The organism is Pseudomonas sp. Root562 (assembly GCF_001427125.1).
GTDB lineage: Bacteria > Pseudomonadota > Gammaproteobacteria > Pseudomonadales > Pseudomonadaceae > Aquipseudomonas.
This window is the reverse complement of record NZ_LMGK01000001.1, coordinates 478315-535646: the sequence shown is the minus strand read 5'-3', so window position 1 is coordinate 535646 and position 57332 is coordinate 478315. Positions and strand designations below refer to the sequence as shown.

The window sequence follows — 57332 nt, the reverse complement described above, 5'->3', positions numbered from 1 at the left end:
AAGTTATTCCTGCGCGGTACGATACGAAAGGCTTTCTGGAAATAGCAGTATTCAATCTTGAGCTGGTAGTCCGCACCAAGAGAAGCAGTTTCTTATTCTGGAACTGGGAAAATCAAGATGCAAAAATCATACAGCGCCGGGCCAGCCTTAAACTTGACAGGTACCGACTCGAACATAAAAGGCCGTTAATCGACAAGAAAATACACGAGATCGCAATGAAGAGATTCAACCTGCAAAAACGATAATAGAATCACTTCTTCTGCCACTTGGAAGGCTGTCAACGCCAACCACGATTTCACCCGACAACCACAGGCGAATGACTTCCATACCGCGTTATCATGTGCGACCGCCAGCCGGACACGGACCGGCACCCTGATGTTTGGCGTCGATTGATAGGTGAGGAACAGCATGACCCCGTGGCTGACAGTGGTAGGCATCGCAGAGGATGGCTTCAAGGGGCTTGGCAAAAATGCCCGACACGCCCTGCTGAATGCTGCGCGGATCATCGGTGGGCAACGGCAACTGGATTTGCTGCCAGCCTGCGTCCGTGGGCAACGGCAACTGTGGCCAAGTCCATTCACACTTGAACCGGTATTGACCCGGCGTGGCGAACCGGTATGCGTCCTGGCCAGTGGCGATCCGATGTTCTTCGGCGTGGGCGCCAGCCTTGCACGACACGTGCCCTGCGAGGAAATGCTGACGCTACCGGCGCCCTCTTCCTGTTCGCTGGCCGCCGCCAGGATGGGCTGGCCGTTGCAGGAAGTGGTCACGCTGTCAGTGGTTGCCCGCCCGATCGCCGCACTCGGCGCACAGCTGTTCAGCGGCGTGCGCTTGCTGGTGCTGAGCAACGATGGGCGCACCCCCACCGCAGTCGCCGCGCTGCTGCGTGAACGAGGCTTCGGCCCGAGCCGTCTGACCGTGCTGGAACATTTGGGTGGCGAAGCCGAACGACGTATCGACGGCATCGCCAGCGACTGGGCCGACCCGGTCATCGCCGACTTGAACCTGATCGCGATCGACTGCCTTGCCGCCCCCTCCACACCCCGCCTGTCACGGCTGGCCGGCCTGCCAGACTCGGCCTTCAAGCACGACGGCCAGATCACCAAGCGCGATGTCCGGGCGATCACCCTCGCACGCCTGGCCCCGACGCCCGGCGAACTGCTATGGGATGTCGGCGCTGGCAGCGGCTCGATCGGCATCGAATGGATGCGTGCCCACCCGAGTTGTCGGGCACTGGCCATCGAGGCCGATGCAGGGCGGCAGCAATTGATCGAACATAACCGCGATGCCCTCGGTGTGCCTGGCCTGCAGCTGATTCGCGGCCATGCACCGCAAGCACTTCAAGACCTGGAACGTCCGGACGCGATTTTCATCGGTGGCGGCGTCACCCGCGAAGGCGTGCTGGACGCCTGTTGGGCCGCCCTCAAACCCGGTGGCCGGCTGATTGCCAATGCGGTCACATTGCAAAGTGAAATGACCCTGATGGCATGGCGTGAACAGCACGGCGGGGAACTGACGCGCATCCACATCGCGCAGGCGCAACCGCTGGGTGACTTCGATACCTGGCGTCAGGCCTTGCCGATTACTCTTCTGGACACGACGAAACCTCTCGATGCGTGACGAAACCGCCGAACAACCTGCCCCCCTGCGCAGTGGCCTGACCACTGGCAGTTGCGCCACAGCGACCAGTCTCGCGGCGGCTCGCCTGTTGCTCACCGGCGCGGCGGCGGACGCGGTACACATCATCTTGCCCAAGGGCAAACAAGTGCAGATGCGCCTGGAGTTCTGTCGGCTGACGAACGATAGCGCCGAAGCCGGCACGATCAAGGATGCCGGTGATGATCCCGACGTCACCCACGGTGCCTTGCTCTATTCCCAAGTGCGACTGCGCGCTGAGCCAGGTATTTGCTTCCTTGCCGGACACGGTGTCGGCACCGTCACCCGTCCCGGGCTGGTACTGGGCGTCGGTGAACCGGCGATCAATCCGGTGCCGCGCAAAATGATCAGCGATCACCTGACCCAACTCGCCGCAGAACACGGTTACAGCGGCGGCTTCGAGGTCACGGTGAATGTCGAAAACGGTGAAGCACTGGCATTGAAAACCATGAACCCGCGCCTGGGTATTCTCGGTGGCCTGTCGATTCTCGGCACCAGCGGCATTGTCCGGCCGTTTTCCTGCGCGGCGTACATCGCCTCGATTCACCAAGGCATCGATGTCGCCAAAACCAACGGTTACCTGCACATCGCCGCCTGCACCGGCAACGCCAGCGAAGACACCATGCGCCGGGTCTATGGCCTGCCGGAAATCGCCCTGATCGAAATGGGCGATTTCGTCGGCGCGGTGCTCAAGCATTTGCGCAAGGTGCCTGTGGATAAACTCAGCCTTTGTGGCGGCTTCGGCAAGATCAGCAAACTGGCCGCAGGGCACATGGACTTGCACAGTCGTCATTCGAGCATCGACTTGCCGCAGCTGGCCGAATGGGCCGCTGCAGTGGGTGCCGATGCAGCGTTGCAGCAAGGCATCCGTGATGCCAACACCAGTCAGCAGGCCTTGGCCATGGCCAGCGCCGCCGGTATCGCCCTCGGTGATGCGGTATGCCGTCACGCCCTGGCGTTTGCCCGTAGCGTGGTCCCTGCGCAGGTTCAGGTCGAAGTGTTCGCCATCGACCGCCAGGGCGGGATCGTCGGGCATGCGGGGGCTTTTCAATGAAACGAATGCTGTTGCTCGGTGGCGTGACCGAGGCCCTGGCCATTGCCCGAACCCTGGGGCCGCAACACATCTATAGTCTGGCCGGCATCGGCCGCGTGCCGACGGATCTGCAATGTCAGGTTCGGGTCGGCGGCTACGGCGGTGCCGAAGGGTTGGCGCAATTCATTCGCGATGAAGGCATCGATCTGTTGCTGGACGCCACTCACCCCTACGCCGCACAAATCAGTCGGAACGCGGCAACTGCTGCACGTTCAAGCGGTATTCCCTGCTGGGCACTGCGGCGTCCGGCGTGGCAAGCACAGGCCGGTGATGACTGGCGGGAAGTCAGCGATTGGGCCGACTTGATCGAAGCCCTGAAACCGTTTCGCCGCCCGCTGTTCACCCTCGGCCGCGAACCGTTGCAGCACCTGGACGAAATTCCCCCGGAGCAATTCTGGACCCTGCGCGCCCTCGACGTTTATCCCGGCAACGAGCGCTGCGAGGTAATCGGCGCGCGCGGCCCGTTCCTGATCGACGATGAGCGCGAGTTGTTTGAGCGCCGGCAGATCGACGTGCTGATCAGCAAGAACAGCGGCAGCACGGCGACCGAGCCGAAGCTGGACGTGGCGCGGGAGCGTGGGGTGCCGGTGCTGGTGTTGAAACGGCCGGTGTTGCCGGGGGTTGAGCGGGAGTTTGGTTCGGTGACGGAAGTGTTACAAGTATTGAGAATGCAGCAATTTACATAGGGACTCTGATTACCATAGGTCATCGTCGCGAGCAGGTACGCTCCCACAGGATTGCGTTGTCTGGTTTTTGAGTGGGTGTCCACTGAGGTCTAGAAAATTTGAACAAAGCTTAAGTGGTACTGGCATTTTGAATTCACGACTATCATGAACACTAAGAACGGTCGACGCTGCGACACCACACCGCACGCCGCTTTTTTACTTATCGGCCCTGATCAGGCTAAATAGCCCGCGCCTGATCGCTCACCCACCGGATTTTGTCCCATGTCCCGACAACGGCTCGCAATTGCCTGGATAGCCTGCTTCGCAGTGCTGTTCAACATGCTCGCCATGCCGATGTCCGGAGCGATGGCGCAGTCGGCGAAGTCACCCGCCGAACAATTGTTGTGGGGCAGCTTTTGCACATCGAGCGGCACCAAAATGGTGGCGATCTCCCTGGGCAAAATCGAACAAAAAGCCCCGCAAAACGACGATCATTCCAACATGCAGCACTGCTGGTGCTGCTCGGGCTCTGCTCCCTTGGTGGCGTTGCCCGGCCATGAACCGCGACTGTATTTCGCGCAGTTCGAGTCCAATCGAAGCCTGCCAGCGTCGTCGCTCAACACGCCGACACCGCGCCAGCAATGGCCAAGCCTCAATCCCCGTGCCTCCCCTCTGGTGTGATTTCTTCTCGCAATTGACCTGCGTTTCGAATCGTTCTGGAGAACTGCCATGTTGAACAAATTCATCGTTCTGGCCGCGTTGCTGCTGCCTGCCTGTTTTGCCAATGCCCACGAATACAAAGTTGGCGCCCTGGAAATCGCTCATCCCTGGTCGCAGGAACTGCCGCCCAATGCGCCGACAGTTGCCGCGTATTTCGTCATTCACAACGCGGGCAATACCGCCGACCGCTTGCTCAGCGTCGACTCGCCACTTTCTGGCGAAGCGCAACTGCATGAACATGTGATGCAAAACGACCTGATGAAAATGCAACAGGTACCCAACGTGGATATCCCTGCTGGCGCCAACGTCACGTTTGCACCGATGGCCTACCACGTGATGCTGGTGAACTTGAAAGACCGTGGCCTGCTGGTCGATGGCAAGCGCTTTCCGTTGACCCTGCATTTCGAGAAGGCCGGTGACGTGACGGTTGAAGTGGCGGTGCAGAAGCAGCCACCCGAGGTCACGCACCAGCACGCGCACGCTCAGTAACCCGCTGAGCCGAATCCGTCCATGCGCACGTCAAGCGCCAGGTCATCCGCCCACCGCCATCAGCCTTCACGCCTGAGGAGCGGCAGCTGGATCAGCCTGTTCGCCATGCTGATGATCTTTATCGGTCCACTGATTTCTCAGTCGATGCCGATGGATCAGCGCGCCCCGATGTCGATGAACATGTCGATGGACATGAGCATGGACATGTCGGCGATGGAGCACGCCGACCACGGCACGCAACCACCGGCTGAACACTGCCCGCCAGCATCGGGGCACCATGCGATCTGGGAAAAATGCGGCTATTGCAGCCTGCTGTTCAATTGCCCGGCATTGACCGGCGGCGGATCCTTCGTCGCATTCAACATCCCGCCCGTCAACACATTCACCATCCCCTCCCCACGCCTGGGCCATGCCCGGCAAACCTTTTTCCCCGGAGCCCGCACCCGCGCCCCGCCCATCGTCGCGTAAACAGCCACCTCTGATTTCACACGGTTGAGAAGACAGCTCTGGTTGTCCGCCGTGTCGTTTACGACTGCTCGATGGAAATTGCAATGTCCAGGTTTTCTGCTGACACACGCTTGAGCCCTGCCCAAGTGTCTTTTACCCCGAACGAATCCATGATTCGTTTCAGGCACGCCACCGCCATTCTGTGCGGAGCCTTGCTGACACCTTCGGTGCTGGCCGATGAACACCCAGGTCATGCTGAAGAACTGAGCCCGACGGTCATCACCGCCATTGCCCCGAGTTCGCCGCTGACCATCGTCACCAATCCGAAAGACCCGCGGCAACCGGTGCCGGCCAGCGATGGTTCGGATTATCTGAAAACCATCCCGGGATTCGCCCAGGTGCGCAATGGCGGTACCAACGGCGATCCGGTGCTGCGGGGCATGTTCGGTTCGCGCCTGAACATTCTCACCAACGGCGGCATGATGCTTGGCGCTTGCCCAGGGCGGATGGACGCCCCCACCTCCTACATCTCACCGGAAACCTACGACAAGCTTACGGTCATCAAAGGCCCGCAGACCGTACTTTGGGGACCGGGGGCTTCGGCCGGCACCATCCTCTTCGATCGCGAACCGGAAAGTTTCGGTGAACTGGGTACGCGGGTTAACGCCAGTGTGCTGGCCGGCTCCAATGGTCGTTTCGATAAAGTGCTGGACGCCGCTGCTGGCGGGCCACTGGGCTACGTGCGGGTGATTGGCAACACCGCCCAGGCCGACGATTACAAGGACGGCAACAACGACACCGTCGCCTCGCGTTATGACAAATGGAACGGCGATGTCGCACTGGGCTGGACCCCGGACGCCGATACCCTGCTGGAGCTGACCGCAGGCAAGGGTGACGGCGAGGCCCGGTACGCCGGTCGCGGCATGGACGGTTCACAATTCAAGCGCGAAAGCCTGGGCCTGCGCTTCGAGAAATCCAACCTCAGCGACGTACTGGAAAAGCTCGAAGCCCAGGTCTATTACAACTACGCCGACCACGTGATGGACAACTACACCCTGCGCACGCCGTCCGGTACCGGGATGATGGCCGGGCCAATGGCGTCCAATGTCGACCGCCGGACCCTCGGCGCGCGAATCAAGGGCACCTGGCGCTGGGCCGATGTGCAGTTGATCAGTGGCATCGACGCGCAGACCAACGAACATCGCCAGCGCAGCGCCATGGGTGTCGATGCCTACAAGGACCTGCCCTACACCAAGGATGCCGACTTCCATAACTACGGGGTGTTCGGCGAATTGACCTGGTACGCCGCCGACCGTGACCGATTGATCAGCGGTGCACGCCTGGACCGCGCTTCGGCCAAGGATTACCGGCAGACCACCGGTTCAGGAATGATGACCCGGCCGAACCCGACTGCCGATGACACCCGCGCGGGCACCCTGCCCAGCGGTTTCATCCGCTACGAACATGACCTGGCCGACAGCCCGACCACGCTGTATGCGGGCCTGGGGCACACCCAGCGGTTCCCGGATTACTGGGAGCTGTTTTCACCCAAGTCCGGCCCCGCCGGTTCGGTGAATGCCTTCGACTCGATCAAACCGGAAAAGACCACCCAGCTCGACTTCGGCCTGCAATACAAGACCGAAGACCTCGAAGCCTGGGCTTCGGCTTATGTCGGTCAGGTGCACGACTACATCCTGTTCAACTACACCCCGACAATGATGGGCACGACCTCGCAAGCCGAGAACATCGACGCGCGGATCATGGGTGGCGAACTGGGCGCTGCCTACAACTTAACCGAACACTGGAAAGCCGATGCGACCCTGGCCTACGCCTGGGGCAAGAACAGCAGCGATGGCAGTGCATTGCCGCAAATGCCGCCGCTGGATGCGCGTTTTGGCCTGACCTACAGCGAAGACAACTGGAGCGCTGGCGCACTGTGGAGAGTGGTCGCCGCGCAAAACCGTATCGACCAGAACAAAGGCAACGTGGTTGGCAAGGACTTCGACAAGACGCCGGGCTTCGGCGTGTTCTCCCTCAACGGCGCCTATCGGATCAGCAGCAACTGGAAGGTCAGCAGCGGCGTCGACAACCTGTTCGGCAAGGCGTACGCCGAACACTTGAACCTGGCCGGCAACGCCGGTTTCGGCTACCCGGCCAATGACCCGCAAGCCATAAAGGAGCCGGGGCGCACGCTCTGGACCAAGGTGGATATGAGCTTCTGAGAGCTTCGCGGGCAAGCCTCGCTCCTACAGCAGGAGCAAGGCTTGCCCGCGATCGGTTGTACAGCAACCGCAAAACAAACAACTAAAAGATCCAGCCAAGCGGAGCACACGTGATGAAACAGCCCAAAGTGAATTTCTACAACCTGGCCTGGCGCTGGCATTTCTATGCCGGATTGTTCGTTGCGCCATTCATGGTAATGCTGGCGCTGACCGGCACGATTTATCTGTTCAAACCGCAGCTCGACTCGCTGATGTACAGCAGCCTGCTCAACGTCCCGGCCGGCCATCACACGATCCCGGCCGATGACTTGCTCAAACGCGTAAAGGACTCGTATCCACAAGCGACGATCAAGCAATACCTGCCACCGGTCAACGCCGAGCGCAGCGCCCAGTTTGTCGTGATCAAAGACGGCACCGAGCTGAATGTGTTCGTCGATCCGTACCATGGCGACATTCTTGGCGAACAGGACGCCAGGAAGAACCTGCAAGCCATTGCCCGGGCGATCCACGGCGAACTGATGATCGGTACCGTCGGTGACCGGCTGGTGGAACTGGCTGCCGGGTGGGGCGTGGTGCTGGTGGTTTCCGGGGTGTTCTTGTGGTGGCCGCGCGGTCAGGCAGCGGGCATCTTGTGGCCGCGCCTCAGTAGTCGTGGCCGCGTGCTGTGGCGCGACTTGCACGCCGTCACCGGTTTCTGGGGCGCATCCCTGTTGTTGGTGATGCTGCTGAGCGGCATGACCTGGACCGGGTTCTGGGGCCAACAATATGCGGCCGTGTGGAACGTGTTTCCGGCGGCGATGTGGGACGACGTACCGAAATCCGACGTCGAAGCGCGCAGCCTCAACAGTGCCACGCGCCAGACTGTCCCTTGGGCCATGGAAAACACACCGATGCCGATGTCCGGCGCTCACGCCGAACACATGGCCCACGGTGGTGCCCAGGCTGGCCCGGCGGCGCCGAGCATCAGCTTGCAAGACGTGCAGAACATCGCCACCCAAGGCAAGGTCGAACCGGGTTACAGCATCACCTTGCCGACGACCGCCACCGGTGTTTTCACCATCGCGGTGTTCGCCGACGACCCGCGCAATGACGCCACGCTGCACGTCGACCAGTACACCGGCAAGGTCCTCGCCGATGTGCGCTACGAGCATTACGGCGCCGTCGCTCGCGCCACGGAAATCGGCGTGATGCTGCACGAAGGCAAGATGTTCGGTGTGGTCAACCAGATCATCGTGCTGCTGATCTGCCTGATGATCCTGCTCAGCGCCGTCAGCGGGGTGGTGATCTGGTGGAAGCGCCGCCCGCAAGGCAAGCTCGGTGTGCCGCCGCTGCGTCATGATCTGCCGAAGTGGAAAACCGCGATGGTCATCATGTTCGCATTGGCGGTGGCATTTCCGCTGGTGGGCGCTTCGCTGGTGGTGGTCTGGTTGCTCGATCGCCTGGTGCTGTCGCGCTTCATCCGGGAAACTGAAAGCGCCTCATCTTCATCGTGAGTCAGGCGAGATGCGCGGGAGCCTCGGCCCTGTAAACTGCCCGCGCGTCATCCTGGCAACTCAGGGTTACTTGCTGGCCTCATCGCGGGCAAGCCCGCTCCCACAGGGTCCATGTCTTACGCAATTTTTGTGATCGACATAACACCTGTGGGAGCTGGCTTGCCAGCGAAGGGACCGTTCGCTTCACCTAAAGAGTCACTGCATGACTTCGCTGAACCTCACAAATATTTCCTGGACTCCCCTTGGCCACGGCCATTGTCATCACCAGTTCCAGCTGCGTGATGCCTCGTTGCACGTGGCCGCCGGCGAGCTTGTCGGGTTGATCGGCCCTAACGGCAGTGGCAAGACCAGCCTGTTGCGTTGTGCGTGGCGCTTCAGCAAACCGCAAAGCGGCGAGGTCGGGCTCGGCCATCACAACGTCTGGAAGCAATCCTCGCGCTGGTGCGCGCAACGCATCGCCGTGGTGCTGCAGGAGTTTCCCGATGCCTTCGGGCTGACCGTCGAAGAAGTCGTCGCCATGGGGCGCACGCCGCACAAAGGCCTGTTCGATGGCGACACTGTCGAGGATCGAAACCTCGCCCTCCACGCTCTGGAATCAGTTGGCCTCAAGGGCTTCGAAGACCATGCGTTTACCACCCTGTCCGGCGGTGAAAAGCAGCGGGTGATCCTGGCCCGCGCGTTGGCCCAGCAACCGCAACTGCTGATCCTCGACGAGCCGACCAATCACCTTGATCCGCGCTATCAGCTGGAGCTGTTGCAGTTGGTCAAGCGCTTGAAGATCGGCACCCTGGCGAGCATCCATGACCTGAATCTGGCCGCGGCGTTCTGCGATCGGCTGTACGTGATCGATCACGGCCGCATCGTCGCTTGCGGCACACCGAAAGAAGTCCTCAACGCCGCGTTGTTGCGTAACGTGTTCGGCGTCGAAGCGTTGATCGATGAACATCCCTTGCACGGCTACCCCCGTATTACCTGGATAACCCAACCATGAATCTGCTGCGTTCCAGTCTTTCCCTCGCGGTGTTGCTGGGCAGCGCCCAGGCGTATGCCGAGCCCACGCATTACCCGTTGACGGTGCAGAGCTGCAATCGTCAAGTGACCTTCCAGCAGGCGCCGAAACACGCGGTCAGCCACGACATCAACATGACTCAAATGATGCTCGCCCTTGGCCTCAAGCCACAGATGGTCGGGTACAGCGGCGTCAGTGGCTGGAAAGCGGTGACGCCACAGATGCAGAGCATCCTCGACGGCTTGCCGGAGCTGGCGGCCAAGTACCCGTCGGTGGAAACCCTGCTCAACGCCAATGTCGATTTCTTCTTCGCCGGTTGGGATTACGGCATGCGTGTCGGCGGTGACCTCACGCCGCAAACCCTGCAACCGTTGGGCATCAATGTCTACGAACTGACCGAGTCCTGCGCATTCGTGATGAAGCGTCCACCGGCCAGCCTCGAAGACACGTACAACGACCTGCGCAACCTCGGCAGGATTTTCGACGTGCAGGATCGCGCCGATGCCGTGATCAGTGAAATGCAGGCGCAAGTCAGCAGGATTCGCAAGGGTCTGCCCGCCGATAAGCCCAGGGTCTTTCTCTATGACAGCGGTGAAGACCGGGCCATGACGTCCGGTCGCCTGGGCATGCCGCAAGCGCTGATCGATGCCGCCGGCGGGCAAAACATTCTCGCCGATGTCGACGCGAGCTGGACTCGGGTCAACTGGGAGAACGTGGTCGAGCGCAACCCGCAGGTGATCGTGATCGTCGACTATGGCGAAGTCACCGCCGAACAGAAGATTGAATTCCTGCGCAGCAACAAGGCGCTGCAATCGGTGGACGCGATCAAGCACCAACGCTTCATCGTCATTCCCTACGTGCAGGCCACTCCGGGGATCGACAACGTCCTGGCGGTGGAAACCCTGGCCAAGGGTTTGCACGGCACATGATCAATCGTCGCTACGCCTTGTTGCTGATGGCCCTTGGCGCGCTGCTGCTGGTGTCGTGCGTGGTATCGCTGGGATTCGGCCCGGCGCGGGTGCCGGTGGACGTAGTCTGGCGGATTCTCCTGCACAAGTTGTTCGGCGTTGGTGTGCAGGAGTGGAGCGCCGGGCAGGCACATATCGTCTGGCTGATCCGCGTACCGCGCATGTTGCTCGGTGCGCTGGTCGGCGCCGGGTTGGCGCTGGTCGGCGCGGTGCTGCAAGCGGCGACCCGTAATCCGCTGGCCGATCCGCATCTGCTGGGGGTCACCTCCGGCGCAACCCTGGGCGCGGTGATCGTGATGTTGCATGTCGGTGAAATCGTTGGCTTGCTGACCTTGCCGATTGCAGCATTCATCGGTGCATTGTTGAGCATGCTGGTGGTGCTGATGATCGCCAGCCGCCACGGTCGACTCGAAAGTGAACGCCTGCTGCTGTGCGGAGTGGCGGTGTCGTTCGTGATGATGGCGGTGGCCAACTTGCTGCTGTTCATGGGCGACCATCGCGCCAGTTCGGCGGTGATGTTCTGGATGCTCGGTGGTCTCGGGCTGGCGCGCTGGGAATTGCTCGCGGTGCCCGCCGCCAGCGTGTTGATTGGGTTGGTGCTGCTGCTGGGCATGGCTCGACCGCTCAATGCGTTGATGGCCGGCGAGCAGACTGCCGTGACGCTGGGATTGAATGCGCGATCCGTGCGGTTGCGAGTGTTCGTGATCGCTTCGCTGATGACCGGGGTGCTGGTGTCGATCAGCGGCTCCATTGGTTTTGTCGGGTTGATGGTGCCGCATATTGCGCGGCGACTGGTCGGCGCGGAACACCGTAGATTGCTGCCGGTGTGCGTACTGCTCGGCAGCGTGTTTCTGGTGTGGGTCGACGTCGCCGCCCGGACGCTGATCGCGCCCGAAGACTTGCCCATCGGCGTGGCCACCGCCGCGATTGGCGGCTTGTTTTTCATCGGTTTGATGCGACGTCGTTAACATCATGTTTAATTAAAACAAACTAAAAACCACATGGAGATCTGGAAAAGTCTCGTATTGAGTTGGCACTTAACAAATCCATGACCACGCTCATACTCCGCTCCAGCAAGTTACATAATAAAAACTTGCGCACATTAATGACGATTATTCCTACACCTTAACCGTCATAATTCTTACAGGAGCGGAAAGAGGTAACCATGTTCAAAAAACTCATCATAGCCATCGCACTTGTTTCAACGCCTGCATGGGCAGCCAAGCCACCCTTTACTGGCGTTGACTACAGCGGCCGATATCAATGTACCGGAATGGACAGTCACATCGGCCCGTTTGAAGGGGTTGTCGACATGAAACTCAATGCCGAACAAAGTACCGGCGAACATGGCGCCTACGGTTTTACCCTGACATTGCCCGACAACTCGCGGTATGACGGGTTTGCCGCCGCCAACTTGAATTCCCTGGCGATTTACTTTGCCCATACCGACCCGTCGCTCAAGGACTACGGTGTCGGGATAGCGAACATCGCGTCCACGCCTGACGGGAAAACTTCATTCACCAAGTACTACTACGGCCCGGAGTACGAAGGTGGCGGACATGGTTTTGAAACCTGCATCAAAAGCTGACACTCGTCGCTTACAAAACTGATACCCACTGTTGAATCCTGCTCGCGGTGGCGATCTTTCAGCCAGCGCAGATGTTGTCTGATCTACCGCTATCGCGAGCAGGCTCGCGCCTACAGTTTGATCGGCACGGCTCGCCCCAATCTGGCGCGGCCACCTGCACCAGCGCGCCAACAGCGTTCTCTCATGGTGCATCCCGCCAACGCTCAATCGCTCTAAACCGACATTTTCCTACCTTTGCCCGACCGGGCACAGCCCTTGCTAAAGACCCTTCAGTAGTCCGCATCTGCCACCCAAGAAAATTCATAAGTTCATGGAGATCGCACAATGAAGCGTCGCAGTTTGATCAAGGCTTTCACACTTTCGGCAAGCATTGCCGCGATGGGCATGACCTGGACCGTCCAGGCTGCCGAGACCATCAAGGTCGGTATTCTGCATTCGTTGTCCGGCACCATGGCGATCTCCGAAACGTCGCTCAAAGACATGGCGCTGATGACCATCGACGAGATCAATGCCAAGGGCGGCGTGAACGGCAAGATGCTGGAGCCGGTGGTCGTGGACCCTGCGTCCAACTGGCCGCTGTTCGCCGAAAAGGGCCGCCAGCTGCTGACCCAGGACAAGGTCGCCGTGGTGTTCGGTTGCTGGACTTCGGTGTCACGCAAATCGGTACTGCCGGTGTTCGAAGAGCTCAATGGCCTGCTGTTCTATCCGGTGCAGTACGAAGGCGAAGAGATGTCGCCGAACGTGTTCTACACCGGCGCCGCGCCGAACCAGCAAGCGATCCCCGCCGTTGAATATTTGATGAGTGAAGAAGGCGGCAGCGCCAAGCGATACTTCCTGCTCGGCACTGACTACGTCTACCCGCGCACCACCAACAAAATCCTGCGTTCGTTCCTGCACTCCAAAGGTGTGGCCGACAAGGACATCGAAGAGGTCTACACGCCGTTCGGTCACAGCGACTATCAAACCATCGTCGCCAACATCAAGAAGTTCTCGGCCGGCGGCAAGACGGCGGTCATCTCCACCGTCAACGGTGACTCCAACGTGCCGTTCTACAAAGAATTGGCCAACCAGGGGCTCAAAGCCACCGACGTTCCAGTCGTGGCGTTCTCGGTGGGCGAAGAAGAACTGCGCGGCATCGACACCAAACCGCTGGTGGGCAACCTCGCGGCGTGGAACTACTTCGAATCGGTGGAGAACCCGGCGAACAAGAAATTCGTTGCCGACTGGAAAGCCTATGCCAAGAAACACAACCTGCCAGGCGCTGACAAAGCCGTGACCAACGACCCGATGGAGGCCACTTACGTCGGCATCCACATGTGGGCGCAGGCCGCTGAAAAAGCCAAGTCCACCGACGTCGATAAAGTCCGTGAAGCCCTCGGCGGCCAGACCTTCGCCGCGCCGTCCGGCTACACCCTGACCATGGACAAGACCAACCACCACCTGCACAAGCCGGTGATGATCGGCGAGATCCAGGCCGACGGTCAGTTCAACGTCGTATGGCAGACCGAAGGCCCGATTCGCGCCCAGCCGTGGAGCCCGTTCATTCCGGGCAACGACAAGAAGCCGGAGTATGCGGTGAAGAGCAACTGAGTTATCCCGCTCAACCTGATCGTTCCCACGCTCTGCGTGGGAATGCCTCAACGGACGCTCTGCGTCCGCTTCAGGGACGCGGAGCGTCCCGGGCTGCATTCCCACGCGGAGCGTGGGAACGATCAAAACCAACCCCCAGTGGGAGCGGTTTTTGTGGCGAGGGAGCTTGCTCCCGTTGAACTGCGCAGCAGTCCTTTTTGGGAACCGGTTCGCGTCCCAGCGGGAGCAAGCTCCCTCGCCACAAGAGCCAGCCTTCACATTAGTCCGAGCAAGGCGACTCTCTATGCCCACTGCCCTCTACCGCTTTCTCCTCGCCCTCGCGTTGTTGCTGCCGATGGCCACTCACGCCGGCGACGCCGAAGACTTCGTCGCCGCCAATCCCGTGCAGCAAGCCAAGTTGCTCGAAGCCTGGGCCGCGCAGCCCGATCCGGTCCGCGTCGAGCTGATCAATGCCCTGCAACAAGGTGTATTGACCGTCGACGGCCAACCGAAAACCTTGCGCCTGAACAATCGCTTGCGGGGGTTGATCGACACCGCCCTGGCCAGCCATCAGTTGCTCGCCGCCGACGCCAGACTGCGTCTGGCCGCTGCACAGCAACTACAGAAAAGCGCCAAACCGGCGCAGTTGAAATTCCTCGACCAGCAGCTTGCTGGCGAACAGGACGAAAGCGTCCATGCCGCACTGAGCCTTGCCCTGGCCAATCTGCAATTGGTTGATGCCGACCCGGCTGTGCGGCTCGCCGCTGTGCGCCTGCTCGGTGAAACCGGTGACCCGCTGGCCCGCACCCGGCTCGAAGGCTTGCTCGATCCCGCCGTTGAAACCGATGCCACTGTACGCACAGCGGCCGAAACCAGCCTGGCCCAGGTCAAACGCAAACTGCTGATCGGCGAGCTTGTGGGCCAGGCCTTCAGCGGCATGTCGCTGGGTTCGATTCTGCTGCTCGCAGCGTTGGGCCTGGCGATCACCTTCGGCCTGCTCGGCGTGATCAACATGGCCCACGGCGAAATGCTGATGCTCGGTGCCTACTCGACCTATGTCGTGCAATTGATGTTCCAGCGCTACGCGCCGCAGGCCATTGAGTTCTATCCACTGATCGCCTTGCCCGTGGCCTTTTTTGTCACCGCCGCCATCGGCATGGCGCTGGAGCGTACGGTGATTCGCCACCTCTATGGCCGCCCACTGGAGACCCTGCTCGCCACCTGGGGCATCAGCCTGATGCTGATTCAACTGGTGCGTCTGGTGTTCGGCGCGCAGAACGTTGAAGTGGCCAACCCCGCGTGGCTGTCGGGCGGCATTCAAGTGCTGCCCAATCTGGTTCTACCGTACAACCGCATCGTCATCATCGCGTTCGCCCTGTTTGTGGTGGTGCTGACCTGGCTGCTGCTGAACAAGACACGCCTGGGCCTGAACGTGCGCGCCGTCACCCAGAACCGCAACATGGCGGCCTGTTGCGGCGTGCCCACCGGACGCGTAGACATGCTCGCCTTCGGCCTCGGTTCGGGCATTGCCGGTCTGGGTGGCGTTGCGCTGAGCCAGATCGGCAACGTCGGCCCGGATCTGGGCCAGAGCTACATCATCGACTCGTTCCTGGTGGTGGTGCTCGGCGGCGTCGGGCAATTGGCCGGCAGCGTGTTCGCCGCGTTTGGCCTGGGGATCGCCAACAAGATTCTCGAACCGCAGATCGGCGCCGTGCTCGGCAAGATCCTCATCCTCGCGCTGATCATTCTGTTCATCCAGAAACGTCCGCAAGGTCTCTTTGCACTGAAAGGACGGGTGATCGACTGATGAACCAGCCTCTGATTGTCACGGCTACCCAAAAGGCCGGCCCGAAAGTCACGATCGCTGTCGGCGCGGTGATCCTCGCCCTGCTGCTGGCATTGCCGCTGCTGTCGTTGCTACCGGTGGACAGCACGTTGCATGTATCCGCCTACACGCTGACGCTAGTGGGCAAGATACTCTGCTACGCCATCGTTGCCCTGGCGCTGGACCTGGTCTGGGGTTACGCCGGCCTGCTGTCCCTGGGCCATGGTCTGTTCTTCGCCCTTGGCGGTTACGCGATGGGCATGTACCTGATGCGCCAGGCCTCGGGAGATGGCTTGCCGGCGTTCATGACGTTCCTGTCGTGGACCGAGCTGCCGTGGTTCTGGACCGGCACCAGCAGCTTTCTCTGGACCCTGTGCCTGGTCGTTCTGGCGCCGGGGTTGCTGGCTCTGGTATTCGGCTTCTTCGCCTTCCGTTCGCGGATCAAGGGCGTGTATTTCTCGATCATGACCCAGGCCCTGACCTTCGCCGGGATGCTGCTGTTTTTCCGCAACGAAACCGGCTTCGGTGGCAACAACGGCTTCACCAACTTCCGCACGATTCTCGGCTTCGGCATTACTGAACCCGGCACCCGCGCCGTGCTGTTTTTCGCCACGGTGCTGTTGCTGGTGGCGAGCCTGTACATCGGCTGGCGGCTGGCGCAAAGCAAGTTCGGCCGAGTGCTGACCGCGCTGCGCGATGCGGAGAATCGCTTGATGTTCTGTGGCTACGATCCGCGTGGTTTCAAGTTGTTCGTGTGGGTGTTGAGCGCTGTGCTATGCGGTTTGGCCGGCGCGTTGTATGTGCCGCAAGTCGGCATCATCAACCCGAGTGAAATGTCGCCGACCAACTCGATTGAAGCGGCGGTGTGGGTGGCCCTCGGCGGTCGTGGCACCTTGATCGGTCCGTTGCTCGGTGCCGGCGTGGTCAACGGCATGAAGAGCTGGTTCACCGTGGCGTTCCCCGAGTATTGGCTGTTCTTCCTCGGTGCGCTGTTCATTGTCGTGACCTTGTATTTGCCCAAAGGCGTGATCGGTTTGCTGAAAAAGAGAGGTGAGCAATGAGAGTCACTGCGACGGCGCAATTCATGCTCGAACCCGCGTTCTTCCCCGTGGAGCCCAACAAGGACGCCGGCACCAGCCGCGACACCATCGGCCTTGGTCAACGCGCCGGCAAGGGCCTGAACACCCGCCACGGCACCATCCTGACCCTGGAAGACATCAGCGTCAGCTTCGATGGCTTCAAGGCCCTGAACGATCTGAACCTGTACATCGGCGTCGGCGAACTGCGCTGCATCATCGGCCCCAACGGCGCGGGCAAGACCACGTTGATGGACGTGATCACCGGCAAGACCAGGCCCAGCCACGGCAAGGCCTGGTTTGGCGAAACCCTGGACCTGACACAGATGAGCGAAGTGCAGATCGCCCAGGCCGGTATCGGCCGCAAGTTCCAGAAGCCCACAGTGTTCGAGGCCCTGAGCGTTTTTGAGAATCTTGAGTTGGCGCAGAAAACCGACAAGTCGGTGTGGGCCAGCCTGCGGGCGCGGCTCAATGGTGAGCAAAAGGATCGCATCGCCGAAGTGCTCGATACCATTCGCCTGACCGCGTCGGTCAATCGCCCCGCCGGGTTGCTGTCACACGGGCAAAAGCAGTTTCTGGAGATCGGCATGTTGCTGATGCAGGACCCACAACTGCTGCTGCTCGACGAACCGGTCGCGGGCATGACCGACGCCGAAACCGAATTCACCGCCGAGCTGTTCAAGACCCTCGCCGGCAAGCATTCGCTGATGGTGGTGGAACACGACATGGGCTTCGTCGGCTCGATTGCCGACCACGTCACCGTGTTGCATCAGGGCAGCGTGTTGGCCGAAGGGTCGCTTGCGCAGGTGCAGGACAACGAGCGGGTGATCGAGGTCTACCTCGGTCGCTGATTTTGCGAATTGATCGTTCCCATGCTCCGCGTGGGAATGCCGCCTGGGACGCTCCGCGTCCCGCTGACAATGCAGGGCTCAAGTCCTGCGCATGGTGACGCTGAGCGTCACGAAATGCATTCCCACGCAGAGCGTGGGAACGATCACGGGGAGAACATGGACATGCTGCAAGTCGACAAGCTGCACCAATATTATGGCGGTAGCCACATCCTGCGCGGCCTGACGTTTGAGGTGAAGGTCGGTGAAGTCACCTGCCTGCTCGGGCGTAACGGCGTGGGCAAGACCACGTTGCTCAAATGCCTGATGGGGCTGCTGCCGGCCAAGGAAGGTGCGGTCAATTGGGAAGGTAAACCGATCACCGCCTTCAAGCCGCACCAACGGGTGCACGCCGGCATCGCCTACGTGCCGCAAGGCCGGGAAATCTTCGGCCGCCTGACCGTGGAAGAAAACCTGCTGATGGGTCTTTCACGCTTTCCAGGCAGTGAAGCGAAAGAAGTCCCGGCGTTCATCTACGAATTGTTCCCGGTGCTGCTGCAGATGAAGCAACGCCGCGGTGGCGACCTTTCCGGTGGTCAGCAACAGCAACTGGCCATTGGTCGCGCACTGGCCAGCCGCCCACGCCTGCTGATCCTCGATGAGCCCACCGAAGGCATCCAGCCCTCGGTGATCAAGGAGATCGGCGCAGTGATCAAGAAACTCGCTGCCCGTGGCGACATGGCCATTCTGCTGGTGGAGCAGTTCTACGATTTCGCCGCCGAACTGGCCGATCAATACCTGGTGATGTCCCGGGGCGAAATCGTGCAACAGGGTCGCGGCGAGAACATGGAAGCGGAAGGCGTGCGCGGACTGGTCACGATCTGAGTCATTCCAAGCACCAATTTGTCGCACCCCTCGTTGCGCCGCGCCCCTTACTGGTGCGCGGCGCGCCTTAACAATCCTGCTCTTGCGGATAAATTCCTGCGGCACAGCCTTTGCAACCCTGCTGTCGAACTCCCGAAAAGCATTGACCATGACTCTTCCCGCATCCGGCATTTCGTTTACCCCCAGTTGGCATGCCGAGCTGGAACTGGGCTACGCCCGGTTCAACGACGCCACGCGCCCGGTCCAGCGCCGGCACAAAGGCCCGCTGCGGGTGCAGAAACACCTGTATGCCGAAGGTCCCGAAGTCTGCCAGCACATCATCGTCCACCCGCCGGGCGGGATTGCCGGCGGTGATCGCCTGAACATTTCGGCCGATGTCGGTTCCCGCGCCTGGGCGCAAATCACCAGTCCCGGGGCAGCCAAGTGGTATCGCGCGGCAGGCCCTGCCTATCAGCGGCTGGACTTGAAAGTAGCCGCCGGTGCGACACTGGAATGGCTGCCCCAGGAAACGATCATTTTCAGTGCAGCGCAGGCCGAACTCAGCACCTCTGTCGAGCTTGAAGGCGATGCCCGTCTGTTCTACTGGGATGTGGTGGCCCTGGGCCGACCGGCCAGCGGTGAGCGTTTCGACCTCGGGCACTTTCAGGCGCAACTGGAGATCCGTCGCGACGGCCAGTTGCTCTGGCATGAACGCCAGCGCATTGTCGGCAATGACGGCCTGCTCGATTCACCGATCGGGCTGGATGGGCAACCGGTGTTTGGCACCTTGTTGGTGACTGGCGAGATAGATAGTGAGTTGCTGGAGAAATGCCGCTCGCTGCCCAACGAAGTGCGCGGGGACCTGACCCAGTTGCCCGGGTTGCTGGTGGCTCGATGCCTGGCCAGTGAGGCATTGCTGGCACGGGGCTGGCTGATTGAATTGTGGAAGTTGCTGCGCCCAGCGCTTTTGGATCGCGAAGCCATGCCACCACGCATCTGGAACACCTGAACACCGAACCCTGTGGGAGCTGGCTTGCCAGCGATGCTTTTGGCGGCATCGAGGTCCCCATCGCTGGCAAGCCAGCTCCCACAGGGTTCGTGTTTACATGCCCGAATACCTTTTAATCTGCCCTGATGGATTGCACCAATGGACCTGACCCCACGTGAAAAAGACAAGCTGCTGATCTTCACCGCCGGCCTCGTCGCCGAGCGGCGTTTGGCGCGCGGTGTGAAACTCAATTACCCGGAAGCCATGGCCTACATTTCCGCGGCGCTGCTCGAAGGCGCGCGCGATGGTCGAACCGTGGCCGAACTGATGCACTTGGGCACCACCTTGCTCAGCCGCGAACAAGTAATGGAGGGTATCCCGGAGATGATTGCGGAGATCCAGGTCGAAGCGACGTTCCCCGATGGCACCAAACTGGTCACCGTCCACCAACCGATCGCCTGAGGTCCCGCCATGACTTACCACATCCGCGATGCCGTGCATGCCGATCTTGCGGCGATCCGCGACATCTACAACGACGCCGTGCTCAACACCACCGCGATCTGGAACGAACATGCCGTGGACCTCGACAACCGTCAGGCCTGGTTCCACGCCCGACAGGCGCAGGCGTATCCGATCCTGGTAATCGTCGATATGGACGACGCCGTACTGGGCTACGCTTCTTTCGGCGACTGGCGCCCATTCGACGGCTTCCGCCACACCGTCGAGCACTCGGTCTACGTACGCAGCGATCAACGCGGCAATGGCCTGGGGCCGCAACTCATGGACGTGCTGGTAGCGCGCGCCCGAGGTTGCGGCAAACACGTCATGGTCGCGGCCATCGAAAGTGGCAACACCGCCTCGATCCGCTTGCATGAGCGCATCGGTTTCGTCACCACCGGGCAAATGCCACAAGTGGGTACCAAATTCGGGCGCTGGCTGGACCTGACCTTCATGCAACTGACCCTCAATCCTGGCGCACAGCCACCTGCCGCCCACAAGGAGTGATCGCACATGAATCCCGCCCAACTGCGACGCGTCAATGTAGAAAGCTTTGCGCACTACCGTCAGGGCCTGATTGATCTGCTGCTCGATGCCGTCGGCTATGGCGCCAGTGTCGGCTTCATGGCCGACCTTGATGCCACGCAGGCCCACGCCTATTTCGATGAGGTTCAGGACAATCTCAACAAAGGCAATTTGTTGCTGTGGGTGGTGGTCAAGGACGAACAGGTGCAAGCCAGCGTGCAACTGGGCCTGTGCCGCAAAGCCAATGGCCTGAACCGCGCCGAAGTGCAGAAATTGCTGGTGCGCGAACATGCGCGACGTCGTGGCCTGGGCCAACAGTTGATGACCGCATTGGAACAGGCCGCCTTGCAACACAAGCGCGGCATGCTCTACCTCGACACTGAAGCCGGCTCGCCCGCTGAGGATTTCTACAAAGCCCTGGGCTACACCCGCGCCGGGGAAATCCCCGATTACGCCTGCGACCCGAGCGGCCGTTACAAGCCCACCGCCCTCTACTACAAGATTCTCCAAGGAGCCCATTGATGATTCCCGGTGAATACCAGATCCAGCCCGGCGACATCGAACTCAACGCCGGTCGCCGCACCATCAGCCTGACCGTGGCCAACAGTGGCGACCGGCCGATCCAGGTCGGTTCGCATTACCACTTTTTCGAAACCAACGACGCGTTGACCTTCGACCGCACCGCCAGCCGCGGCATGCGCCTGAACATCCCCGCCGGCACTGCCGTGCGCTTTGAACCGGGGCAGAGTCGCGACGTCGAGTTGGTGGATCTGGCGGGGCATCGTCGGGTGTTCGGGTTTGCCGGCAGGGTCATGGGCAATCTCGACTGAAATGTTCCCCTGTGGCGAGGGAGCTTGCTCCCGCTCGAGTGCGAAGCGCTCGCTAATCAGAAACATGGGGTGTACCTGACGATATCCGATTGCAGGTTTCACGGCTGTTGCGCAGCCCAGCGGGAGCAAGCTCCCTCGCCACAATGGATCGCAGGTTGACACCCATCATTTACAAGGCAAGCGCATGAAAATCTCAAGACAAGCCTACGCCGACATGTTCGGCCCCACCGTCGGCGACAAGGTGCGCCTGGCCGACACCGAACTGTGGATCGAAGTGGAAAAAGACTTCACCACCTATGGCGAAGAAGTGAAGTTCGGCGGCGGCAAGGTGATCCGCGATGGTCAGGGCCAGAGCCAATTGCTGGCCGCCGAAGTGGTCGACACGTTGATCACCAATGCGCTGATCATCGATCACTGGGGCATCGTCAAAGCTGACGTCGGCCTCAAGGACGGGCGCATCGCCGGCATCGGCAAGGCCGGCAATCCGGACGTGCAACCGGACGTGACCATTGCCATCGGGGCCAGCACCGAAGTCATCGCGGGCGAAGGCATGATCCTCACCGCCGGCGGCATCGACACCCACATCCACTTCATCTGCCCGCAGCAGATCGAAGAGGCGCTGATGAGCGGCGTCACCACCATGATCGGCGGCGGCACCGGTCCGGCCACCGGCACCAACGCCACCACCTGCACCTCCGGGCCATGGCACCTGGCGCGCATGCTCCAGGCCGCCGATGCGTTCCCGATGAACATCGGCCTCACCGGCAAAGGCAACGCCAGCTTGCCGGAGCCGTTGATCGAACAGGTCAAGGCCGGCGCCATCGGCCTCAAGTTGCATGAAGACTGGGGCACCACCCCGGCAAGCATCGACAACTGCCTGAGCGTCGCCGATCAGTTCGACGTGCAGGTGGCGATCCACACCGACACCCTCAACGAATCAGGCTTCGTCGAAACCACCCTCGCCGCTTTCAAGGGCCGCACCATCCACACCTATCACACCGAAGGTGCCGGTGGCGGTCACGCACCGGACATCATCAAGGCCTGCGGCTTCGCCAACGTGCTGCCGAGTTCGACCAACCCGACCCGACCGTTCACCCGTAACACCATCGACGAACACCTCGACATGCTGATGGTCTGCCATCATCTTGACCCGAGCATTGCCGAAGACGTGGCCTTCGCTGAAAGCCGCATTCGCCGCGAGACCATTGCTGCCGAAGACATCCTCCACGACCTCGGTGCGTTCTCGATGATCAGCTCCGACAGCCAGGCCATGGGTCGTGTCGGCGAAGTCATCACGCGCACCTGGCAGACCGCCGACAAGATGAAAAAACAGCGCGGGCCGCTGGCGGGTGACGGCACAGGCAACGACAACTTCCGCGCCAAACGCTACATCGCCAAGTACACCATCAACCCGGCGATCACCCATGGCATCAGCCACGAAGTGGGCTCGGTGGAAGTGGGAAAATGGGCCGACCTGGTGCTTTGGCGCCCAGCATTCTTCGGCGTCAAACCGACGCTGATTCTAAAAGGCGGTGCCATTGCGGCCAGCCTGATGGGCGACGCCAACGCTTCGATTCCGACGCCGCAACCGGTGCACTACCGCCCGATGTTCGCCAGCTTCGGCGGCTCATTGCATGCCACCAGCATGACCTTCATCAGCCAGGCGGCACATGACGCCGGATTGCCCGAAGCCCTGGGATTGAAGAAGAAAATCGCCGTGGTCAAAGGCTGTCGCGACGTGCTGAAAACCGACCTGATCCACAACGACTACTTGCCGAACATCGACGTCGATCCGCAGACCTATCAGGTCAAAGCTGACGGCGAGTTGTTGTGGTGTGAGCCGGCGGATGTGTTGCCGATGGCGCAGCGCTATTTCCTCTTCTGAACATTCAAGGCAAGAAAAAACCCTGAGTGCGCCATCACTCAGGGTTTTAATGGCATCTATCGATGCGCTGGTTGCGCCTTCACATCGAAGAACAGAACCGTGTCAGTCAGTGGTCTCGAGCGTAAAGGCAGGCGGTTCAACCCGGCGCAGTTTTGCCCGGTCCATGGCTTGCTGAGTCAATTGTTTGAGGAGGGTTTCGCGCTCGTCCCTGATCAGGTCAAGCTCTGCGGCAAACACTTCATCGGTCACGACTTTCTCCGGCCCGAAGGCGCTTTCAGGTTTACCGAGTTCCGCGGCCAGCACCCTGATGTCTTCCTTCAGCTTCTCTCTTTCCTTGAGCGTCAGGTCCGAACCGGCGGCACGATCATCCAGAGCGACCTTGAACTCGGTCGTCGCTTCCGTCTTGCGATCAAAGACCCTGAACCGTGCGCGATTCGAGCGCTGCACATAGGTCCGCCAAAACGGCTGCTCGGCAATCGAATCACGCAGCAGATCGCCCTCCTCCAGTCCCAGGACCCGCTGGTAGGCGTCCTCGATCATTTCACTGGTAACGCCTGCGATCTGGCGAAACTGCATACCGCGCGCCTGCCAGGGCAGGTCAAGGCGCTCCGCCAGGTCCGTCATGAAGGCGAGATGGACCTCGACCTCATCGATGGTTCCGGTCACATTGCCTTCCTCATCGATGCGTCGAAAACGCTCGCCCGCGGCTTCGCGGTCGATGATATGACGACGGGCGATTCGCTCGATTTCATCCAGGCGGCTCTTGCCCCGGGCCAATTCGACCAACTGCGTTTCGATCAAACTGGCGTTGCCCAGTTCGAGGGCTTCCTGGACCAGCACATCGACCCCCAGAACATTGAACAGCTGGGTCGCGCCATCCACGCATTGGGTACGCATCGACGCTTCGCTGAAAAATTTTGTGCGCAGCTCAGCGTCCCTCGCCATGGTCTCGATCATTCGCCACACCTTGGCCGTCAGATCGGTTCGATAGGCGCCGCCCGCGGTGAAGTCTGCCGATTGGGTCAGGCGCCTGATCTCGTCGAAGAAACCGTGCGAGTTGAACTCATCTTCAAGCGCATCCCAGAGCATTTGATTTTGTACCCATTGGTCAAAGGTAATGCCTTGCTGCCATTGCAGGGTGTCACGCACGCCCCGGGGAGGGTACGGGCGATCGGGGTCCAGCCCTGTCGACCTGATGTACTCCTTGAGCCGTTCCAGGTTTTCGGCTGACATGAAGGGCGGCTGGCGGCTGAGCAACGTACGCGCCAGTAACTCTGCATCGACCGAACCCGGGGTGACTTCGGGTATGTGCGTAAGCACGTTGCGTTGCAGGTCCAGATGGATATGCCGGGGGCGTGGAAGGTCGAACAGTCCCGCAGGCCACGTGGTCGCGCCGGTGTCGTACAGCAGCAGCGTATGCAGGTCGGGCATGCGACTGATGTTCGGCAGCAGACCCAACGGGTTTCCTGCCAGCCCCAGGGTTTGCAGCTTCGTGCAGCGACCGAGCACGTCGACATCGGAGGCCATCAGCACAATCCGGTTGCCCGAGAGCTCGAGGAAATTGAGGTGCGGCATCTGGGCGATGTGTCGCGGCAAAGCCGTCAGTCGATTGTTGCCAAGGTCCAGGGCGCGCAACTTGCGAAACGGCTGAAGAAAGGATTGTTGCGCATCGGTCACGCCGCAGTTGAACATCTTCAGATAAGTGACATGGTCGAAATTGCCTTCCAGCGCCGGCATGTTTTTGAAATGCAGGTTCAGAGGAAAGCTGCTCAAGTCCAGTTTCTCTCCAATCACATTGCCGAATGAGTCGAACTGTTTTGGCCCCGTGCGTTGCCAGCATTGCCTGATCTTGCGGGCGAACTGACTCCTCGCGTTCCGTTCGTCGAAGCCACTGGGGCTAAAACGGAAATCCCGGGTCGGCGAGTTCACCCATCGCTTGAGCGTTGAGCTCAACCGTTCGAATTCAAGTTCAAGTGCTTCAAGCTGCAGGTCGGCCAGTATCCCTTGACGGTTGAAACGCTCCAGCAACGCAGTGGACTCTTGCTCCGTGAAAGCGGGATAGAGCCTTCGTATCCGCGCCTGCGGACTTTGCTCAGCACGCCCGCCAACGAGTTCACGCAAATACCCCAACATTCCACCTGGCAAACGCATGGCTTGCAGGTCGTACAACGGTTTACGGATCGGCTGCTCCAGCAGAATCGGCTCGAACTGCTCATGGCTCAGTGGCGAACGCCGCACCGCTTCCTTGAGCCGTGCATTTTCGTGAATGTCATAACCCAGTGCGTTGCGCTCATTGTCAGGCAGCGCATGCAGCACCGAAGCATAGAGGTCGTCGGTACCGTGCAAGTGGTGATCATTTGCGTCACGCGCCTGGTAGAGGCCATCTTCCTCCAGCACCAGCACCTTACGGATCGGTGCCTGCGCCGGCCCCACGCTGGCGAGCAAATCCCCGGAAAATCCCAGGTGACGAATTTCGATCCGCACTTGCGTCGACCAACCGGGCAGGCTGGCCAGCGTGGCGAGTTCGAGCCGGCGGGTATCGGCACTTACCAGTTCATCGAGGTAAAGCCCCTCATAGGCCCGGTTCAAGCGCACGTGCTCCTGCGCCAGGCGGGCCTGCCGGCGCAAACGCAGCGGCAGGCGGCGTTTCTCGGTCAGATGCTGCAGATCCGTGGGCTCGGCACTCTCGAGTAATTCTTGCGCGACGCTGGCGGGCAGCTGCGCAAAATCATCCACCAGCAAACGCACTTGCGCGCTGCCGGACACATCGCGGCTCTTGTAGAGTGCGTCGAACAGACGCTTTTGTTGCTTGCGCGCCTGCATGGCCAGGCGACTGCGCAGCGCGTCGATCCGTGAGGACGTGTCATTGGCGACCTTCGCACCCAGCATCTCGCGAAGTTCAGCCGTGTCCAGCGACTCAATCACCCGTTCAGGCAGTTTCCCGGCCACCAACTCCGAGCGGCTGATTTTGAGGGTCTGTGGCTCAGCGGCCAGGGTGTTGCCATGTTTGACGGACGCACCGGTGCGGTCATCGCGTTCAAACACCTCCAGGGCCCGGGACTCCGGCCAGCGCGGCAGCTCAACCAGCGTCGCCGGCAGAAAACCGGACATTTCCTCCGACACCTGATCCGACAGGATTTGCTCGGGATAGCGTTGCGCGTCCGCATAGGTATTGAAACGTGTCAACGTATCGCGCAACAGCGCAGGCGGCGTTTCATGTTCAACATGCAACCGGCGCAACAGCCCCTCTTCAACGCCGCTCACTTGCTGGATCTTGGCCAGGGTAGATGCCGAGTAATTATCCAGTGAGTTGTCCAGGCGAGACATCAGTTGAGTCGCGTCCCACCTCAAGGGGTGCTCGGTTTCAGCTTTCCAGGCGCCGGCATTATTGTGCTCCACCCTGGGCTGATAGGCGCTTGGCCGGGTCGGATGCTGCAGACGATGCTCGCCCGTCACCGGGTCCTGGCGCACCCGGTAATGCTTTTTCTCCAGGCGCAGCCACTGCTGATCGTTGTACTGATAAATCCCCAGATCATTGGGCTTGGCCTCCGCCGGCAGCATCACCGACTGCTCATAAGGCGCCAGATCCGGTTTCCAGAGGCGGGTCTTGCCATCGGGCAGCTCCACCGGTTTGAGGCTGTCGATCATCGGGCTGGGTGTGACCGCCACCCGGGCGCCGCTGGGCAAGACATGCCCGGTGGCCATCAAGGCCAGTTGCGCAAAGTTGATCAAGACCGAGTTGATGTGCGTCGATGCTTCGTCCCGATCGCCCTTGCTCCAGTCCTCGATTCCCTCCAGCAGCTCTTCGCCAATCTGCGCCACCATCAACGCCAGCATGGCTTCGCCCAGCCCTGGAACCAGCATCGCGGTAAAGTTGAACAGGTTCCAGCCAATGTCCAGATAGCTGGTCAGGCGTTTCCAGCGGGTGGTGGCGTCTTCATCGCCGGTCGGCACCGCGATGACCCGAGCATCGCTGATCGCCTTGTCACGTTTTAGTCGGTACAGCTGTGCCCACAGCTCACCGGACAGCCGGTGGGTGACGGGCTCGGCATTCGGATTCTCGACCGCGGTTTCCCGCCACCATGGCCCCATGTCCAGCGGTTCGCGTTGCTGCCAGGTTATCCGGCTCAGCCGTTCCCTGACCCGGGCAAAGAACCGGCCCTTGTCTTTCTGCGCCACGAAACGGCTGAAGAATGCCTGATAGTCCGGCTCACGCAGCTGGCTGATCAGCACTTTCATGAAGTCCGTCAGCGAAGCGTATTCTTTCAAAGGGTGCACTGGGTCGTCCGGTACATAGGCAATCACCGGGCCGCTCAAGCGGTTTTGTTTATAGATGTCCCGCTGGCGCAGCATCTCTTCGCTGACCCCGGTAGGGCCGTTGGCGAAAAACGCCTGCAGCAGTTTGAACTTGTCGATGTCGTTGCCTGGCAATACCACCGATAACATGCTTGACAGGTTAAGCCAGGCAGCACGCTCATCAGGCGCCAGGGCCTCCACGGCAGCCTGGATTTTGCCGCCGTCGCCCTCGGCGCTGAACAACACCACACCGTGCAGCGAAAAGCCCATCAGGGACAGCCGATGTCGATGCAGCGGTCGGTGATGGAAACTGATGGCGCTTTTATTGTCGCGAACATCACGCAGGACACCGTAGGCATACGAACTGATATCGTCTTTCAACAGGGCAATCAGTGAAGCCAGTTCAAACGCCGCTTTCTCACTGGCCGCACCGCGCTGCTCCAGCACCTGCCTTTGCTGCGTGTCGGCCGGCAGCAGCAGGGATTTCAGATGGTTTTGATACTGGGCGCCGACGTCCAGCCGGCGACACAGCCTGGCGATTTTGCTGACTGACATCGACGGTATCAGCGACGGCTCCCCTCGCAAGTCGCTGCGGTAAACACCGGAACCACTCCTGAAATAATCAGCGGCGGTTTCCGGCTCTTCGAAGTTATGCAGCGCCGCGTCCAACAAGGTGGACTCACGTAAATGGCTGGCACCGCGATCGATACCGAAGATGATTCTGTCCGGCACATACAACTTCAGGGTCAACTGGCTGACGTCGTCATGGCTGTTGAAATTTGAACTGATCAACTGGGACAGCAAGGGTTTGGCAAACGCTCTGATGTCCTGTTGCAGGTCTTGCAACGGCGCCTCCACCAGTCGCTGCAACAGCCAGCGCTTGTCGATCAACTCCTTGAGGTATTGCCGATCGACGGCGGAAGCTTTCAGGTACCAACCCGGTGTCGAGACCGTGGTGCTGGCAAGCCTCGATACCCTCGCTGGCGGCGCCGTTTTTATGGCGGGCGGAAGCACCTGAACAATACGCTCATAATGAACACCGTTGTTTTGCGCCGGTGACAACGACGAACTTGAAACTTCATTAATATTCTGTAACTCATCCATTGACTTACAATCCAGAACAACCCGAGAAGCCTTCAGCTTAAGCCGCCAGACATAAAACAAAAGACTAAAAACCTGCTGAACTCCTCTGGATAAAACTGAATAACCCTTCGAACATCAAAGAGTTGCACATATATAAATAACACCACACGCCTGCCAACTATGCCCGCCGCCGGCGACATGCTCTTATTAGCCCGGAAATGCCCTCGATCGCTCGATTGTCATTCACAGGCCCGATTTCGGCGGGGCGATGTCGACGGGTTTTGCCTCGGCATGAGCGGTCGTGTATTTCTCGCCAAAGGGGCTACTATTCGAATCGGTCTCCCTTGTTCATGTTCAGGAAATTGCCATGCGTCTTTCCGAGTTCATCGTGCTGAACGTTGATCGAATCGTCGATGAATGGGAACTGTTCGCCGAAACCATCACCCCCGCGGCCGATCTTATGGACAGCGCCGCGCTACGCGACCATTCGAGGGCGATCCTGCTGGCCGCCGCTCGGGACATGAGCAAGCCTCAAACGCCCGATGAACAAGCGGCCAAGGCCAAAGGCGAAGGCCCGGAAAAAACTCCGAGCCTGGATGAGGCCGGCGCCAGTCACGGCGAACTGCGTCACACCGTGGGTTTCGATCTGGTGCAGATGACCAGCGAATTTCGCCACTTGCGCGCCTGTGTGATCCGTCTGTGGGTCGACAGCCTCGAGTCCCCCGACATGACCTATTTCCAGGACATGATTCGTTTCAATGAAGCCATCGACGAAGCCCTGGCCGAGTCCACGGCCGCCTATGCCGAAAGGGTCAATCGCTCGCGGGACATTTTCCTCGCCGTCCTCGGCCACGACCTGCGTTCACCTTTGCAAGCGGTGAGCATGTCTACTGAAATGCTGCTGCGTAAAGCCGCCCTCGAAGGTGATGCGTTGAAATGCGCGGGCAACATCAAACGCGGCACCGGGCACATGGTGATGATGGTCAACGACTTGCTGGAACTGGTGCGCAGCCGTCTGGGCAAGAGCCTGCCCATCGAGCCCGCGCCCATGGACCTGGCCGAAACGGCACAGGAAGCCATTGCCCGGGCATGTGCCGCGCAACCGGAATGTGATCCGATCCTGAATATTCTCGGAGACACCAAGGGCGTGTGGGACTCGCGACGGCTGGATCAAATGCTGCAAAACCTGATCGGCAACGCGCTCCAGCATGGCTCGGACAAACGCCAGGTGACCGTGACGATCAGGGGGGAGCAAAACAGCGTCCAACTGACGGTGCACAATGACGGAATCCCGATTCCCGCCGACGCGATCCCGACGATATTCGACCCGCTGGTACGCAGCGCCAGCGAAGAGCTCGGCGAGCCCACCACCAGTCTTGGGTTGGGCTTGTTTATCGTCAAGGAAGTGGTCGATGCCCATAAGGGCACGATCGACGTCACTTCCAATGAGGCCGATGGCACGTTGTTTACGGTGGTGTTGCCCAGGCATTTGTGACGGTCGGCGCGGGGATCGGCCAAGACAGGCCCTCTACGAACACCTATTCAACCACCAACCGCCCCAACCGCTGCTTCAACATCCGGTTCTCTGCCCGCAGTTGCTGGACCTCTTCCAACAGGTCCAGCGCCAGGGCGACGCCTTCCCAGTCCAGCTCCAGATCGCGCCGCAGCTTGGCGGCGCGTTTGGCCAGGGTCAGTTCGTAATCGGTGAAACGCCAGTCCCTGGGCACGGTGCCCTGAGGTTCGAGGATGCCGTGCTCGACGATTTCGATCACGTAGACGTCCGACAAATCGGTCGCCTCACAGAATTCTGCCAGGTCCAGTTGAACGATCAGGGGGTTGCTCATGATGGGCTACTCCGTCTCGGGGATCAGAAATTTTCTCTCGGGTCGAAGGCGGCTTTCTTCGCCAGTTCCTGCCACAAGGCCTTGATGTCATCGTCCGATTTTTTCGGCATGACGGCCTTCAATTGCACGAACAGGTAACCGCGCTCGCCCGCTTTGTTCAGCAGGCCGTGGCCCTTGGCGCGCATGCGCTGGCCATTCTGGCTGCCGGCCGGGACCTTGAGGTTGATCTTGCCGGTCAGCGTTGGCACCGCCACTTCAGTGCCCAGCGCCAACTCCCACGGTGCCAGGGGCAACGTGATGATCAGGTTCTCGCCTTCGACGTCGAATTTCGGATGCGGCGCAAACCGAATGGTCAGGTACAGATCGCCATTGGCACCACCACCGACACCCGGTGCGCCCTGGCCCTTGAGCCGGATGCGCTCGCCGTCGCTCACGCCGGCGGGAATCTTCACATTCAGGCTTTTCGGGGTATTGCTGACGTGCTGGCCGGCGGCGTTGTATTGCGGTACCTGGAAAGTGACCTTCTTCGATTCGTTCGAGAGGGTTTCTTCAAGAAAAATCCCCAGTTCCATTTCCACGTCTTGCCCTCTGCGTCCGCTGCTGCGACGCGACTGTCCAGCGCCGAAACCGGGGCCACGGTTACCGAAGATCGAACTGAAGAAATCCGAGAAATCGCCGGTGTCCTGACCACCGCCACCGAAACCGCCACGGCTCTGCCAGCCCGGTGGTCCCTGGAACGGCTGGCCATGCTGGCCATAACGGCGCAGGTCGTCGTATTCGGCACGCTTGTCGGCGCTTTTCAGGGCTTCATAGGCTTCAGAGGCGTCCTTGAACTTGGCCTCGGCGTCCTTTTCCTTGCTGACATCGGGGTGGTATTTGCGGGCGAGCTTGCGATAGGCGGCCTTGATCGCCTTGTCGTCTGCCGTCGGCTCCACGCCGAGAATCTTGTAATAGTCTTTGAAGTCCATCGCTCGAATCACCATCCGTTATCGAAATCGCGCTACCTGCCACAGCATGCGCCTGTTTGCAGCGCAGGGCTTGACCAATCTCAAGGTTGTGACCGGGCAGCGCATCAGAAGTTTATCGGCAGCGGGCGGGGCTTCTTGCGGTTGCCCCAGGCTGTCCGGTTGATGCAGGGTAGTTTGGGGGTGCCGACGCATCTTTCAAGGCGCCGAAAGGCAAGATTTAGCGGATAGTCGGCCTTCGATTCTGTGCCGCACTGACATACACTGCGCGGCCGTTTTTTAACCGGAACTTGAAAGACATGAACAACGCATCTCCAGCCCGTGCCGTTGGTATCGATTTTGGCACGTCCAACTCCACTGTCGGCTGGCTGCGTCCCGGCGTGGAAACGCTGATCGCGCTGGAGGACGACAAGATCACCCTGCCGTCGGTGGTGTTCTTCAACATCGAAGAACGCCGCCCGGTGTACGGCCGGCTGGCGCTGCACGAGTACCTGGAAGGCTACGAAGGCCGGTTGATGCGCTCGCTCAAGAGCCTGCTGGGTTCCAAGCTGATCAAGCACGACACCAGTGTCCTGGGCACGGCGATGCCGTTCAAGGACCTGCTCGGGCTGTTCATCGGCCAGTTGAAGAAGCGTGCCGAAGCCACCGCCGGTCGGGAATTCGAAGAAGTGGTGCTGGGTCGTCCGGTGTTCTTCGTCGACGACGACGAAATGGCTGACCAGGAAGCGGAAAACACGCTGGTGGACGTGGCCCGCGCCATCGGTTTCAAGGAAGTCTCGTTCCAGTACGAACCGATTGCCGCGGCGTTCGACTACGAGTCGACCATCGAAAAAGAAGAGTTGGTGCTGATCGTCGACATCGGCGGTGGTACTTCCGACTTCTCGCTGGTGCGCCTGTCCCCGGAACGCCGCAACCACGACAACCGTCACGATGACATCCTCGCCACCGGCGGCGTGCACATCGGCGGGACCGACTTCGACAAACAACTGAGCCTGCAAGGCCTGATGCCATTGTTCGGCTACGGCAGCCGCATGAAGAGCGGCGCCTACATGCCGACCAGCCACCATATGAACCTGGCGACCTGGCATACCATTAACTCGGTGTACTCGCAGAAGTCGACCCTGGCCCTGGGCAGCATGCGCTACGACATCGAAGACACCGGCGGCATCGATCGCCTGTTCAAGCTGATCGAGCAGCGCGCCGGGCACTGGCTGGCAATGGAAGTCGAAGAAACCAAAATTCAGTTGACCCACGCCGACAGCCGCCATGTGCCGCTGGACCGCATCGAAGCCGGGTTGAGCGTGGAGCTGAGTCGCGCCCTGTTCGAATCGGCCATCGACAACCTGCTCGAACGCGTGCGCAACAGCGTCACCCAGTTGCTGGCGGACGCCGATGTGCGGGTCGATCAGGTGGATACGGTGTTCTTTACCGGTGGTTCGAGCGGCATCCCGGCACTGCGCAACAGCGTCTCGGCGATGTTGCCGAATGCGCGGCATGTGGAAGGCAACATCTTTGGCAGCATCGGCAGCGGTCTGGCGATCGAGGCTGCAAAACGCTACGGCCCGATGGGCTGATCCAGAACCGAGTTAATGATCGTTCCCACGCTCTGCGTGGGAATGCCGCCATGGACGCTCTGCGTCCGCTGTTGAGGCTGTGACGCGGAGCGTCACGGGATGCATTCCCACGCAGAGCGTGGGAATGATCGGGCGGGGTTACACCATCCCCACCTGCTTCAACTCACTCTTCAGATACGCGTAGTAGATCGGCCCCGCCACCACACCCGGCAGGCCGAACGCGGCCTCGAACACCAGCATCGCCAAGAGCAACTCCCACGACTTGGCACTGATCTGCCCGCCGACGATGCGCGCGTTGAGGAAGTACTCGAGCTTGTGGATGACGATCAGGTAGCCCAGCGCTGCCATCGCCACCCAGATCGACAGCGACAGGCCGACGATGGTGATCAGGGTGTTCGACATCAGGTTGCCGATCACTGGCAACAGGCCGAGCAGGAAGGTCAGGACGATCAGGGTCTTGGTCAACGGCAGCTTGATGCCGAACATCGGCAGCACCACCGCCAGGAAGATCCCGGTGAAGAAAGTGTTGAGCAGGGAAATCTTGATCTGCGCGAACACGATGTTGCGAAAGGCCTGGACCAGCAGGTGCAGGCGATCGAACAGTGCGGCGGCCAGCGGCTTGCGCTTGGTCAGGTCGGGAATGCGCTGCAAGGCGATGATCGCGCCCAGCACCATGCCAATCAGCAGCGTCACGAACATGTGCGCCGCGTCCTTGCCCACCAGCTGCAAATCGCTGAGGTGCTTGCTGATCCATTCGCCAATCGCCACCCGGAACTCGGCGGCGCTGGCCGGCAGATAGGCGTCGATGAACGGCGGCAATTGCCCGCGTGCGCGGTCGACCACGCCCATGAATTTGTCCAGGGAAGCCCCGGGATTTTCTGCTTCGTGCAGCAGGAAGCTGATGGCGCCGGCGAAAACCAGCGCCAGCACACTGACAATCAACGTCCCCAGCAACGCCACTGCCAGCCAGCGCGCACGGCGCCCTTCGATCAACCGCTGCAACTGCGGGGTGAGCATGTTGACCAGTTCGAACACGAGCAACCCGGCCAGCAGGCTGGGCAGCAATCGCAGCGGGATAACCAGCAGCAGTCCGCCAAAAATAATGACCCAGCTGATGACCAGCAAAACTTGACGCTGAGAAAACGTTGGCATACAGCCTCAAAACGAACGGCGTAAAAGGATTGGCAGTCTGCCAGCGATCCGGTGTCAGCACTAGGGATTGTGTGGGGCGACCTTGGTCTGGGTTCTGGCTATTTTTTCTTCAGGCAATCGCTCATGAACGCCTTGCGCTCATCACCCTTCAAGGCCTTGGTGGCGGCATCGGCATTGCAGGTTTTCATTTTCTCTTGCTGCGGGGTCAAGGCTTTGCCGGCATCGTTGGCCGCCGGGGTGGCCTTCAGGCAATTGCTCATGAAGGCTTTGCGTTCATCGCCCTTGAGGGTTTTGGCAGTCGCCTCGGCGTTGCAGGTGGTCATCTTGTTCTGTTGGTCAGTGGCGGCGAAGCCCTGGGAACAGAGCAGCAAACCGATCATCAATAAAGGGGCACGCAACATTTGCATGGAGTTTTCTCCTTATCGCCGCACCAAGGGGAACGGCCTTGCTCTGGAGTGTAGACAACGCCTGTTACACCTTCCTGTTCGTCAAATGACTGCGTCGATACTGCTCCGGCGTGCACCCGGCTTGACGCTGGAACATCGCGATAAACGCCGAACCGGTGCTGTAGCCCATGTCGAAGGCAACGTCCTGGACACTGCGGTTGCTGTCCAGGGCCTCGATGGCGGCGAGAAAACGCACGCGCTGGCGCCACTCGCCGAAGCTCATGCCCAACTCACGCACGAACTGCCGCGCCAGGGTGCGCTCACTGACATGAATCTGCGCGGCCCAATCCGCCAGGGGCCGGTTATCCCCGGGTTCGGCCTGCAAGGCTTCGAGGATACTCAGCAACCCGGCACTGCGGGCGTAGGGTAAATAGCACTCATGCACCGGCGCCTGCTTCAGTTGATCGACCAGCACTTGGGCCAGACGTTGGTCTGCCTCCTGCCTCGGCACCTTTACGTCCCGGGCAGCGAAGTCCTTGAGGATTGCCTTGAGGATGTCGCTGATGGCGAGGGTGCAGGCTTGTTGCGGTAAATCGGCGCACATCGTCGGCGCCAGGCACACCGCTCGATAATTGATCGGCTGATGGCTGTAAAAGCTGTGCTCAGTCTCGGGCGGCACCCACACTGCGTACTGCGGCGGCGACATGAAGCGGCTGCCGCCAATCTCCATGTGCAACACACCATGTGCCGAGTATTCCAGCGTGCCCCACGGATGCCGGTGGGCCGAGGCAAAGCGGTGCGCATCGAAATCGGCGTAGCGGAAATACACGGGGGCAGGCAGTTCGCTGAAATCCAGCAGGTCGATGTGTTTACGGGTCATGCTGTCCGGATTCAGGGGCAGGTTGTCTGGATTGAAGTATAGGCTCGTATCCAGACAGAGGATAATTGCCCTTCATTAACGTTCTGGTTTTTCCCGATGCAATACGCTTATCCCCTGTTGGCCATCTTTATCTGGGCCGGCAACACCGTGATTACCAAAATGTCGGCCGGGGCGATCTTCCCCGCCGAGATCGGATTCTACCGCTGGCTGCTCGCCGGTTTGTTGTTCACACCTTTCATGCTCAAACCGGTGATCGCGCACTGGCCAGCGATTCGCCCGAACCTGGGCAAGATTTTCATCCTCGGCGTGCTTGGCATGGCGGTCTATCAGAGCCTGGCGTACTTCGCCGCGGCCCTGACCTCAGCCACCAACATGGGCATCATCCTGTCCTTGATGCCGCTGATGTCGCTGGCCATGGCGATCATCAGCCTCGGCCAGCGCCTGACCGCCGGCGCACTGGCCGGTGCGGTGCTGTCGTTTGCCGGGGTGTTGGTGGTGGTGTCCTCCGGCAGCCTCGGCTTGCTGCTGGAACACGGCGTGAACCTGGGCGACGCGATGATGCTGGTGGCAACGCTGGCCTACGCGGTCTACAGCACCCTGTTGAAAAAATGGCAGCTGAAATTGCCGCCGCTGGTGTTGCTTTACTTGCAGGTGCTGGTGGCGGTAGTGGTGTTGTTTCCGCTGTTCCTCGCGTCAGCGAAAGTCGGTCCGACGTTGCACAATATTCCGCTGGTGCTGTATGCCTGCCTGTTGGCTTCGATGGTCGCGCCACTGGCATGGATGCAGGCGGTGGTGCGCCTGGGGCCGAGTCGGACGGTGATGTTTTTCAATTTGCTGCCGGTGATTACTGCGCTGATCGCGGCGGTGGTGCTGCGTGAGCAGCTGGCGCTGTATCACTTGGTGGGCGGGGTATTGACGTTGGGTGGGGTGATTGTTTCCGAGCGTTGGACCACCGTGTTAGGCCGCAAGGTCAGCGTTGCCTGATTTGCCGCCATCGCTGGCAAGCCAGCTCCCACAGGTTTTCGGTTGCTCACAGAAATCACATCCGACACAAAACCTGTGGGAGCGTGGCTTGCCCGCGATGAACGATAACGCGATCTAAAGCCCGGCCGCTTTCAGCCGCGCCGCATGCTCCAAAAACAAACGTATCGGCTCGGCGCCCTTGCCGACCAATCCCAGTGACTGATTGACGATGTCGAAGTGATCCAGCGGAAAATCGTCGCCAATCACCGTTCCCAGGTGCGAGCTGTAGCGGCCGACCATTCCGTCGCAATGTCCGGCTTCGCGCACGAAGGTTTTGGCGAACAACCGGCAACTGCGGTTGGTGCCATCGAACAGGTTGCGCCCGCGATCGGTCTTGCCCGGTTGCAGGGTCCCGGACCAGGAGTAGTAACGCACCCCGTTCACTTCTTCCGGGCCGTGCCCGCCCCATGTCTCGGGCAGGCCCTGTGGATAACGCTGATTGAACAGCGCGACGCCTTCTGTGGTAAGTGAATGGTGCGATCCATGAACGTCCACCGGCAACTTCGGCCCGTGATAACCGGTATCGAGCAGACACATCAAGGCATTGATTACTCGCAACAACCAGCTCAGCAAGCGGCCCTTGAGGCTGTCATGGGCATAGTGCCGGTGCAGGTAATCGGCCAGCTCCGAACCATGGTTCGGGCCCGCGACCGAAGTGACCGAGGCGACCAGGTCCGGACGTTTGGCCGCCGCGTATCGGGCGGTCAGCGAGCCCTGGCTGTGGCCGATCAGGTTGACCTTGTCGGCCCCGGTCTCGCGCAGAATCTCCTCGATCCGCGCCAGCAATTGCTCACCACGTACCTCGTTGGAATTGAGCGGCGACACCTGCACCGCGAACACCACGGCACCACCACGACGCAGCGCCTCGACGATGCCGTACCAGTACGGGTAGAGCACCAGACGGATAAACCCGAGCATTCCCGGGACCAGCACCATTGGATAACGCGGGGCAGAACCTTGCGACATGGGCGGACATCCTTGTGATCGATAGGTGACGCAAGGCGTGATGCAAGACACCCGCCAAGCATCGCCAGCGAACATGACAACTCGACGACCAGTCTATGACATCCCGCCTACTTCAGTCCCGCCACTCCCGCCACGATCAGCCCCACCGACAGCAACTTGACCGCGGTCAGGCTTTCACCCAGCAACACAAACCCGAGAAACACCGTGCCCAGCGAACCAATGGCAGTCCAGATCGGGTAAGCGATGCTCACCGGCAACTCACGCATGGCCAGGGTCAGGAAGTAGATCCCGGCCACCGCCGCCACCACGGTGATCAGCGATGGCCAGAGCCGGGTGAAGCCCTCGGCGTACTTCATGCCCATGGCGAACGTGACTTCGAACCCGGCGGCGATCAGTAAAAACAGCCAGGCCATCTAGAACTCCCTGGCCAGCGCCAGCAAGCGCTGTTCGGCCTCGGCGGCGGACACCGCGAAGGTCCGCGCCTCGGACTCCTCGCCCTCGGCGGCGACCACGGTGACGTCGGTGATGCCAATGAATCCCAACACTGTGCGCAGTAACGTGTCGGCGTGGTTCATGGCTTCCAGCTCACCGCCAGGGCCAAAACCAAAGCCGCCACGGCTGCTGATGATCAGCGCCTTTTTGCCCCGCACCAAAGGTTCGTATTGAGCCACGCCATTGTCCAGCGTGTGATTGAAGGTCAGGCCGAGCCGCACGATCTGATCGATCCATGCTTTGAGGCCGCTAGGCACGCTGAAGTTGTGCATCGGTGTAGAAATCACCAGCACATCGTGGCCGAGCAACTCCCCGACCAGTTCATCGCTGAACGCCAGATCCGCCTGCATCGACAAGGGGCGGGCCTCGGGCTCGGGATAAAACGCCGCAGCCACGAATGCTTCGTTGACCGGCGGAATCAACGCCCGACCCACTTCCCGGCGAGTCAATTGCACCTGCGGATTGCGCGCCTGCAACGCCGAAAGAAACACCTCGGCCAATCGCCGCGAGTGAGAACGTTCACCCCGTGGGCTGGCATGCACTGCAAGAATTTTACTCATCTGAATCTCCTCAAGGTCTAGACTGAAAACACAAGTGGCTGCAGATTGACGCGGACTGCCTCAGTCATTCAAATGAGCAAAAATCAGTCGGGATGAATCCATTTCATCCGTGGAGAAATCAATGTTTGCTTCGTTGCCGCTGACTGCCTTGCGCGCCTTTGAATCCGCCTCACGCCTGCTTAGCTTCAAGGCGGCCGCCGAAGAACTGTCAGTGACACCCACGGCGGTGTCCCATCAGATCCGCTCACTGGAAACCTGGCTCGGGGTGCCGCTGTTCGAGCGCCTGCCCCGTCGGGTGCGCCTGACTGAATGCGGCGAACGGCTGTTCCGCAGCCTGCACGGTGCTTTTCTCGATGTGGCGCAAAGCGTCGATACCCTGCGCCCGCAACGCAGCGGAACCAGTCTGACGATCTCCACCACCGCTGCTTTCGCCGCCCTTTGGCTGGTCCCTCGCCTGGGACGTTTCTATGCCCGGCACCCGAATATCAACGTACGCCTGGACACCCATTGCGAAGTTATCGACCTGCATCAGGACGCCAGCGTCGATCTGGTGGTGCGCTACAGCCTCGAAACATATCCCCATCTTTATGGTTCATGCCTGTTCGATGAGTCCTTCGGCGTCTACGGCTCGCCAGAACAGGTGGCGCTGGCGTCGACCCGCGCACCGACGCTGATCAGCGTGCATTGGCACAACTCCAAGCTCTATGCCCATGGCTGGGAGGCCTGGTGCGCGCAGTCCGGCGAAACCTGGCTGGCCGGCCAACCCGCCGTGCGCGAATACGACGAAGAGCATTACGCCCTGCAAGCGGCCATCGCCGGGCAGGGCCTGGTGTTGGCGAGCAATATCCTGGTGTCGGAAAGTGTGGCCAGCGGATTGTTGCTGGCTTATCGCGGTGACGTGCAAGTGGATGGCGCCGGTTACAGCGCGTTATGCGTGCCGGGACGCGAGCGGCATCCACCGGTGCGGGCGTTTTTTGCGTGGTTGAGGGAGGAGGCGCTGGCGTCTGGGCATGCCTTGGCATGAAGACCGGACGCAGTCACTGCAAATCCGCCATTGCGAGCAGGCTCGCTCCGGCAGGGGAGCTGCTCGCGACGAGGCCTTGCAGGCACCCGATTATTTTGTCGGTTTGACGGTCACCGGCGCCTTGCCCGATTTCATCTGCTCCAGCAACGGCGCGCACTGATTCGGCTCGCCGCCACTCGGTGCCACCAACGCCAGCAGCCCCGCTGCGGGTGCAGCAATCACCCCCAACGCCACCATCCCGGCCCCGCGCAACATCAACGGCACTGCTTTCACACCTGCATCCGGCTTGATGAACTTGCCACGCACGTACAGCGGCGAACGCAACGAAATCAAACGCCAGCCCTTGGACTCCGGCGTGATGGTCAAGTCCAGTTGCTCAGTGGCCATGTTCGCTGTGCCATCGATATAGATGATCGCGTTCTCGGTATCGAAGACGAACAGGCGCGTGGTCGCCAGACCATTCTTGATGTCGAAGTCAGAGGCTGCGCAGTTGATCTTCACTTCCTTGTCACCGAAGATTTTGCCGACCACGTAGTTACCGACGTTCAACCCCGCCAACTCCATCAATTCGCGGCTGATGGCGCCATCGTTGATCAGCATTTTCAAGTTGCCGTTGGCACTGCCCAACAACGCGGCCACCGAATTGCCGCGACCGGTGATGTCGGCATCGCCATTGAGCTCGCCGAAACTGGTTTTCATCGGCTCGAAGGTCGGGAACAACTGCTTGAGCTTGAAACCGCGAGCAGTGATTTTCGCCCGCCCTTCCAATGGCTCGGTGTGACCATTCAGACGAATCTGCGCCTCCAGGTTGCCCCCAGCCACACCGAAGCGCAGCGGTTCGAGACTGAGCACGCCATCGGTCAGCACCAAGTGCGTGTAGAGATCGTTGAAGGGCAGTTTTTCGCTATGAACGATGCGTTTGCCGGTGAACTCGACGTCGGCATCCATATCGCGCCAGCGGTCGGTCTTGAACGCTTCGACCGGCAGCACTTTGTCCGCCGGCTGTTTGCTGTCGCCGCCACGGGCTTTCTGCTTGGCATTGGAGTCGGCACCGATCAGTGGGGCCAGGTCAGCAAACAGCAGTTGGTTAGACAGCAACGAGCCGCTGAGCTTTGGTCGTGGCTGACCCGCGACGTAAGTCAAATCGCCGTGGATGTCACTTTCGCCAATCTTGCCGTTGAATGCTTCATAACGGAACACCGCCCCGCCAGGCTCATGCAACTTGGCGATCAAGTGGCCGTCAGTGGCGTACGGCGGCGTATCCGGCAAGGTAACGCCGGTCAACGGGTAGAGATTACCCAGGCTGGTGCCGGCCAGTTTGAGCTGCAAGTCCAGAGCGCCCAGGCTCATCGGATCGGTCAGGGTGCCGGCCAGTTCGACGCTGGTATCGCCGATTTTCGCCTGTGCCTGAAGTGGAAATGGCCTGGTCGCATCCTGCAGCGCCAGCAGACCACCGATCTTGCCTTGACCGGCGAGTGTCTGGCCGTGGTATTGGCCTTTGGCCTTCAGGCCAAACGCGTAGTCCATCGGCGCGGCGCCCCGCTGCGAAGCGTTTTTCGCGGCTTTGTCACCGACGATGTCACTGAAGGGAATCGGCTTGCCCAACGGGTCGATCAACAAGTCGAGCTGCGTCTTCAGGTTTTGATCGTCGAGAGTGACATGGCCCTTGTCGAAGCCTATGGCACCGATATCAACGACCCACGGGGAAGGTTCGGCGTTCGGGTCCTTGGGGTCGAACTTGAACACCCAGTTGGCACGCCCGTCGGCCAGGCGCTGCAGTTTGGCATTGGGTTCAGTGAGATCGATGCGCGGGATGACCACACGCTGCCCCAGCAAGGCCAACGGCGAGATGCGCAGCTCAACCCGTTTGAGACTGGCCATCTGCGGCGTTTTCGACCAGTCCGGGTTGCCAAGGGTCAGGTCTTCAGCCACGACATGCGGCCACGGCACCCAGGCCCGCCAGCCGCCTTCGTCGAGCTCGCGACGCCAGATCACCGCCAGGTTGCCGTTGATGGCGAATGGACGATGTAACTCTTCGGAGACTTTGGCGTTGAGGGGGGGCTTGATCCGGTTCCAGTCGAAAAACACGATGATCAGCACCAGCACAGCCAGTAATACAACGAGACTGGCCAGGGACCAGGTGAGAATTCTACGGGTGCGCGTCATTGCACAAAGCTCCTGATACGACTGAACGCCCCGACGGCGACGCCCATGAGAAACGCCGGGCCAAAACCGACCCGCTATGGAATCTACGACTGAAAAACGCTCGGCAGGTTTAATCGAATAACCGATTTTGCCGCAACCACCCCTTCACTTGCGCTCTCTTCTCGCCCTCAGCGTTACCGGCCCCGCACTTTTGCGCGGCGTGAGTGAGTCGAAAATACCCACCGCGGTGCAAAAGCACCGCCCGCAAAGCCCCGGTCTACAAGGCCTGCAGAGAACAATCAATTCCGTTGATTATTACCATTGCGTTTATGAACTTTTATATCGACTTATCGAGAGTAGCATTGCCCTCGTACCCAATTTATTGCCCCCCTACGGAGCACCTCATCATGAAACGCCAATTGCTACTCAGTCTTACCCTCTCCATGCTGGCCAGTACGGCTTTCGCCCTGCCAGCCGCTGAACAGGCTACTCCACAAGCCAAAGATCACCACTCGGTATTCAGCCAGACTGTCGCTGCCGATGGTTCTGACCGCACGCCGGGCCAAACTCTGGCTGAAGGCGGTAACGATCGCCTGAAAGAAAAAAACCTGATCACTGAAGACGGCTACGACCAAACCCCACAAGGTCAAACGGTTGCCGCTGACGGTTCCGACCGCACGCCGGGCCAAACCCTTGCAGCCGATGGTTCCGACCGCACTCCAGGCCAAACCCTCGCCGCTGACGGCTCCGACCGCACTCCGGGCCAAACCCTCGCCGCTGACGGCTCCGACCGCACTCCAGGCCAAACACTGGCCGAAGGTGGTGGTGATCGTGTGATCGAACGCAACAGCACCATGAGCTAAGCCCCATGGCCGCCCTGAAAAAAAGCCCAATCAGCGGATTGGGCTTTTGACTGTCTGGATATTGCGTTTGTAACAGCCGAATTCTTCCCCGCTCGATCTCCCTATCCTCGTTCGACGCCAGCGAAGCCGATTTGCTAGAGTGCGCCGCTGTCTACTTCAGAAAACACCCTTGCGATGCTGCCCCGCGCCGAACAGAAACAACAAACCCGCAACGCCCTGATGGACGCTGCTCGCCATTTGATGGAAGGCGGCCGAGGATTCGGCAGCCTGAGCCTGCGTGAAGTGGCGAAAACCGCCGGGATCGTGCCCACCGGTTTCTACCGGCATTTCGCCGACATGGACGAACTGGGCCTGGTGCTGGTCAGCGAGGTTGGCCAGACTTTCCGCGAAACCATTCGCCTGGTACGGCACAACGAATTCGTCATGGGCGGCATCATCGATGCGTCGGTGCGGATCTTTCTCGATGTGGTGTCAGCCAATCGTTCGCAGTTCCTGTTTCTCGCCCGCGAACAATATGGCGGCTCGTTGCCGGTGCGCCAGGCCATCGGCCGCTTGCGCGAAGACATCAGCTCCGACCTGGCCGCCGACCTGTCGCTGATGCCCAAGCTGCAACACCTGGACATCGCCGGGTTGAGCGTCATGGCCGACCTGATCGTCAAAAGCGTGTTTGCCACATTGCCCGACATCATCGACCCGCCGGCCGAGGCGCTGCCTGAACACTTGACGCCCCAGGCGAAGATCACCCAGCAGCTGCGCTTCATCTTTATCGGCCTCAAGCACTGGCAAGGGCTCGGCAGCACGGAGTAAACCTGCTGCCCATCGGAGAACGATCATTGGAAGACCTCAACTCCCTCTACTACTTCACCCAAGTGGTCGAGCACGGTGGCTTCGCCCCGGCCGGGCGGGCGCTGGACATGCCCAAATCCAAGCTCAGCCGGCGCATTGCCGACCTTGAGGAGCGCCTTGGTGTACGCCTGTTGCACCGCACCAGCCGCCACTGCTCGCTGACCGAGGTCGGCCAGGCCTATTACCAGCGCTGCCTGGCCATGCGCGTGGAAGCCGAAGGTGCCGCCGAGATCATCGAACGCAACCGCAGCGAACCCCGCGGGCTGGTGCGCATCAGTTGCCCGACCACCCTGCTGAACTTCTGGGTCGGGCCGATGCTGTCGCGCTTCATGCTCAAGTATCCGCAGGTGGAACTGTTCATCGAGAGCACCAACCGTCGCGTCGATCTGCTGCATGAAGGCATCGACGTCGCCCTGCGCGTGCGCTTTCCGCCACTGGAAAACACCGACATGGTGATGAAAGTGCTGGGCAACAGCACCCAGTGCCTGGTCGGCCACCCGAGGTACCTTGAACAACTGCCGCCAGGTTTCGACCCAAAGGTGCTCAGCCAATTGCCGAGCGTGCATTGGGGCAGTGTGCAGCGTGAATATCAATGGGAGCTGATCCAGGGCGAGGACATGAGCCACAGCATTGTCATCCCCCACACGCCGCGCATGGTCACCGACGACCTGTTCGCCCTGCGTCACTTTGTGGTGGCCGGCGTGGGTATTGCTCACTTGCCACGGGTGGCAGTGCGTGAGGACCTGGCCGAAGGCCGGCTGGTGGAATTGTTGCCGGGCTGGCATCCGCGTTGCGGCATTGTGCATGCGATCTTCCCGTCGCGACGCGGGCTGCTGCCGTCGGTGCGCTCGCTGATCGACCATCTGGCCGAGGAATTCAGCGTCAGCGACATGGCGTAAAACCCTCTGCGGCGTGCCCCCGGCCTATCAGCCAATCGACGTGAAAAAAGGGGACCCTTAGCGGTCCCCGTTACCATCAGAACGCAAAGCAGGAACAACCCAACGCTCCCCAAAAACCCTGGTAGTCGTTGACCGGCACACTCGAGTGTCGGGCCCGTTCATGGCTGTGAGCATGCACCCCGCAAGGCCCTACACACTGATGCGCCGCCAATGCAAGCGACGGCGTACCCGCGCGCCAGTGCCCTGGCACTTTGGCCACCGGCGACCACTCGGGCAGTACCGGCACCTGCGCAGGTCCCAGCTTGTCGAATTCGCCAGCGCCGTACACCACCTTGCCGTCGACGATGGTCAACACCGACTCGATGCCCTTGATCGCTTCTTCGTCGACACTGAAAAAATCCAGCGACAAGGCCGCCAGGTCCGCCATCTGACCGACCTTGATCTGGCCTTTCTTGCCCTGCTCGCTGGAGAACCAGGCGCTGCCGTGGGTGAACAGTTGCAGCGCGGTTTCGCGACTCAGGCCTTCCGGATAAAGCGCCATGCCGCCAACGGTCTTGCCGCTGACCAGCCAGTACAGCGACGTCCACGGGTTGTAGCTCGACACTCGGGTGGCATCGGTGCCGGCGCCTACCGGGATGCCTTCGGCGAGCATGCGCTGGATCGGTGGGGTTTTCTCGGCAGCCTTGGCGCCGTAGCGATCGACAAAGTACTCGCCCTGGAAGGCCATGCGGTCCTGGATCGCGATACCACCGCCCAGCGCGCGCACCCGCTCGATGTTCTGCGAGCTGATGGTTTCGGCGTGGTCGAAAAACCACGGCAGGCCATTGAACGGAATGTCGCGGTTGACCTTCTCGAACACATCGAGCATGCGCGAAATCGATTCGTTGTAGGTGGCATGCAGGCGGAACGGCCAGCGCTGCTCAACCAGATGGCGCACCACCGGCTCCAGTTCCTGCTCCATGGTTTGCGGCAGATCGGGACGCGGCTCCAGGAAGTCTTCGAAGTCGGCTGCGGAGAACACCAGCATTTCGCCGGCGCCGTTGTGACGCAAAAAATCAGTGCCGTCGCCCGGCTTGACCTTCGCGCTCCAGTTCTTGAAGTCGGCGAGTTCTTCCTTGGGCTTCTGGGTGAACAGGTTGTAGGCGATGCGTACGGTCAACTGGCCCCTGTCGGCCAGTTCCTGGATGACCTGGTAGTCGTCCGGATAGTTCTGGTAGCCACCGCCGGCGTCAATGGCGCTGGTCAGGCCGAGGCGGTTGAGTTCGCGCATGAACTGGCGGGTCGAATTGACCTGGTATTCCAACGGCAGCTTCGGCCCCTTGGCCAGGGTGGCGTAGAGGATCATCGCGTTGGGGCGCGCGATCAGCAGGCCGGTCGGTTCGCCGAACTTGTTGCGCTGGATCTCGCCACCGGGCGGGTTCGGCGTGTCCTTAGTGTAGCCCACGGCCTTGAGCGCAGCGCGATTGAGCAGTGCGCGGTCGTAAAGGTGCAGCAGGAACACCGGGGTATCGGGCGCAGCCTGATTGATTTCTTCCAGGGTCGGCATGCGTTTTTCGGCGAACTGGAATTCGTTCCAGCCACCCACCACGCGCACCCACTGCGGCGTCGGTGTACGGGCGGCCTGATCCTTGAGCAGGCGCAGGGCGTCGGCCACCGAGGGCACGCCTTCCCAACGCAGCTCCAGATTGTAGTTGAGGCCGCCGCGAATCAGGTGCAGGTGGGAGTCGTTCAGACCCGGGATGACCGTACGCCCCTTGAGGTCGATGATTTGCGTGGCCGAGCTTTTGTGGGCCATGGCCTCGCCATCCGTACCGACGGCAATGAAGCGGCCGTCCTTGATGGCGACCGCCGTTGCCATCGGCTTCTCACGGTCCACCGTGTGCAGTTTGCCGTTGAACAGGATGAGGTCGGCGGTCATCGAGCCTGCCTGACTGGACGCGTAGGCGGAACCCGAGCTGGAAAATGGCAGGGCGGACCAGAGCGCTCCGGCAGCACCGAGAATGGTGCTGTTGGCCAGGAACTGGCGGCGGCTCTTGTCGTTGGAGTCTTGGGGCATGATGTTCTCCATCTGGATGCGGCAGCGGTGGGCACGACTGCGAAGCATGCCGGGCAATGCTCGTCAGGAATTGGATGGATGTGCGACGCGACAGCACACCGCCCGGGACAACGATAGTCGGTGTCCCGGGCGGCAGCGGATTACTTGGCGCTATTGAAGGCGTTGTAGCTGGTCATCAGGTTGCGGTAGTCCGGGATGTGGTTGGAGCACAGCGCGGCCAGGCCTTCGATATCGTTGCGCCAGTCGCGGTGCAGCTCGCAGGCCACGCCGAACCAGGTCATCAGTTGTGCACCGGCCTGGCTCATGCGGTCATGCGCGGCATCGCGGGTCATCTGGTTGAACGTACCGGAGGCGTCGGTGACCACAAACACGTCGAACTCTTCTTCCAGCGCAGCCAGGGCCGGGAACGCTACGCAGACTTCGGTCACGACACCGGCGATGATCAGCTGTTTCTTGCCGGTGGCCTTCACGGCCTTGACGAAATCTTCGTTGTCCCAGGCGTTGATCTGACCAGGGCGGGCAATGTACGGAGCATCCGGGAACAGCGCTTTCAGCTCAGGCACCAGCGGGCCATTGGGGCCTTGCTCGAAACTGGTGGTGAGGATGGTTGGCAGGTTGAAGAACTTGGCCAGGTCAGCCAGGGCCAGCACGTTGTTCTTGAACGCATCCGGCTCGATGTCGCGGACCAGCGACAGCAGGCCTGCCTGGTGGTCGACCAGCAGTACAGCAGCGTCGTCTTTGTTCAGGCGGTTGTATTTGAATTTGGTCATGGCTGTAGCTCCTAAGGTTTCGCTTTCAGTAGTGGGTTGTGTTTCGCGTTGATGGGAGAAGATTAAAACCATGACGTTTTGCGCGGTAGACAGTGAAAATTGTCCTTAGCGTTCTATTTTGTGAACGATAGACGGACAGGCTTTGTTTTCGCCACAAAACGGTGCCGCACTGCCGTGCCACGCCCCAAGACGATGCATAGTATTCGACACATCCGAATCAATCCCACGTTTCCGACAGTCATTTCCTACACATCCTCTGATTGGCAAGGCCCTTGCTCTGACCTCGCTACTGTCAATTGCTGGAAGCTTTCCGATGCTGGTGATTCATCGCAGAATCGACCCTCAACCCATTTGGGCCGCCGAGTTGCACCTGACGTTCGAAGCCCGGAGCAAAAGCCGCCTGCGCTGTTTCAGTGCCGAGGGTGAAGACGTCGGCTTGTTTCTGGAGCGCGGGCAATCGCCGCTGTACGACGGCGAATGTCTCCACGCCGAAGACGGGCGCATCGTTCGTGTCTGTGCCCGCCCCGAACAACTGCTGCACGTGACCTGCGCCAATGCCTTCGAACTGACCCGCGCTGCCTATCACCTGGGCAATCGCCACGTTGCCCTGCAAGTCGGTGACGGTTGGCTGCGCCTGCTCGACGATTACGTGCTCAAGGCCATGCTCGAACAACTGGGCGCCCATGCCGAAAACATCGAAGCCCCGTTCCAGCCGGAACACGGTGCCTACGGCGGTGGCCATCACCATTCGCGCCACGGCGATGAAGATTTCAATTACCCGCCCAAGCTCCATCAGTTCGGCGTACGCCTGTGAACCCCGCCTGGGCATTGCTGCGCCTGGCCAGTCCGCAATTGCCGATCGGCGGCTACAGCTATTCCCAAGGTCTGGAAATGGCAGTGGAGAACGGCCGTGTCCATGACCCGGACAGCGCGCGGCGCTGGATAAGCGATCAACTGCTGCTCAATCTCGCCCGTTTCGAGGCGCCGCTGTTGCTCGCCCATTGCGTTGCCGCCGCCGAGGAAAACTGGAGCGAATTGCTGCAACGTTGTGAAGAACACCGCGCCAGCCGGGAAACCCGCGAACTGCATCAGGAAAGCCGGCAGATGGGTTACTCCCTGCAACAACTGCTCACCGGCCTGCCGGAGCTCGATGCAGCGGCCCGCGCCTTTCTGCAGCAACGCCCCGAGCCGCACCTGGCCCTGGGCTGGGCGCTGGCCGCCCGCGCCTGGCGGATCAGCCCGCAGGATGCGCTGGCCGCCTGGCTCTGGAGCTGGCTTGAGAATCAATTGGCGGTGCTGATGAAAACCCTGCCGCTGGGCCAGCAAGCCGCCCAGCGCCTGACCAGCGAACTGCTGCCGCTGCTGCAACAAGCCCAGCAGAGCGCCAGCCAGATCAACCCCGAACACTATGGCAGCGCCGCGTTTGGCCTGTCCCTGGCCTGTATGGCCCATGAGCGGCAGTACAGCCGTCTGTTCCGTTCCTAGGGCCTGTTACTTTGGAGAACTACATGAACACTCAACCTCTGCGCGTAGGCATTGGCGGCCCGGTCGGTTCCGGCAAAACCGCCCTGACCCTGGCCCTGTGCCTGGCCCTGCGCGACCGTTACAACCTGGCCGTCGTGACCAATGACATCTATACCCGCGAAGACGCTGATTTTCTGGTGCGCAATGAAGCACTGGCACCGGAACGCATCATTGGCGTGGAGACTGGCGGTTGCCCACACACGGCCATTCGCGAAGACGCCTCGATCAATCTCGAAGCCGTGGATCAACTCAACCGCCGTTTTCCAGGGCTGGACCTGATTCTCGTGGAGTCCGGTGGCGACAATCTATCGGCCACTTTCAGCCCGGAACTGTCGGACCTGACCATCTACGTGATCGACGTTTCCGCAGGCGACAAGCTGCCACGCAAAGGCGGGCCGGGCATCTGCAAATCCGATCTGCTGGTGATCAACAAGATCGACCTGGCGCCCCTGGTGGGCGCATCGCTGACCCTGATGGACAGCGACACCACACGCATGCGCAACGGCAAACCGTTTGTCTTCAGCAACCAGAAAACCGGCCAGGGCCTGGAAGACATCATTGCCTTCATTGAGCGCCAAGGCTTGCTGACCGCCGCCTGATCAAGATTTATTCACAAGGAAGCTTCCATGACACTCAAACGCATTTTGGCCGCCGCGGCCCTGTTGCTGACCCCTGCCCTCGCTTTTGCCCACCCGGGGCACGGCGACAATGGCTTGATCGCCGGTATCAGTCACCCGATCGGCGGCCTCGATCACTTGCTGGCAATGCTCGCGGTCGGCCTTTGGGCGGCACAACAAAAAGGCGCGGCGCGCTGGGCGCTGCCCTGCACTTTCGTCGCGACCATGCTGATCGGTGGCCTGCTGGGTTTTGAAGGGCTGAACCTGCCGGCACTGGAAAGCGGGATTGCCGCGTCGGTCCTGACGCTGGGCCTGGCAGTAGCGCTGGCGGTGCGTCCACCGTTGAGCCTGGCGATAGTTGCCACGGCATTGTTTGCCTTGTTCCATGGCGTGGCCCATGGCCTGGAACTGCCGGACATGTCCAGCCCGTGGGCGTATGCCGCCGGGTTCGTTGCGGCAACCGCTGCCTTGCATGCGGCGGGTTATGCGCTGGTGCGGGTATTGCCGCAGGCTGCTGCACCGTTGGTGCGACTGGCGGGTGCAGCTTCGGCGGCGACTGGGGTCTGGTTGTTGGCGGGCTGAATTTCTGGCGTTTGTCAGCCTCATCGCGGGCAAGCCATGCTCCTACAGGTCCTGTGTTGATCGTTCCCACGCTCTGCGTGGGAATGCACCCCGGGACGCTCCGCGTCCCAAAAGGCCGAACGCCGAGCGTCCGTTGAGGCATTCCCACGCAGAGCGTGGGAACGATCGAAGTCCCAGCATACAAGCTGGCTTGCCAGCGATGGCGGTCGGAAAGACACCACATCTCTCAGGCCTGCTACCATGTCGCGCAACCAAACCTGCCGTGACGACGCCAGCCAATGCCGCATGTTCCCCGCTCTGCCTCCCACCCTGAATTGACCGCCCTGTTCGCCTCGGTGCAACAGCACTTTGAAGGTGTGATCGTGCCACTTTGGCAAGGTCCCGGCTGGAATGCCGACATGGCGTTGCCGTATGAAGCACTGGACGCCGCGCATCATCCGTTGCCTGCACAACGCTACCGGGCCATGGCCTGTGCACGCCAGTTGTATCTGTTTGCCAGCCTGATCGGCCAGGTACCGGCCGCCGAAGAGCGCGCGGCGGCGCTGTTTCGTTCCTTGCAACGACACTTTCACGACGCCGAGCACGGCGGCTGGTTCTACAGCATCGATCCGCAGGGTGCACCGCTGGATCAGCGCAAAGACCTCTACACCCACGCCTTCATCCTGTTCGCCTGTGCCCATTATTGGGACAAGGTCCGCGAACCGTTGGTGGAATCTGTACTCAACGCCGCGCTGGAAGTCATCGCCCGGCGCTTTTCCACAGGCGACGGCCTGTACGAAGCCAGCCTCGATAGAGACTGGTCGTCGCTCGGCAGCGGCCCCCTGCAAAACCCGTTGATGCACTTGGCCGAAGCCTTCCTCGCTACGTTGTCGGTGCGCGAAGACATTGCCGTGCAGCGCGCGCTCATCGAGTTATGCACAGCCATGCAGAAACGCTTCGTCGACCCGCAACACGGCGTATTGATGGAGAAACCGCTGGGAACTGTGGATAACTGGTTCGAGCCGGGGCATCAGTTCGAATGGTATTTCTTGCTGGAGTCTTCAGTGCTGCTGCGCGGATCGAAACTGCATGCCTCACTGGAACGCGCCTTTGCCTTTACCGAGCAACTGGGCGTGGATCAATCCTGCGGCGCGATACGCGCCATGCTCGACCTCGGACCTGACGGCGGCTCGCGAGATGCAACCCAGCGTATCTGGGCTCAGGCTGAATACCTGCGGGCATTGACACTGCGACCGCACAGCGAAGCCACGGTGTTGCGCCAATTGCAGGCGCTGCAACAGCATTTTCTGCATGCCGGTGGCTGGCACGAATGCCGCGACGAACACGGCGAAGTCAGCCGTCGGGACATGCCGTCGACCACGCCTTATCACCTGGCAACCTGTTATCGCGGGCTTGCCGATTATCTTCGCTGATGTTTGGTCGCAATCGCGGGCAAGCCCGCGATTGGCCGTCACACGCTCTTAAGCCTTGCCACCACTGCGATCAATCGCAAAACCGGCCCATGCCTGGCTGACCGGCATCAGTTCCAGGCTGTTGATGTTGATGTGCGCCGGAGCATTGAGGACCCAGAAAATGGTGTCGGCAATGTCTTGCGGCTGGATCGGCTCGGCACCGGCGTAGGTCGCGTTATACCGTTCCTGATCACCGGCAAAACGCACCAGAGAAAACTCGCTCTCGCACAGGCCCGGCTCGATGTTGCTGACCCGCACGCCTGTGCCCTGCAAATCGCAGCGCAGGTTCAGGGAGAACTGTTTAACGAAGGCCTTGGTTGCGCCGTACACGTGGCTGCCCGGATACGGATAGTTGCCGGCGACGGAACCCAGGTTGACGATGCCGGCACCACGACCGTGGGCGATCAGGCGCGGCAACAGCAGTCGGGTGCTGTACATCAAACCTTTGACGTTGGTGTCGACCATCGTGTCCCAATCGTCGAGATCGCACTTGGGAGCCGGATCGACGCCCAGCGCCAGGCCGGCGTTGTTGATCAGCCCGCGCAGTTTGGCGAAGGACGGCGGCAGGTTGGCAATGGCTTGTTCCATCGCCTGGCGATCCCGTACATCAAGCACCAGGCCATGCACTTCAGTCTGCTTCGACAACTCGGCGCACAGCGCATTGAGGCGTTCTTCACGACGACCGGTCAGCACCAGTTTCCAGCCCGCCTCGGCAAAACGACGGGCACAGGCTTCACCAAAACCGGAAGTCGCGCCGGTAATAAACAGGGTGTTGGACATCGTGTTCTCCTTGCTTCGGCTGTCGGTCAGCCATGGGAATAGACAATCAACGGGCAGCATGCCCGGCCTTGCTCACACGGGCAACCACCGCGAGCCTGTTCAAAAAATGATCTAATCGCGCAACGCCTTACCCTCCGTGGCTTGCAGCCATGTGCCCGCACGTTATCCACAGGCCGGTCCACAGTCTTTGGGGGCAAGTGGAAAAGCTGCAAGCCGCTATCCACAAGGCTTAGCGCGGGGTTTTGAAACTTTTTTGCTTGACCCTCAAGCACCTGCTGTGTAGCCCATGGCCATTTTCATGACTGACAGGTCAAATCAACGATGGCGCCAAGCCAGCAACCACGGCCTTCAGCCGAGTCTTTCCAGAGTTTAGTCACAGACTTATCCACAGGCTTGTGCACACCCGATTCGCTGATTTTCACTGCCAACAAAAAGGTTGACAAAGTGCTCTTTCAGCCAAGTAAAAACCACTGATCAAAAAACAACCACACCTCTGCACGCCACGGTTTCAAAGGGCTTCAGCCAGCTACTCCCACGTTATTCACAGCCAGCTCCACAGTAATCGGGGACAAGTCAAAACCGTGACAAAACAACTATTTGCAGCGGCTTTATGTCGCGGTTTGGGAGCTCGGGGAATTTGTTTTCCACAATTTCAAAAGAATGCCCCGCTGCCCCTGTGGGAGTGAGCCTGCTCGCGATAGCGTCGGTACGCCCTGGATGGATATGACTCACACATCGTCATCGCTTGCAGGCTCACTCCTACAGGGAGCCGTGGTGTTTGCGAGATATAAAAAAGCCCCGGCGATTGCGCGCCGGGGCTGTGCATAACGAAGCCGACTCAGTGCCCGCCAAGATAGGCGTTACGCACATCCTCGTTGACCAGCAACTCCTTGCCAGTGCCGGTCATGCGGATTTCGCCGTTGACCATCACATAGGCGCGGTCGGACAAGCGCAGGGCATGGTTGGCGTTCTGCTCGACCAGGAAGATGGTCATGCCGGTTTGCGCCAGTTCCCGCAGGGTGGCGAAAATCTGCTTCACCACAATGGGTGCCAGGCCGAGGCTGGGCTCATCGAGCAACAGCAATTTCGGCCGACTCATCAGCGCACGGGCGATGGCGAGCATTTGCTGTTCACCACCAGACATGGTCATTGCGCGCTGGGTTCGCCGTTCTTCAAGTCGCGGAAACAACTTGAACATGCGTTGCATGTCCTCCTTGGCGTACTTGTCACCAATCGGAATGGTGCCCATCAGCAGGTTTTCCTCGACGGTCATGTCGGGGAACACCCGCCGCCCTTCCGGCGACTGTGCAATGCCGTTGGAGGCGATGTAGTGCGACGACTTGTGGGTAATGTTCACGCCTTGGTAGAGGATCTGCCCGTCCGCCGCGCGCGGCTGACCGAAGATCGACATCAGCAGGGTCGACTTGCCCGCGCCGTTGGAGCCGATTAGGCTGACGGTTTCCCCTTCGTTGATATGCAGCGAGACTTTCTTCAGGGCCTGGATCGGCCCGTAAAACACGTCCAGTTCCTTGAGTTCGAGGATGGGTTGGGTCATACCACTTCCTCTTCGTCGGCGCCCAGGTAGGCGGCAATCACTTTCGGATCGTTGCGGATGTCGTCGGGACCGCCCTCGGCGATCACGATGCCGTGGTCCAGCACCACGATGTGGTCGGAAATACTCATAACCATGCCCATGTCGTGTTCGATCAGCACCACGGTCAGATCGTGCTCGTCGCGCAGCAGCCGGATCATCGCGCTCAGCGCTTCGGTTTCCTGAGGGTTGAGGCCAGCGGCCGGTTCGTCGAGGCAGATGATCTGCGGACGGGTACACATGGCCCGGGCGATTTCCAGACGGCGTTGCTGGCCGTAGGACAGTTCACCGGCCAGGCGGTTGGCGCAGTCCACCAGGTCCACCACTTCCAGCCAGTAGAACGCGTGGTCCAGCGCATCGCTTTCAGCTTTGCGGTAACCCTTGGTGTTGAGAATGCCAGCCAGCATGCTGCGGTTGACCCACATGTGCTGGGCCACCAGCAGGTTTTCCAGCACCGACATTTCCTTGAACAGGCGAATGTTCTGGAAAGTCCGCGCCAGCCCGGCACGGTTCACCAGGTGGGTGCCGCCAAACATCTTGTAGCGCAGCCGGGTGATGAAGTTTTTAGGCGAGACGAAATCGGTCGGTTTGAACGATTCGCCGAGCAACTGGATGACGTTGGTCCTTTCGCCACGCACATTGAGTTCGATCTTGCCGCCGGAAGCCTTGTAGAACCCGGTCAGGCAGTTGAACACCGTGGTCTTGCCGGCGCCATTGGGACCGATCAGGGCGAAGATCGAATTGCGTTTGACCTGCAGGCTGACATCGTTCAACGCCTTGATGCCGCCGAAGTGCATCATCAGCTTTTCGACACTGAGTACGACTTCGCTCATGGCGCTACTCCTTTACGCGGGGTCACACCGGTGCGGCTGATCCGAATCAGGCCACGCGGTCGCCAGATCATCATCAACACCATCAGGATGCCGAACAACAGCACGCGGTACTCGGCGAAGCCACGCAGCAGTTCCGGGGCGACAGTCAGCACGAAGGCAGCAATCACCACACCAATGGTCGAGCCCATGCCACCCAGTACCACGATGGCGAGGATCAGGGCCGATTCGAAGAACGTGAACGAGGTCGGGTTGACGAAGCCCTGATAAGTGGCAAAAAACACGCCCGCCAGACCTGCCGTCGATGCACCGATGGTGAACGCCGAGAGCTTGACCAAAACGTGGTTCAGGCCCATGGAGCGGCAGGCGATCTCGTCTTCGCGCAGCGCTTCCCAGGCACGACCGACCGGCATCTTCACCAGGCGATGCTTGATGTACAGCACAGCCAGTACCACGAGGAACAACACCGCGTAGATGAAGTAGTACTTCACGTCCGGGTTATAGGCGATGCCGAAGAACTCATGGAACGGTACACCACCGTCCTTCGCCCGCTTGCCGAATTCCAGGCCGAAGAAAGTCGGCAGTGGTGCCGGCATGCCATTCGGACCGCCAGTCAGCGACAGCCAGTTATTGAGGACCAGACGGATGATTTCACCGAAGCCCAGGGTCACGATTGCCAGATAGTCACCGTGCAGACGCAGCACCGGGAAACCGAGGATGCAACCGGCCAGCCCCGCCGTGATCGCCGCCAGCGGCAGCACCGTCCAGAAGCCCAGCCCGAGGTATTGATAACCGAGTGCCAGACCATAGGCGCCGATGGCGTAGAACGCCACATAACCGAGGTCGAGCAAGCCGGCCAGGCCGACCACGATGTTCAGCCCCAGGCCCAGCAGCACGTAGATCAGCCCGAGGATGACCACGCCCAGCAGGTAGGAGTTGGAGAAAAACGGGAATACCACGGCGATGACGATTACCAGCGGAATGATCCAGCGCAACCGCGATTTGTAGTCAGGCGCCAATACATGGACGCCGGAGCCGGTTGTTTCAAAACCTTCAAGGATTCTCAAGCCCTTGGGGGTTTGCAGGAACAAGCTCAGGGCGAAACGACCGGCCATGACAATGGCGACGATCCATGCCACCCGGGTGGTTTCCATGTTGAAGCCGTAGCCATCGAGCACAACGCCGACAATCGGCCCGAACACGATCAGGGCAATGAGGCCGGCAAGAATCGCGTCAACCAGACTTTTTTTGATATCAATGGTTTTTTTAGTGGTTGAAGACATCGCTTACACCTTCGACACAAGAGGACGGCCGAGCAGGCCTTGGGGCCGAAAGACCAGAACGAGAACCAGCAGCGAGAAGCTGAATACGTCTTTGTAGTCCGAGTTCACCAGGCCGGAAAACAGCGACTCGGAAATCCCCAGGATGATCCCGCCGAGCATGGCGCCAGGCAGCGAGCCAATCCCGCCGAGCACCGCAGCGGTGAACGCCTTGATCCCGATGATGAAGCCGGCATAGAAGTCGAAAGTGCCGTAGTTCATGGTGATCAGCACGCCGGCCAGGGCCGCCATCGCTGCACCGATGATGAATACGTAGGAAATCACCCGGTCGGTGTTGATCCCGAGGATCGAAGCCATCTTGCGGTCTTGCTGGGTTGCACGGCACATGCGGCCGAGCTTGGTGTACTTGATGATGTAGGTCAGCGCAGCCATGCCGACAAACGCGGCAACCAGAATGAACACCTTGGTGTAGGTCAACTGCACGAAACCGCTACCGACCTCGACACGCCAGGCCCCTGTGAGCAACGTGGGAACGCCTTGTTGCTTGGCGCCCTGGGCGATCTGGGCGTAGTTTTGCAGGATCAGCGAAATACCGATGGCGCTGATCAGTGGTGCCAGTCGGGTGGAATTACGCAGGGGTTTGTAGGCGACACGCTCGATGACCCAGCCATACACCGCCGTGACGACGATGGTGAAGATCAACGTGCCAAGCATCAGCAGCGGAAAGGATTCGATACCGAAGTAAGCCAGCAGAGCCAGACTGATTGCCGCCAGGTAAGCGGAAATCATGTAAACCTCGCCATGGGCGAAGTTGATCATGCCGATGATGCCATAGACCATTGTGTAGCCGATGGCGATCAGGCCATAGACCGACCCGAGGGTCAGGCCGTTGACCAGTTGCTGCAGGAAAATACCATCCATAACGCAATCTCACGCAATGAGAACCTGCACATGTGGCTGTGCGGTTCCTCTAAGGAAAATACAGATATACGTCGGAGCAATGTCATTCACGATCAGGCAGACCACCACGGTCCCTGTGGGAGCTGGCTTGCCAGCGATGGCGGTTGAACATTCGACAAAAATGTCTCTTGCAAGTCCGCCCATCGCGGGCAAGCCCGCTCCCACAAGGGATCTGTGGGGTTCAGGTGATCGAATCAGCCCTTACTTCTGTTTTTCCAGTTGGTGATATTTGCCGTCCTTGTCCCACTGGTAAACAACGTAGTCGGAGACTTTCAGGTCGCCCTTGCTGTCCCAGGTCTTCTCGCCCATGACGGTCTTGACCGGGTTCTTCTTCAGCCACTCAGCGGCTTTTTCGCCATTGTTGGACTTGGCGCCGTTGAAGGCTGCAGCCAGGGTTTGCACCGAAGCGTAGGCGTACAGGGTGTAGCCTTCAGGCTCGGTACCGGCCTTGCGGAAGGCGTCTACCACGGTCTTGCTGTCTGGCAGCAGGCGTGGGTCGGCACCGAAGGTCATCAGCACGCCGTCAACGAATTGCGGACCGCCAGCGGTGGTCACCAGTTCGTCGGTCACGATGCCGTCGTCGGACATGAACTTGACGTCTTTGAGGCCTTGTTCACGCAGTTGACGAACCAGAGGGCCGGCTTCCGGGTGCAGAC

Annotated in this window: 54 protein-coding genes (2 of these 54 only partly in view); 36 read left to right on the top strand and 18 right to left on the bottom strand. The window is 60.4% G+C overall.

Annotated elements, in window-relative coordinates; all coding sequences use genetic code 11:
- The 24 genes from ASD60_RS02405 to ureC all read left to right on the top strand — a co-directional run.
- Window positions 1-245: the 3' end of a hypothetical protein gene (locus ASD60_RS02405; protein WP_056852449.1), read on the top strand. It extends 400 nt beyond the left edge of the window; 245 of the gene's 645 nt are visible here — the last part of the coding sequence; its start codon lies beyond the left edge, outside the window; it ends in the stop codon at window positions 243-245.
- Between the two features lie 163 nt (window positions 246-408).
- Entirely contained in the window at window positions 409-1620 is a 1212-nt protein-coding gene (locus tag ASD60_RS02400) for a bifunctional cobalt-precorrin-7 (C(5))-methyltransferase/cobalt-precorrin-6B (C(15))-methyltransferase (protein WP_056852448.1), read from the top strand.
- A complete protein-coding gene (locus ASD60_RS02395; RefSeq protein ID WP_056852447.1) occupies window positions 1613-2710 on the top strand; it encodes a cobalt-precorrin-5B (C(1))-methyltransferase in 1098 nt (365 codons plus the stop codon). The genes ASD60_RS02400 and ASD60_RS02395 overlap by 8 nt, the downstream gene beginning before the upstream one ends.
- Window positions 2707-3435 (top strand): cobalt-precorrin-6A reductase, encoded by a 729-nt coding sequence (locus tag ASD60_RS02390; protein WP_056852446.1) that lies wholly within the window; start codon window positions 2707-2709, stop codon window positions 3433-3435. Before ASD60_RS02395 ends, ASD60_RS02390 begins: the two co-directional genes overlap by 4 nt.
- Before the next feature lie 261 nt (window positions 3436-3696).
- Entirely contained in the window at window positions 3697-4095 is a 399-nt protein-coding gene (locus ASD60_RS02385) for a DUF2946 domain-containing protein (RefSeq protein WP_056852445.1), read from the top strand.
- A gap of 48 nt (window positions 4096-4143) precedes the next feature.
- A complete protein-coding gene (locus ASD60_RS02380) occupies window positions 4144-4623 on the top strand; it encodes a copper chaperone PCu(A)C (protein ID WP_056852444.1) in 480 nt (159 codons plus the stop codon).
- 21 nt (window positions 4624-4644) lie between these two features.
- Window positions 4645-5091 (top strand): DUF2946 domain-containing protein, encoded by a 447-nt coding sequence (locus tag ASD60_RS02375; RefSeq protein WP_056852443.1) that lies wholly within the window; start codon window positions 4645-4647, stop codon window positions 5089-5091.
- Window positions 5092-5174: 83 nt separating this feature from the next.
- The gene (locus ASD60_RS02370; protein ID WP_056852442.1) at window positions 5175-7292 is read left to right on the top strand and encodes a TonB-dependent copper receptor; all 2118 of its coding nucleotides are present in this window, start codon (window positions 5175-5177) and stop codon (window positions 7290-7292) included.
- A gap of 113 nt (window positions 7293-7405) precedes the next feature.
- Window positions 7406-8785, top strand: coding sequence for a PepSY-associated TM helix domain-containing protein (locus ASD60_RS02365; protein WP_056852441.1), 1380 nt, complete (start codon window positions 7406-7408; stop codon window positions 8783-8785).
- Between the two features lie 202 nt (window positions 8786-8987).
- A complete protein-coding gene (locus ASD60_RS02360) occupies window positions 8988-9776 on the top strand; it encodes an ABC transporter ATP-binding protein (protein ID WP_056852440.1) in 789 nt (262 codons plus the stop codon).
- Window positions 9773-10723, top strand: a complete 951-nt coding sequence (locus tag ASD60_RS02355; RefSeq protein WP_056852439.1) for an ABC transporter substrate-binding protein — start codon at window positions 9773-9775, stop codon at window positions 10721-10723. The genes ASD60_RS02360 and ASD60_RS02355 overlap by 4 nt, the downstream gene beginning before the upstream one ends.
- Window positions 10720-11730: a FecCD family ABC transporter permease gene (locus ASD60_RS02350; RefSeq protein ID WP_056852438.1), complete on the top strand. Its 1011-nt coding sequence runs from the start codon at window positions 10720-10722 to the stop codon at window positions 11728-11730. The genes ASD60_RS02355 and ASD60_RS02350 overlap by 4 nt, the downstream gene beginning before the upstream one ends.
- Before the next feature lie 197 nt (window positions 11731-11927).
- Window positions 11928-12350: a hypothetical protein gene (locus ASD60_RS02345; RefSeq protein WP_056852437.1), complete on the top strand. Its 423-nt coding sequence runs from the start codon at window positions 11928-11930 to the stop codon at window positions 12348-12350.
- A gap of 324 nt (window positions 12351-12674) precedes the next feature.
- A complete protein-coding gene (urtA, locus tag ASD60_RS02340; RefSeq protein WP_056852436.1) occupies window positions 12675-13940 on the top strand; it encodes an urea ABC transporter substrate-binding protein in 1266 nt (421 codons plus the stop codon).
- 283 nt (window positions 13941-14223) lie between these two features.
- Window positions 14224-15726, top strand: a complete 1503-nt coding sequence (gene urtB, locus ASD60_RS02335) for an urea ABC transporter permease subunit UrtB (protein ID WP_056852435.1) — start codon at window positions 14224-14226, stop codon at window positions 15724-15726.
- A complete protein-coding gene (gene urtC / locus ASD60_RS02330) occupies window positions 15726-16805 on the top strand; it encodes an urea ABC transporter permease subunit UrtC (RefSeq protein ID WP_056852434.1) in 1080 nt (359 codons plus the stop codon). Before urtB ends, urtC begins: the two co-directional genes overlap by 1 nt.
- On the top strand, window positions 16802-17671 hold the full coding sequence (urtD, locus tag ASD60_RS02325; RefSeq protein WP_056852433.1) for an urea ABC transporter ATP-binding protein UrtD: 870 nt from the start codon (window positions 16802-16804) through the stop codon (window positions 17669-17671). Before urtC ends, urtD begins: the two co-directional genes overlap by 4 nt.
- Window positions 17672-17833: 162 nt before the next feature.
- A complete protein-coding gene (gene urtE / locus ASD60_RS02320; RefSeq protein ID WP_007945247.1) occupies window positions 17834-18532 on the top strand; it encodes an urea ABC transporter ATP-binding subunit UrtE in 699 nt (232 codons plus the stop codon).
- 148 nt (window positions 18533-18680) lie between these two features.
- Window positions 18681-19520 carry an urease accessory protein UreD gene (locus tag ASD60_RS02315; RefSeq protein WP_056852432.1) on the top strand — a complete coding sequence of 280 codons (840 nt, stop codon included), beginning with the start codon at window positions 18681-18683 and terminating at the stop codon, window positions 19518-19520.
- Window positions 19521-19658: 138 nt separating this feature from the next.
- Window positions 19659-19961 carry an urease subunit gamma gene (gene ureA, locus ASD60_RS02310; RefSeq protein ID WP_056852431.1) on the top strand — a complete coding sequence of 101 codons (303 nt, stop codon included), beginning with the start codon at window positions 19659-19661 and terminating at the stop codon, window positions 19959-19961.
- Between the two features lie 9 nt (window positions 19962-19970).
- A complete protein-coding gene (locus ASD60_RS02305; RefSeq protein WP_056852430.1) occupies window positions 19971-20504 on the top strand; it encodes a GNAT family N-acetyltransferase in 534 nt (177 codons plus the stop codon).
- A gap of 6 nt (window positions 20505-20510) precedes the next feature.
- Window positions 20511-21044, top strand: a complete 534-nt coding sequence (locus ASD60_RS02300; RefSeq protein WP_056852429.1) for a GNAT family N-acetyltransferase — start codon at window positions 20511-20513, stop codon at window positions 21042-21044.
- Entirely contained in the window at window positions 21044-21352 is a 309-nt protein-coding gene (locus tag ASD60_RS02295) for an urease subunit beta (RefSeq protein ID WP_056852428.1), read from the top strand. The genes ASD60_RS02300 and ASD60_RS02295 overlap by 1 nt, the downstream gene beginning before the upstream one ends.
- Window positions 21353-21536: 184 nt before the next feature.
- Window positions 21537-23237: an urease subunit alpha gene (gene ureC, locus ASD60_RS02290; protein ID WP_056852427.1), complete on the top strand. Its 1701-nt coding sequence runs from the start codon at window positions 21537-21539 to the stop codon at window positions 23235-23237.
- 102 nt (window positions 23238-23339) lie between these two features.
- Here ureC and ASD60_RS02285 read toward each other — a convergent pair whose 3' ends face one another.
- Window positions 23340-28637 carry an NEL-type E3 ubiquitin ligase domain-containing protein gene (locus ASD60_RS02285; protein WP_056852426.1) on the bottom strand — a complete coding sequence of 1766 codons (5298 nt, stop codon included), beginning with the start codon at window positions 28635-28637 and terminating at the stop codon, window positions 23340-23342.
- 346 nt (window positions 28638-28983) lie between these two features.
- On the opposite strand from ASD60_RS02285, the gene ASD60_RS02280 reads away from it, so the two are divergent.
- The gene (locus ASD60_RS02280) at window positions 28984-30111 is read left to right on the top strand and encodes a sensor histidine kinase (protein ID WP_056852425.1); all 1128 of its coding nucleotides are present in this window, start codon (window positions 28984-28986) and stop codon (window positions 30109-30111) included.
- Window positions 30112-30154: 43 nt separating this feature from the next.
- On the opposite strand, the gene ASD60_RS02275 is transcribed toward ASD60_RS02280, so the two are convergent.
- Window positions 30155-30460: a chaperone modulator CbpM gene (locus ASD60_RS02275; RefSeq protein ID WP_056852424.1), complete on the bottom strand. Its 306-nt coding sequence runs from the start codon at window positions 30458-30460 to the stop codon at window positions 30155-30157.
- Between the two features lie 23 nt (window positions 30461-30483).
- Entirely contained in the window at window positions 30484-31428 is a 945-nt protein-coding gene (locus ASD60_RS02270) for a DnaJ C-terminal domain-containing protein (RefSeq protein ID WP_056852423.1), read from the bottom strand.
- Window positions 31429-31724: 296 nt separating this feature from the next.
- On the opposite strand from ASD60_RS02270, the gene ASD60_RS02265 reads away from it, so the two are divergent.
- Window positions 31725-32999, top strand: a complete 1275-nt coding sequence (locus ASD60_RS02265) for an Hsp70 family protein (protein ID WP_056852422.1) — start codon at window positions 31725-31727, stop codon at window positions 32997-32999.
- Window positions 33000-33137: 138 nt separating this feature from the next.
- On the opposite strand, the gene ASD60_RS02260 is transcribed toward ASD60_RS02265, so the two are convergent.
- From ASD60_RS02260 to ASD60_RS02250, 3 genes are all read right to left on the bottom strand, one after another.
- Window positions 33138-34151, bottom strand: coding sequence for an AI-2E family transporter (locus tag ASD60_RS02260; protein ID WP_056852421.1), 1014 nt, complete (start codon window positions 34149-34151; stop codon window positions 33138-33140).
- Window positions 34152-34249: 98 nt separating this feature from the next.
- The gene (locus tag ASD60_RS02255) at window positions 34250-34558 is read right to left on the bottom strand and encodes a PsiF family protein (protein WP_056852420.1); all 309 of its coding nucleotides are present in this window, start codon (window positions 34556-34558) and stop codon (window positions 34250-34252) included.
- A 64-nt stretch (window positions 34559-34622) separates the two neighbouring features.
- Window positions 34623-35417, bottom strand: coding sequence for an AraC family transcriptional regulator (locus ASD60_RS02250; protein WP_056852419.1), 795 nt, complete (start codon window positions 35415-35417; stop codon window positions 34623-34625).
- Between the two features lie 96 nt (window positions 35418-35513).
- On the opposite strand from ASD60_RS02250, the gene ASD60_RS02245 reads away from it, so the two are divergent.
- The gene (locus ASD60_RS02245) at window positions 35514-36401 is read left to right on the top strand and encodes a DMT family transporter (protein WP_056852418.1); all 888 of its coding nucleotides are present in this window, start codon (window positions 35514-35516) and stop codon (window positions 36399-36401) included.
- Between the two features lie 114 nt (window positions 36402-36515).
- On the opposite strand, the gene ASD60_RS02240 is transcribed toward ASD60_RS02245, so the two are convergent.
- The 3 genes from ASD60_RS02240 to ASD60_RS02230 form a co-directional block, all read right to left on the bottom strand.
- Entirely contained in the window at window positions 36516-37406 is an 891-nt protein-coding gene (locus tag ASD60_RS02240) for an esterase/lipase family protein (RefSeq protein WP_056852417.1), read from the bottom strand.
- A gap of 107 nt (window positions 37407-37513) precedes the next feature.
- Window positions 37514-37819: a DMT family transporter gene (locus ASD60_RS02235; RefSeq protein WP_056852416.1), complete on the bottom strand. Its 306-nt coding sequence runs from the start codon at window positions 37817-37819 to the stop codon at window positions 37514-37516.
- Window positions 37820-38458, bottom strand: a complete 639-nt coding sequence (locus ASD60_RS02230) for an FMN-dependent NADH-azoreductase (RefSeq protein ID WP_056852415.1) — start codon at window positions 38456-38458, stop codon at window positions 37820-37822.
- A gap of 109 nt (window positions 38459-38567) precedes the next feature.
- Between ASD60_RS02230 and ASD60_RS02225 the strand changes: the two genes are divergently transcribed.
- Entirely contained in the window at window positions 38568-39482 is a 915-nt protein-coding gene (locus ASD60_RS02225) for a LysR substrate-binding domain-containing protein (protein WP_162250566.1), read from the top strand.
- 90 nt (window positions 39483-39572) lie between these two features.
- Here the strand turns inward: ASD60_RS02225 and ASD60_RS02220 are convergent, their stop codons facing one another.
- Entirely contained in the window at window positions 39573-41648 is a 2076-nt protein-coding gene (locus ASD60_RS02220; protein ID WP_056852413.1) for an AsmA family protein, read from the bottom strand.
- Between the two features lie 386 nt (window positions 41649-42034).
- On the opposite strand from ASD60_RS02220, the gene ASD60_RS02215 reads away from it, so the two are divergent.
- The 3 genes from ASD60_RS02215 to ASD60_RS02205 all read left to right on the top strand — a co-directional run bounded on the left by ASD60_RS02215 (window position 42035) and on the right by ASD60_RS02205 (window position 44235).
- Window positions 42035-42490, top strand: coding sequence for a hypothetical protein (locus ASD60_RS02215; protein WP_056852412.1), 456 nt, complete (start codon window positions 42035-42037; stop codon window positions 42488-42490).
- Window positions 42491-42664: 174 nt separating this feature from the next.
- Entirely contained in the window at window positions 42665-43297 is a 633-nt protein-coding gene (locus ASD60_RS02210; protein ID WP_056852411.1) for a TetR family transcriptional regulator, read from the top strand.
- Window positions 43298-43323: 26 nt separating this feature from the next.
- Window positions 43324-44235 (top strand): LysR substrate-binding domain-containing protein, encoded by a 912-nt coding sequence (locus tag ASD60_RS02205; RefSeq protein WP_056852410.1) that lies wholly within the window; start codon window positions 43324-43326, stop codon window positions 44233-44235.
- Between the two features lie 76 nt (window positions 44236-44311).
- Here ASD60_RS02205 and ASD60_RS02200 read toward each other — a convergent pair whose 3' ends face one another.
- The gene (locus ASD60_RS02200; protein ID WP_056852409.1) at window positions 44312-46291 is read right to left on the bottom strand and encodes an amidohydrolase; all 1980 of its coding nucleotides are present in this window, start codon (window positions 46289-46291) and stop codon (window positions 44312-44314) included.
- Window positions 46292-46431: 140 nt separating this feature from the next.
- A complete protein-coding gene (gene ycaC / locus ASD60_RS02195) occupies window positions 46432-47061 on the bottom strand; it encodes an isochorismate family cysteine hydrolase YcaC (RefSeq protein ID WP_056852408.1) in 630 nt (209 codons plus the stop codon).
- Between the two features lie 313 nt (window positions 47062-47374).
- On the opposite strand from ycaC, the gene ureE reads away from it, so the two are divergent.
- The 5 genes from ureE (at window position 47375) to ASD60_RS02170 (ending at window position 51196) form a co-directional block, all read left to right on the top strand.
- Window positions 47375-47875, top strand: coding sequence for an urease accessory protein UreE (ureE, locus tag ASD60_RS02190; protein WP_056852407.1), 501 nt, complete (start codon window positions 47375-47377; stop codon window positions 47873-47875).
- A complete protein-coding gene (locus tag ASD60_RS02185) occupies window positions 47872-48546 on the top strand; it encodes an urease accessory protein UreF (protein ID WP_056852406.1) in 675 nt (224 codons plus the stop codon). Before ureE ends, ASD60_RS02185 begins: the two co-directional genes overlap by 4 nt.
- Before the next feature lie 23 nt (window positions 48547-48569).
- Entirely contained in the window at window positions 48570-49184 is a 615-nt protein-coding gene (gene ureG, locus ASD60_RS02180) for an urease accessory protein UreG (RefSeq protein WP_056852405.1), read from the top strand.
- Window positions 49185-49211: 27 nt separating this feature from the next.
- Complete coding sequence (locus ASD60_RS02175; protein WP_056852404.1) at window positions 49212-49784, top strand: HupE/UreJ family protein; 573 nt, start codon at window positions 49212-49214, stop codon at window positions 49782-49784.
- Between the two features lie 278 nt (window positions 49785-50062).
- Window positions 50063-51196, top strand: a complete 1134-nt coding sequence (locus tag ASD60_RS02170) for an AGE family epimerase/isomerase (protein ID WP_056852403.1) — start codon at window positions 50063-50065, stop codon at window positions 51194-51196.
- Window positions 51197-51244: 48 nt separating this feature from the next.
- Here ASD60_RS02170 and ASD60_RS02165 read toward each other — a convergent pair whose 3' ends face one another.
- The 6 genes from ASD60_RS02165 to ASD60_RS02140 all read right to left on the bottom strand — a co-directional run.
- Window positions 51245-52015, bottom strand: coding sequence for an SDR family oxidoreductase (locus ASD60_RS02165; RefSeq protein ID WP_056852402.1), 771 nt, complete (start codon window positions 52013-52015; stop codon window positions 51245-51247).
- Window positions 52016-52853: 838 nt separating this feature from the next.
- Complete coding sequence (locus tag ASD60_RS02160; RefSeq protein ID WP_056852401.1) at window positions 52854-53570, bottom strand: ABC transporter ATP-binding protein; 717 nt, start codon at window positions 53568-53570, stop codon at window positions 52854-52856.
- A complete protein-coding gene (locus tag ASD60_RS02155; protein ID WP_056852400.1) occupies window positions 53567-54439 on the bottom strand; it encodes an ABC transporter ATP-binding protein in 873 nt (290 codons plus the stop codon). The genes ASD60_RS02160 and ASD60_RS02155 overlap by 4 nt, the downstream gene beginning before the upstream one ends.
- On the bottom strand, window positions 54436-55719 hold the full coding sequence (gene livM, locus ASD60_RS02150; protein ID WP_056852399.1) for a high-affinity branched-chain amino acid ABC transporter permease LivM: 1284 nt from the start codon (window positions 55717-55719) through the stop codon (window positions 54436-54438). Before livM ends, ASD60_RS02155 begins: the two co-directional genes overlap by 4 nt.
- Before the next feature lie 3 nt (window positions 55720-55722).
- Window positions 55723-56637, bottom strand: coding sequence for an ABC transporter permease subunit (locus ASD60_RS02145; protein WP_056852398.1), 915 nt, complete (start codon window positions 56635-56637; stop codon window positions 55723-55725).
- 240 nt (window positions 56638-56877) lie between these two features.
- On the bottom strand, window positions 56878-57332 hold the 3' end of the coding sequence (locus tag ASD60_RS02140) for an ABC transporter substrate-binding protein (protein ID WP_056852397.1). 679 nt of this gene lie beyond the right edge of the window; the window shows 455 of its 1134 coding nt (coding positions 680-1134); the start codon falls outside the window, past its right edge; the stop codon is at window positions 56878-56880.

Excerpts from the sequence above, each read along its gene's own strand:
- ASD60_RS02370 (WP_056852442.1), top strand. The coding sequence starts at position 5,175 with ATGTCCAGGTTTTCTGCTGACACACGCTTGAGCCCTGCCCAAGTGTCT.
- ASD60_RS02355 (WP_056852439.1), top strand. The coding sequence starts at position 9,773 with ATGAATCTGCTGCGTTCCAGTCTTTCCCTCGCGGTGTTGCTGGGCAGC.
- ASD60_RS02275 (WP_056852424.1), bottom strand. The coding sequence starts at position 30,460 with ATGAGCAACCCCCTGATCGTTCAACTGGACCTGGCAGAATTCTGTGAG.
- ASD60_RS02300 (WP_056852429.1), top strand. The coding sequence starts at position 20,511 with ATGAATCCCGCCCAACTGCGACGCGTCAATGTAGAAAGCTTTGCGCAC.
- ureC (WP_056852427.1), top strand. The coding sequence starts at position 21,537 with ATGAAAATCTCAAGACAAGCCTACGCCGACATGTTCGGCCCCACCGTC.
- ASD60_RS02375 (WP_056852443.1), top strand. The coding sequence starts at position 4,645 with ATGCGCACGTCAAGCGCCAGGTCATCCGCCCACCGCCATCAGCCTTCA.
- ASD60_RS02200 (WP_056852409.1), bottom strand. The coding sequence starts at position 46,291 with ATGCCCCAAGACTCCAACGACAAGAGCCGCCGCCAGTTCCTGGCCAAC.
- urtE (WP_007945247.1), top strand. The coding sequence starts at position 17,834 with ATGCTGCAAGTCGACAAGCTGCACCAATATTATGGCGGTAGCCACATC.
- ASD60_RS02145 (WP_056852398.1), bottom strand. The coding sequence starts at position 56,637 with ATGGATGGTATTTTCCTGCAGCAACTGGTCAACGGCCTGACCCTCGGG.
- ASD60_RS02170 (WP_056852403.1), top strand. The coding sequence starts at position 50,063 with ATGCCGCATGTTCCCCGCTCTGCCTCCCACCCTGAATTGACCGCCCTG.
- ASD60_RS02270 (WP_056852423.1), bottom strand. The coding sequence starts at position 31,428 with ATGGACTTCAAAGACTATTACAAGATTCTCGGCGTGGAGCCGACGGCA.
- ASD60_RS02380 (WP_056852444.1), top strand. The coding sequence starts at position 4,144 with ATGTTGAACAAATTCATCGTTCTGGCCGCGTTGCTGCTGCCTGCCTGT.
- ASD60_RS02260 (WP_056852421.1), bottom strand. The coding sequence starts at position 34,151 with ATGCCAACGTTTTCTCAGCGTCAAGTTTTGCTGGTCATCAGCTGGGTC.
- ASD60_RS02390 (WP_056852446.1), top strand. The coding sequence starts at position 2,707 with ATGAAACGAATGCTGTTGCTCGGTGGCGTGACCGAGGCCCTGGCCATT.
- ASD60_RS02245 (WP_056852418.1), top strand. The coding sequence starts at position 35,514 with ATGCAATACGCTTATCCCCTGTTGGCCATCTTTATCTGGGCCGGCAAC.
- ASD60_RS02385 (WP_056852445.1), top strand. The coding sequence starts at position 3,697 with ATGTCCCGACAACGGCTCGCAATTGCCTGGATAGCCTGCTTCGCAGTG.
- ASD60_RS02350 (WP_056852438.1), top strand. The coding sequence starts at position 10,720 with ATGATCAATCGTCGCTACGCCTTGTTGCTGATGGCCCTTGGCGCGCTG.
- ASD60_RS02280 (WP_056852425.1), top strand. The coding sequence starts at position 28,984 with ATGCGTCTTTCCGAGTTCATCGTGCTGAACGTTGATCGAATCGTCGAT.
- urtB (WP_056852435.1), top strand. The coding sequence starts at position 14,224 with ATGCCCACTGCCCTCTACCGCTTTCTCCTCGCCCTCGCGTTGTTGCTG.
- ASD60_RS02265 (WP_056852422.1), top strand. The coding sequence starts at position 31,725 with ATGAACAACGCATCTCCAGCCCGTGCCGTTGGTATCGATTTTGGCACG.
- ASD60_RS02215 (WP_056852412.1), top strand. The coding sequence starts at position 42,035 with ATGAAACGCCAATTGCTACTCAGTCTTACCCTCTCCATGCTGGCCAGT.
- ASD60_RS02250 (WP_056852419.1), bottom strand. The coding sequence starts at position 35,417 with ATGACCCGTAAACACATCGACCTGCTGGATTTCAGCGAACTGCCTGCC.
- ASD60_RS02230 (WP_056852415.1), bottom strand. The coding sequence starts at position 38,458 with ATGAGTAAAATTCTTGCAGTGCATGCCAGCCCACGGGGTGAACGTTCT.
- urtD (WP_056852433.1), top strand. The coding sequence starts at position 16,802 with ATGAGAGTCACTGCGACGGCGCAATTCATGCTCGAACCCGCGTTCTTC.
- ureG (WP_056852405.1), top strand. The coding sequence starts at position 48,570 with ATGAACACTCAACCTCTGCGCGTAGGCATTGGCGGCCCGGTCGGTTCC.
- ASD60_RS02255 (WP_056852420.1), bottom strand. The coding sequence starts at position 34,558 with ATGCAAATGTTGCGTGCCCCTTTATTGATGATCGGTTTGCTGCTCTGT.
- ureA (WP_056852431.1), top strand. The coding sequence starts at position 19,659 with ATGGACCTGACCCCACGTGAAAAAGACAAGCTGCTGATCTTCACCGCC.
- ASD60_RS02160 (WP_056852401.1), bottom strand. The coding sequence starts at position 53,570 with ATGACCCAACCCATCCTCGAACTCAAGGAACTGGACGTGTTTTACGGG.
- ASD60_RS02360 (WP_056852440.1), top strand. The coding sequence starts at position 8,988 with ATGACTTCGCTGAACCTCACAAATATTTCCTGGACTCCCCTTGGCCAC.
- ASD60_RS02395 (WP_056852447.1), top strand. The coding sequence starts at position 1,613 with ATGCGTGACGAAACCGCCGAACAACCTGCCCCCCTGCGCAGTGGCCTG.
- ASD60_RS02210 (WP_056852411.1), top strand. The coding sequence starts at position 42,665 with ATGCTGCCCCGCGCCGAACAGAAACAACAAACCCGCAACGCCCTGATG.
- ASD60_RS02400 (WP_056852448.1), top strand. The coding sequence starts at position 409 with ATGACCCCGTGGCTGACAGTGGTAGGCATCGCAGAGGATGGCTTCAAG.
- ASD60_RS02345 (WP_056852437.1), top strand. The coding sequence starts at position 11,928 with ATGTTCAAAAAACTCATCATAGCCATCGCACTTGTTTCAACGCCTGCA.
- ASD60_RS02365 (WP_056852441.1), top strand. The coding sequence starts at position 7,406 with ATGAAACAGCCCAAAGTGAATTTCTACAACCTGGCCTGGCGCTGGCAT.
- ASD60_RS02220 (WP_056852413.1), bottom strand. The coding sequence starts at position 41,648 with ATGACGCGCACCCGTAGAATTCTCACCTGGTCCCTGGCCAGTCTCGTT.
- ASD60_RS02175 (WP_056852404.1), top strand. The coding sequence starts at position 49,212 with ATGACACTCAAACGCATTTTGGCCGCCGCGGCCCTGTTGCTGACCCCT.
- urtA (WP_056852436.1), top strand. The coding sequence starts at position 12,675 with ATGAAGCGTCGCAGTTTGATCAAGGCTTTCACACTTTCGGCAAGCATT.
- ASD60_RS02155 (WP_056852400.1), bottom strand. The coding sequence starts at position 54,439 with ATGAGCGAAGTCGTACTCAGTGTCGAAAAGCTGATGATGCACTTCGGC.
- livM (WP_056852399.1), bottom strand. The coding sequence starts at position 55,719 with ATGTCTTCAACCACTAAAAAAACCATTGATATCAAAAAAAGTCTGGTT.
- ASD60_RS02315 (WP_056852432.1), top strand. The coding sequence starts at position 18,681 with ATGACTCTTCCCGCATCCGGCATTTCGTTTACCCCCAGTTGGCATGCC.
- ASD60_RS02285 (WP_056852426.1), bottom strand. The coding sequence starts at position 28,637 with ATGGATGAGTTACAGAATATTAATGAAGTTTCAAGTTCGTCGTTGTCA.
- ycaC (WP_056852408.1), bottom strand. The coding sequence starts at position 47,061 with ATGACCAAATTCAAATACAACCGCCTGAACAAAGACGACGCTGCTGTA.
- urtC (WP_056852434.1), top strand. The coding sequence starts at position 15,726 with ATGAACCAGCCTCTGATTGTCACGGCTACCCAAAAGGCCGGCCCGAAA.
- ASD60_RS02305 (WP_056852430.1), top strand. The coding sequence starts at position 19,971 with ATGACTTACCACATCCGCGATGCCGTGCATGCCGATCTTGCGGCGATC.
- ASD60_RS02295 (WP_056852428.1), top strand. The coding sequence starts at position 21,044 with ATGATTCCCGGTGAATACCAGATCCAGCCCGGCGACATCGAACTCAAC.
- ASD60_RS02235 (WP_056852416.1), bottom strand. The coding sequence starts at position 37,819 with ATGGCCTGGCTGTTTTTACTGATCGCCGCCGGGTTCGAAGTCACGTTC.
- ureE (WP_056852407.1), top strand. The coding sequence starts at position 47,375 with ATGCTGGTGATTCATCGCAGAATCGACCCTCAACCCATTTGGGCCGCC.
- ASD60_RS02165 (WP_056852402.1), bottom strand. The coding sequence starts at position 52,015 with ATGTCCAACACCCTGTTTATTACCGGCGCGACTTCCGGTTTTGGTGAA.
- ASD60_RS02240 (WP_056852417.1), bottom strand. The coding sequence starts at position 37,406 with ATGTCGCAAGGTTCTGCCCCGCGTTATCCAATGGTGCTGGTCCCGGGA.